Origin of the sequence: Marinobacter sp. (assembly GCF_048259445.1) — a bacterium.
GTDB lineage: Bacteria > Pseudomonadota > Gammaproteobacteria > Pseudomonadales > Oleiphilaceae > Marinobacter.
Window position 1 is genome coordinate 1 of the sequence record NZ_JBLXHQ010000006.1, and the last position, 55,885, is coordinate 55,885.

A 55,885-nucleotide genomic window follows, 5' to 3' on the forward strand; every position below is an offset into this window, starting at 1 on the left:
AATCGAAAGTAATCATGAACAGCCAGACTGAACAGAGGGACTAACGACCACCGGGCCTCGTTTGAGAGCCAGGCTCGTAACAAGTATGAAAACACAGTTTAACAACTGACACAGTGCGTTTTCCACAATCATTTCTGGGGGCAGCCCGAATCTTTTCAACCACCCGTTCCGATTTTGTAGAAATTTCCGTGGCTGTATACGCCCAGCACTGGCTCTCCATCAATGACTTGTTCCACAACATGCTCCGCCAGATCATAGTATGCCGCGGTTACGAGGCGTGCGACGACACCGTGGCGCACACGCACTATTGGTCTGGGCTGCCCCGAGTCCTCATAGCTATCAACTTCAAGAGGATGGTCCTTACCAACCTCCAGGATTTCTCCTACGTTGGTGGTCAGCCTTATGATCTGCCGCTCACCACTTCCTTCAACTGTAAGAGAGTGGGCCAGCAATGGCGTGTCTTCGACCTGAATACGCCATTTCTCTACCGGTGTTACCAGGTAATATTGCTCGTCATCCTCTCGGCGAAGAATGGTCGAAAACAGCTTTACGATAGCTTCCCGGCCCAGTGGTTTACCTTTATGAATCCATTGCCCATCCCGGCTGATTCTCAGGTCCATGTCTCCGGAAAGCTCCGGCTGCCATTTCTCAAGCGGGGGCTGGCTGGGATCTTTCGCTGTTTTCTGAACCTGCTCAACGAGATTTTCCGGATTCTGGCTCATGTCTTTGCTCCGTGACCCGATAATTTACAATCCGCGCTGCCATTCAGTACGCAGTGGCACCGCGCCAGGATTCGTGATGGCAAGGTTGACCTGGTCGAGAAGTTTTTGCTTATCACGCCCCAGGTTACCTTTCAGTACGAGGTAGTTCGACGCATGATCGCTCCGGAAAACCGTACGCTCCAGTTCAAGGTGCTCCAGAAAAGTTCGTATTTCCTCAAATAATCCTTGCTGGGAAAGAGGCACGAAATCCGGACCGAAGCCCTCGCGGAATCGCTCTTCGCCCTGCGGGAAACTTACCACAAGGGTAGACAGGTAATCCGGCTGGGTTTCGTTGCAAAGGAGTGCGGTATTGATCGCGTGCTGGCGCGACAGCGTTTCGCCGCCAAGGCCGTTGAGCACCATAACAGAACTGGTCAGCCCTGCTTCCCGGATCTTGACCAGTGCTGACCGTGTCGATTCCCAGGTTTCCCCTTTGTTAATCCGCTCCAGTACCTCATCATCCCCGGATTCCATGCCCACATAGAGAATCTTGAGCCCTGCTTCGCGAAGCTGAGTGAGTTCTTCTACGGTTTTTCTGGCAAGGTTTCTTGGAAGACAGTAACTGGATACCCGCTGAAGCTCGGGAAATGCAGCCTTGAGCTCACTCAGAATCTCCAGCAGTCGCCGTGTTGGCAACACCATGGCGTCGCCATCAGCCAGAAATACCCGCTTTACACCTCTCAGGCTTTTTGCCGCGTTTTCAATGTCCTGGCGAACATCCTCCGGCTTTCGGGCCCTGAACTTCTTCTGGGGCTGGGTATACATTTCGCAGAATGTACATTTATTCCAGGAGCAGCCATTGGTAACAGGCAGAATCAGGGATTTCGCCTCACTGGGCGGGCGAAATACCGGTTCAACGTAATCAATAGGAAAACTGTACATAGGCTGTACTCAACTCATAGAAGTGACCCTGATAATAGATCCATCAGGGCAGAAACTGGGTTTTCAAGTCTGCGCAGCCAGGACCGACCACGGGCATATCGAGCACAACAGCCTGGCCTGTCATGAAAGGGATACCGCGCCGATGACCATCAACCAACAGTGTTGAAAGGCTGCCGACAAGAGGCATGTGAGAGACCAGCATGAGGCGCGAACAGTGGTTTTCGAGGAGTGCATCCAGGCACAACCCGGGGTCGTCTTCCGGAGTAATGAACGTTTTTTCTTCGACAGGACAGTTCAGGATTTCAGAAACAATGGCCGCAGTCTGCCTCGCACGCACATAAGGGCTGCTCCAGATCTGATCCGGTCGCCAGGGAGAAGCCGCAATCTGAGCGGCGCACTCAGCAGCCTGGCGCCGGCCTGTTTCAGTGAGAGCCCTCTCCTGATCCAGAGAATGCCAGCCAGCTTCGCCATGACGCATGATGAGCAGTAACACAGCTAACCTCCGGTGATGGAACCCGTTACTGAGTGATCGTCCGCGGCAGAATGAACTCCACATCAGAATTTTGCACTGACATCATCAAGCTGTTGATCACCGCGCTGATGGACGCATCTCCGTAGAGAATCTCATAAAGACCTCGAACAAGAGGCATATAGATCCCGATTGCTTCGGCTTTTTCTTTCACCAGCTCCAGCGTGTAGATCCCTTCTGCCACCTGGCCCAGCTCAGACACTGCATCATCGAGCTTCTGACCCTGGCCGACGGCGTAGCCAATCCTGAAATTACGGCTTTTGGCAGAAGTACAGGTAACGATCAGATCCCCGACGCCGGCAAGCCCCATGAACGTCATGGGATTTGCACCAAGGCTGACGGCAAAACGACTCATTTCTGCAAGCCCGCGGGTGATCAACATCGCTTTGGCGTTTTCGCCCATGTTCAGAGCAGAAGCAAGGCCAGCCACAATGGCGTAGATGTTCTTGAGTGCACCTGCGAGCTCGACACCGTAAATATCAACATTGGCGTAGACACGGAAGTACTCGCAGCCAAGCAGATCCTGAACGGTCCGACGTACATCCGGATCCTTGGCCGCAATGACGGTTGCGGTGAGGTCGCGACTCACAATTTCGCTTGCCAGGTTCGGGCCGCTCAACACACCTATGCGGCATCGGGGGATCTCTTCCTGGAGAATTTCACTCATCAGTTTGAAGCCATGGGCTTCAATACCCTTGGTCAGGCTGACAACAATCTGTCCGTCCCGGAATTTGCTGCTGTTTTCGCGGATAACGGCTCGGAAGGACTTGCTTGGAATAGCAACAAATACGATTTCTGCTTTATCTACAGCACCTGCGAGATCAGTAGTGGGCTGAATGTCGCCTTTGATCTCTACGCCTGGCATGTAACGGCTGTTGATGCCTGTTGAGCGAATCTCTTCGGCCTGAGCCTTGTCACGCATCCAGAAATGAACCCGGTGACCGTTCTCACCGAGTACTTTTGCCATGGCAGAACCGAAGCTGCCTCCGCCGAGAACCGCTACATCATGTACCGGCTCTTTGGCCCCGTTCGCGAGGGGCTCATTATGTTCAGGCATAGTCATTCCGTTTGTTTTGAATCAGGTCTGAACCAGTCGGCCCGGAATGATCAGTGCAGCGCTTTAGCCGTGCTCTTCACATTCCAGAGCGCGCACCAGATTTTTAAACTCTTCCCGGTTTTGCTTGTTCAGCCCCATAAGAACTTTGTGGGCGGCCAGTACCCTGTCACGAACATCTTGCTCGCTTGCCCTCAGCACGGGTATTTCTTCGAGTTCTTCGATACGGGAGGCAGGCTCACGGACAATAATAAAAATTTTGTCGAAACCCATCGAGGTAACGATACGGGTAATGTCCGGATTGGTGGTGATCAGGGTAGGCAAAAAATTGCTTTGCTTCTGGGCTGCCATCGCGATTTTAGCGAGAAGGCCAAGAGTGGTGCTATCAATAACTTCGGTTTCAGTGAGATCAATCACTACTGTCTTGAAAAGAGGATCAAGAGTGATCGAGTCCACCAGATTGTCCAGCGTACAGCAAAGATTCAGCCGGATTTCTCCGATAAACTTAAGGACATAAATGCCCTGTTTTTCAGCCTGCAGGATTTTATAACCAGCCATGTCTCTCACACTGCCACTATTTCAACGATGTGTTTTCTGACACTGTAATCGTATCAGTAACCGTCACAATACCGATATCGTCCGGTAACTCTGTGATCTCGCCGAGATTGAGAGCCTCACTAAGAGATGCGATAGTGTGACGGCCTCCAGATACGAGTTCAAGTAGTCTCTGCTCCTTTTCATCAAGACTCTTTTGCCTGATAACTTCGAGAATCCCGTCTGAAAACAGGATCAGATGAAAAGGCTTGTCCAGAGCAACTTCATAAACATCCCATTGTGGGGACTCAAAAAGCCCGACAGGGAGCCCATTACCCTCCAGAAAAGCGGTCTCGCCACCTTCAAAAGACAGCACTGGCATCGGGAAGTGGGCGCCCACCGCATACCTCAATGTACGCTCGCTCAGGGAAATGATACCAACAAACATTGTCACGTGTTTGCCAAGCCCGGTATCAAGCAGTTCCGAGTTAATTCGCTCAAGAAAACGGTCGGGGTAGAGAATATCGTCGGTAGATCCGCGGCGCAGGTTACGCTGCAGGCGATTGCTGAGATTCTTCAGTAGCACAGTTACAAATGCGGAGCTGGCTCCGTGCCCGGATACATCGGCAATGTAAACCAGCGTCTTGTCTTCCGTGAGTGGAAAATAATCAAGGAAATCGCCACTAAGATATAAAGATGGCTTGATAAGATGGTCGACGTAAAGGCCACCCGTGAAGCGCTCCTTTTCCGGTAACATTCTCAACTGGACTTTTCGCCCTGCCCTCTGATCGGCGCGCAACTCGGCAATTCCGTCTCTCAGGTCCCGGTTGGCATCTTCGAGCTCCTGCCGATACAGCTGGTTAAGGCGACCGATGCGAACCCGGTCAAGGAGCTTGCGAATAACATCACCAATGGCTTTTTTATCTTTACCGAATGGCTTCAGCACAAAGTCAGATGCGCCTGCACGAAGCGCATCGACAACGTCGTTACTGGCCTGGGTGACTGAACAGGCCACGATTGGCGTCAGCGATTCTGATTCTTCGAGGCGATCAGCCAGTGCTTCTATTTCCGGGGGAGGCAGATCTGCAAAGATAACGTCGGGCATGTTATCGTCAATCATCTCGCTGGCAGAAGCGACATCGTGATAACCAGAGACGTAAAAACCTCTCGTTTCCAGGTAGCGCGCAAGATCAGCGCGAGCCTTCTTGTCTGCGTCAATGATCAGTATACGAACTAATAGGCGCCCGGTGCGCGAGGTCATGGCTGCTGCCCTAAACTACCAGCGATAAACGAAAAATGGCGTTTCAAAAAGCTATTTTGGCACGCCCCCGTGATATAACAAGGCCAGTTTGGTGAAATCCGGAGATTCCTGCGAATGAGACGAGCGGTAAATGACCTGTTAGGTGCCTATGACAAGCTGATCATGGATCCGGTTCACGGGGCGATTCCATTATATCGGCATGAAGTTCAGGTAATTGACCATCCTCTGTTTCAGCGCCTGCGCAATATTTGCCAGAACGATATTCTCAGCCTGGTTTTCCCGGGCGCGACCCATTCCCGCTTTCTGCACAGTATTGGCGTAATGCATGTGGGCACCCGCATGTTCCGTTCAATGATTGACGCTTACCTCAGGGAGCGCCAGCTCAGCGAGCAGACCGATCTGAGCCTGAGTCAGCTTGATGCCATAGATTATCTGGCCAAGACCATCCGTCTTGGCTGCCTGCTACACGACAGCGGTCACTCCAGCTTCTCCCATCAGTTTACCCAGGCACAGCGGATTCGTGAGCTTATGTCCCGCCCCGGTCGATTCGCGGACCTTTGGGAAGGAGTGGATTATTCCGCATACCACAGTGCAGAACCCGATGAGCTTGAGCATGAGCACTATTCTGTGCGGGTTGCCCACGATGTGCTGTCAGCCATCGACCTGGAGAGCGCCGGCCTGCATGCGCGGGATATCATCGGCATTATGGAGACCACAGAGGTTACGCCCAGCGAAACCTTTTGCCGCCATGCCCGTACCTTCTGGGGGTTTATTGCCGGAGAAGACGCAGAGGCCGAATCGCTGATAAGCGAAAACATTCCGCGCCTGGTGCTGGATCTGCTTTCGTCGATCGTATCAGGGGAAATCGATGCAGATCGCGCCGATTATATGCTGCGGGACGGTTTCCACTCATCCGTCACTATTGGCGGATTCAATCTCGACCATCTGCTCAGCAACCTGCGTTTTGGTTGGGATGAATCCGAGCCCTGGTTGGGTCTGGCCATTACCCAGAAGGGCCTGGGGGCACTGGAAGACTTCGTTTATAGCCGCTACCAGATGTACCGCAAGGTCTATGCCCACAAAACAGCACTTGGATTCGACTGGCTACTGCGCGAGGCCATCAACGAAGTACTGGAAGACCCGGAGAGTTTTGCATGGATAGACACATGCCTGAGCAACATGCGCTATTTTGCCGAGCTCACTGACAACTTCTTCTGGGAAGCCTTCCGTAAGGTAGCTCGCCAGCGTCCTGACAGCTTCGCTTTTTGCATCGTTAACAGGGTAAAACTCAACCATCTCGACACCCGGGAAGATCTCTCTGCCAGTGGGATTGCCAGCCACAGTGCATGGCTGGCCGAGGCCATGGAGCTGAACCCGGCCCTTGTTGTTACCTGCTCCATGCGGGCGCGCTTTTCCAATATTCAGGACAATTTCAACGGCATCAAGGTGTTGATCCGGGATCCGGTCAATCGTACACGCTCACTGAAAAAGATCACCGACATCAGTGCCTTTTTCAGCAAGTTCAGTGATGGAACCATCACGCATTTCTATACCCGCCCGGATATTACGAATAACCCCAGGTCAGCCGTTAAAGGCTGACCTGGTTGTCAGCGCAAGCGGCTACCAGGCTGCAGGCGCTGTCGAACGCACCTTCTACCCGGCCACCACTGAGCCAGTCCCCCGCAATACCGATAGCCTGCTCCTGAAACCACAGATGGCCCGGGCTGGCTCCGCCTTCCGAGCGTGCATACAACCATCGGTGCGTAACGGTTTGTGTAGCCACAGCGGTAGTGCCAGTCAGTTCCCTGAATGCTGCGACCAGCTCTTCTGTTACGCGGTCTGCCGAGGCGTCCACGTTCCGACCAGTCCATTCAGGATTTGCGTGAAGTACCCACCAGGCACCATTGTGCTCCTGGCTTGCACTCTTGCGGCCTGGTTTGCTGGAGTTGTTCGCCACCCAGAAGAGCGCCGGGTGGTCGCAGCGCATCCCGTTATGTCGGGGCCAGGGGTTTTCATCGAAATGAACGGCTACGGCCCAGCATGGCAATACCCGGCTTACCGCATCATCAAGCTTTGCCGCCAGTTCAGGTAGGTCACTCCGAGCAAGCAGGTCTCTGGCCTGGGCCGGTGGAGCAGTAATGATAACCTGATCGAACTCGCCCACCAGTTTCCCGTTAATATCACACAAGGCCCAGTGCTGATCTGCCCGGACCAGACTTTCAATACGAGTTTCTGCAACCACGTTTGCGTGAACGGAAAGCGCGCGCGACAAAGCAGTCATTCTTGGCGTACCGACGTACCGGGGCTCATCCGGAAATGCCTGCCAACCGCCATCTTTGTTCTGAAAGCCGAACTGGCCATTCCAGGTAGCAAAGCTGTCCTCCCCGGCAAACTCCGTCAGAAACGGCAGAAAATCAGGGTTGCGAGAGGTAAAATACTGTGCGCCCATGTCGACGGAGCCGCCGTCTACCCTTTTTGCAGAAAGCCTGCCGCCCGGGCCTCGGCTTTTTTCAAAGACTGTTACATCGTGACCCTGCTGCTTTAATTTAATAGCTGCAGTCAGGCCCGCAAGACCTGAACCAACAATCGCAATGCGGCGTATATGATTTTTATGAAATGTCTCATTAAACATGATTTTTCGTGCATCCAAGTACTATGGTAAGAGCGTACAAACCGTCAAGCGACAGGGCCCGGACTTTTTGAAAATTTCGCCGAAGACTTCGCTGTTCAGGTTCAACTCAGAGAAAAAGGGCTTTCAAAGTATGACCCGAGTGCAAAACTGGTTTATCAATATTCAGAGGTGGTTCGATTCCGACGCCGGTTCGGATCACCTGGATGTAACCTCCAGATCCTTCAATTTCGTGCGCGTAATTCCTTTTGTGGCGCTTCATCTAGCTTGCCTGCTTGCATTTTATACTGGCGTCAGCGGGTTTGCCGCCGGGTTCGCCTTTATCTTTTTTATTGTGCGGATGTTTGCCATTACCGGATTCTACCATCGGTACTTTGCACACAAGACATTCAAAACCAGCCGCCCAGCCCAGTTTGTGTTTGCAGTGCTCGGCGCCAGCGCTGCTCAGCGTGGGCCACTTTGGTGGGCAGCGCACCACCGCCATCATCATCAGCACTCAGACCGGGAACAGGATCTCCACTCTCCTCATCAAGGCGGTTTCTGGTGGTCGCACATGGGGTGGTTTACCTGCGATGCAGGCTTCGCTACCGACGAGCGGCGTATCCGTGACTGGCTCAAATTTCCGGAGCTCAAGCTGATCAATCGTTTTGATGCGCTGGTGCCGGCCGCCGCAGCGGTGATGATTTACGGCCTGGGAGAAGCGCTCGCTGCCTGGGCGCCAGGTTTGGGAACAAATGGTCTGCAAATGCTGGTATGGGGCTTTTTTATATCCACTGTCGCTTTGTTCCATGCCACGGTATCCATCAATTCGCTCTCCCATGTTTGGGGCAAGCGCCGGTTTGAAACTTCAGACAGCAGCCGCAACAACTTCTGGCTCGCCTTGCTGACCCTGGGCGAAGGCTGGCACAACAATCACCATCGCTGGCCCCAGTCTGTCCGGCAGGGTTTTCGCTGGTACGAGATTGATGTTACCTGGTATGGGCTTTGGGTATTGTCAAAGCTGGGCGTCATATGGGATTTGAACCCGATACCAAAACATATTCAGGAAGAAACCCGCCAGCTTGACCAAATGAGGAGGGCTCATAAATGAAACCTGCCACAACGATTGAAGTAGGCCACCAGAATTCCGCCGTACCGGCGACACTGGAGCAATTCAGGTTTCTTTTTAACGAGCTGGATAACGGCAATCTGCACAAGTTGCCCTCGGTATACAGTGAAGACATCCGGTTTCAGGATCCACTTGGCGCTGTTGAAGGCCTCGATGCATTAACGCAATACTTTGCAAATGCCTATGCCAATGTTATTTCGTGCCACTTCGCTTTCGAGCCTGAGGTTGTCCAGGATAGCTTCGCTACTATTCCCTGGGTGATGCATCTGCGTCACAAACGTATCCGCGGTGGGCGTGAGATACAGGTTGCCGGGATCAGCCATCTGGAAGTCAGAAACGGAAAAATCTGCTACCACCGGGATTACTTCGATGCCGGCCAACTGCTTTATGAAAACCTGCCTGTGGTCGGTGGCGTTATCCGTTGGGTTAAAGGCTACGCAGGATGAGTGCGCGTCTCGCTACTGTATCCAATATCTGGATTACCGGCGCCAGTTCCGGCATTGGTGAATCCGTAACACGTGCTCTGGTTCGGGGCGGGCACAAACTGGTTATCACCGGGCGTCGTGCTGAACCTCTGGAGCAGCTAAAGCTGCTTGCACCGGAGCGCGTTGCTTCGGCCGTTGCAGATACGACCAGCAAAGACGACCTGCAAGCGATTTCGGGAGCGCTGGAATCCTACGGCGATCTTAATATGGCGATTCTCAACGCCGGCACCTGTGAATATCTTGACGTCGCAGATTACAGCAGCGATGTGATCGAAAAAAATATAACGACCAACGTTGTCGGGACGGCTCGTTGTGTTGAGATCGCTCTGCCAGCATTGCGTCGCACCCGCGCTAAGGGCTTGCCGGCTACTTTGGTTATTGTGGGCTCTTCTGCCTGGTGGTTCCCATTCGCCCGTGCGGAAGGCTACGGCGCTTCGAAAGCTGCCCTGGCTTATTTTGCTCAAAGCCTGAGGGCGGATCTTGCGGCAGAGGGCATTGATGTTGTTCTGGTCTCTCCGGGCTTTGTGAAAACTCCGCTGACCGATCGCAACGATTTTCCCATGCCTTTCCTGGTAACCGCCGAAGATGCTGCAGAACGAATTATCAGCGGCCTTGCAAAAGGGCATAACGAAGTTGCCTTTCCAAAGCGTTTTACATGGATTTTGAAATGTCTGGGAGCCCTGCCCCAGCCTTTAATTGATCGTATGGCCGCCTCCATGGCCCGCAAAAGCTCCAGATAACAGGAAACAAAGGAATGAGTAATGATCGTCAGCGTATTGCCGTTATCGGTTCCGGTGTATCCGGCCTCACGGCAGCATGGCTTCTCGCTGAAAAGCACGATGTCGAAATTTTTGAAGCTGGTGATTATGCCGGTGGCCATACCAACACGGAGCATGTCGAAGCAGGCGGGCGTACCTGGCCGGTCAACACAGGTTTTATAGTGTTCAATGACTGGACCTATCCTAACTTTATGCGCCTGATGGAGCGCCTCGGTGTACCGTCAGAAGTCAGCGATATGAGCTTCAGTGTGGATAGCAGTACCACCGGCCTGCAATACAACGGTACCAGCCTGAATACACTGTTCGCCCAGCGTAAAAATCTCCTTAACCTGCGCTTCCTGAACATGGTTCGGGAGATTCTGAGGTTCAACAAAGAAACCCGTGCAGATATGGCGGCTGGCAAGATCCGGAGCACAGAGACTCTGGGCGAGTACCTTAACCGCAATGGCTACTCCCGGTATTTTCGGAACTACTACATTGTCCCAATGGGAGCCGCTATATGGTCAGCTCCGGAAATCGTGCTGGAACAGTTTCCGATACGTTTTTTTCTGCAGTTTTTCAATAATCACGGCATGCTGTCGGTAGATGACCGCCCGACCTGGCGGGTTATTTCCGGTGGTTCCGCACAATACGTGAAGGCCATGATGGAGCGTCTTGGAGATCGCATTCATTTGAATTCTCCTGTGCAAGCCGTCAGCCGCGGAGAAAGCAGCGTTACAGTTACAACCAAGGGCCAGCCCCATACGTTTGATCAGGTTATATTTGCCTGCCACAGTGATCAGGCGTTGGCGATGATTACCGACCCCACTGACCAGGAGCGGGAAATACTGGGTGCCATACCCTATCAGGAAAACGATGTAGTGCTGCACACAGACAGCAGCGTGCTGCCAGACAACCGCAGAGCCTGGGCCGCATGGAATTATTTTATTCCGAAACACAGCACCGAGCCGGTTTCTGTAACCTATAACATGAACATATTGCAGAACTTCCAGAACGCACCGGAAACTTTCTGCGTTACCCTGAACCGAAGCCATGACATAGCTCCGGAGAAGGTAATCAAACGATTCAAATACTCTCACCCGGTGTTCACTCTGGATGCGGTCCAGGCTCAGGAGCGTTACGAGGAAGTCGGAAACAGGAACCGCACTCACTATTGTGGCGCATACTGGTTCAACGGTTTCCATGAAGATGGCGTGCGCAGCGCACTGCGCGTCACCCACGATTTTGGAGTGGAACTCTGAGAATGAGCAGCCAATGGTTACAAGGCTCAATCCGGCACCGTCGCCTGTATCCCGTCCGGCACGAGTTTGAGTACCACACAGGTATGTTGGCTCTGGATACGGATGAGTGGAACCAGGTCGCCAACGTGAGCCCTTTCTTTTCCCTTGAGCGTTTCAACTGGATGTCATTGAAGCGCGGGGACTATTTCAAGCCCGAGGCTGGTGAGCTTTCAAAAGCGGTACGGGAACAGGTCGAAACCGCAACCGGTTGGTTCCCCGACGGTCCGGTAGAACTTATTACGCATCCGCGGTACGCAGGCTACGTGTTTAATCCAGTGAGCTTTTACTTTTGTTATCGCGCCGGCGAAAACGGTGCAGATGGTGACGTGCCTGCCGTAATTGTTGCGCAAATAACCAATACACCCTGGTATGAACGCCATGTTTATTGTCTGGAAACCACTGGCAGTGAACCCAATGCTGCCGGCTGGCGCACGGAACAATTCGGATTCACCAAGCGCTTTCATGTCTCTCCATTCAACGCCATGGCACAGCACTACGAGTGGACATTCAGCTTCCGGGGGCCGGAGCTGAGAATTCATATGAATGTGCTTGAAGAAGGAAAAAAACATTTTGATGCCACTCTGGTAGTCCAGAGAACCCCGCTTACACGTAAAACTCTCCATAGAAGCCTGCGACAGTTCCCTGTGGAAGCGCTGAAGGTTGCTTCCGGTATCTACTGGCATGCCCTCAAGCTGAAACTCAAGGGTGCACCGTTCTACACTCACCCGGACAAGCTTGCAGGAAGCGACCCTGCCCACCGGCTGGGAAGCAGTGACCAGGGCCTGGATGTAACCAGTGCAGACGACACAAACAAGATTCGAGGAAAGGTAAGCTCATGGAGAACATGAACACATCGGCAAATTCGATTGCCAGCTCACAAAGAAACAGTTCACTCGTGAGCCAGGTCGCCAAGAGCCTGGTTGTTCAGCAACTCCGGCAACTGGGTGAAGGTGTGCTGACCATACGACAGACCGGAATGGATGATCTTGTTTTTGGCGATGGCAACACCAAACATCAACCCGCAGAACTGGTTGTTCATGATCAGAGTACATGGCGTGATTTGCTCACCGGGGGCAGTGTCGGAGCGGCGGAAGCCTATGTAGCTGGAGACTGGTCGTCCCCTGATCTGGTCGCCCTGCTCCGGTTTTTCACCCGAAACATCGACCGCATGAATGAATTTGAAGATCGCTTCAGTTGGGTGACCAAACCCGCTCTCAAAGGTTTGCATTGGCTCAACCGGAACACGAAAGACGGCTCGAGAAAAAACATCAGTGCACATTACGATCTTGGCAACGACCTGTTCGAGACATTCCTTGATCCAACCATGATGTATTCCTCTGCAATTTACCCCAGCGAGGAATCGACGCTTGAAGAAGCTGCCGTTCACAAGCTCGATACCATTTGCCGGAAACTGGACTTGCAGCCAGGCGATCGGGTGATCGAGATAGGAACGGGCTGGGGCGGTTTTGCCATCCACGCGGCCAAATACTACGGCTGCCACGTAACCACCACCACGATTTCGAAAGAACAGCTCGAACTTGCACAAGAAAGGGTTCGCAGTGAAGGACTGGAAGACAGGATTACTTTGTTGTTTGATGACTACCGTGATCTGGCAGGCCAGTTCGACAAGCTGGTTTCCATCGAAATGATCGAAGCGGTGGGGCCACAGTTTCTTGATAGCTACTTCAGCCAGATTAACGCTCTGCTGAAACCAGACGGCCTTGCTCTTGTTCAGGCTATTAACATGCCTGAGCAACGTTATCAGCGCGCCCTGAAAAATGTGGATTTTATCCAGCGTTTTATTTTCCCTGGCAGTTTCATTCCATCGTTTGGAGCGATTCTCGAATCCGTACGTAACCAGTCAAATCTGGTGCTGACGCATTCAGAGGACACCGGTTTTCATTATGCTCGCACTCTCCACGATTGGTGCGATCGGTTCATGGCCAATCGGGAACAGCTCGAATCCATTGGGTATGATCAGGCATTTCGCAGGCTATGGCACTTCTACTTTGCCTATTGCGAAGCGGGTTTCAGTGAGCGGGCCATCGGTGTTTCACAGCTGGTATTCGCAAAACCAGGGAACCAGCGGCGGAACATACTGAGTGTATGATCACATCAGAGACCTATCGTAACATTCTGAATTTTTTACTTTTCCAGATCGGATGGTTTTCTTGCGTGGTCTACCCTGACCTGCTTGGGCCACTTTTGGTTCTGGGAATTTTGTTCGTTCACTTTATTTTTGTCAGCCAGAATCGTTTTACCGAGCTTCAGTTCATCGGGTTGGGAACGGTTGTCGGGGCAGTACTCGACGGGCTCTGGTTCCGACTTGGCATACTGGATGACGGCACAGGAGCGGTGCTCATTACTCCGCCCTGGTTAGTTGCTATCTGGGCTGTTTTTATGACCACCCTCAGCCATTCCCTCAACTGGATCAGTCGAAGGGTCTGGCTGGCTTTTGTCTTTGCCCCCATCGCCGGACCGTTTACCTATTGGTCAGCAACAAAGATAGGCGTCGTTGAACTGCCTGCACTGATTCCATCACTCATCGCACTGGCTCTTGGCTGGCTGGTGGTATTCCCCTTGCTGCTGTTTGCCCGCAAATCGCTCTACCCGGAGTTAACGTGATGAACCGTCACCTGGGGCTTTGGCCGGCATCCGTTGTAATGGCTGCCCTTGCAATGCCTGTCACGGCCGATATGTTCCTGTTTACGGGCTCGGCTGTAAGCGCTGATGGAGCGCCGCTCTATGATGAGCAGCATCGGGTTGAGGGCTCCTGTGACAGCGGCATATTCCAGCCACTTGAACACCAGGTCACCTATATTCGCCGGGCTGAGGCTGGCGAAAAGGTTTTCGCAAATAAAACGCTCAATTACAGCCCGTCTTCTATACGTCCAACAGTGAATTACCGGCAGCCAAATTTTGAGGAGTCACTGAAGATCGCCTATCCGGATTCCGGATCTGTGGCAGTTGCATGGCAGCGAACAGGAGGTGACATAGAGCGTTCCACTGTAGAGATTTCCGATAACCTGGTGGTAGATGCCGGCTTTGATAACCTTGTGCGCGAGAATTGGGACAAGGTTGTCAGCAGGAAGTCCGTAAAATTCCGCTTTCTTGCACCTACCCGTGGGACGGATTACGCTTTTATTCTGGAGCCGGCAGAGAGCGCCGCCATCAATGCAGATCACGTAGTGCAAATCCGCCCTGACAACCTTGTACTGAAATTTCTTGTCGACCCCATAATTCTTGGCTACAACAACAAGGGCGCGCTCACTGCCTATTCCGGTCTCACCAACGTGCGTGAGAATACCGACCAGAACTACACCGCAACGATCCGCTATGAAGTAAGCAGCTATCCTGATTGTGACCTGACCCGCTGAATGCGGCTGATCATGGAAGGCAGCGCATCGGATTCAATGTGTTAAACTCCTCCGGCAACCAATGCCGGAGAGTATTCAGTAATGATGTTCGTGTCTTTCAACGTCAACAGTATCCGTACCCGCCTGCATCAGCTTGAAGCGCTGATCGAAAGCCATAACCCCGATGTTATCGGCTTGCAGGAAACCAAGGTGAGAGATGAAGAGTTTCCGGTGGAGGCAATTCGTGAGCTGGGTTATCACGTTCATTATCATGGCCAGAAAACGCATTACGGTGTTGCCCTGCTGTCCCGCACAGAGCCCGAAAAGGTCTTCAAAGGCTATCCCGGGGATGAAGAAGACGCCCAACGCCGCCTTATCACCGGGCAATTCATCATCAATGGGCAAAAACTGACGGTTATTAATGGTTACTTTCCGCAAGGTGAAAGTCGCAACCATCCGGTCAAATTTCCAGCAAAAGAAAAGTTTTACGCCGACCTGATGGCCTATCTGGATGAACTCAACAAACAGAGCGGCCATGTGATGATTATGGGTGATATGAACATCTCACCCACCGACAAAGACATTGGAATAGGCCCGGACAACGCCAAGCGCTGGTTGCGCACGGGGAAATGCTCATTTCTTCCGGAAGAACGGGAGTGGCTTGCCCAGGTTGAGAGCCGCGGCTACACCGACGTATTTCGCCATCTTCACCCGGACGATGCACAAACATTCAGCTGGTTTGATTACCGCAGCAAAGGTTTTGAGCGGGAACCCAAGCGCGGCCTGCGTATTGACCTGATCATGGCCAGCGACAGTCTTTTGTCGAAAGCGTACGAAGCGGGCGTCTCTTACGATTTCCGCGGGATGGAGCGCCCATCTGATCACTGCCCGGTGTGGGCAAAGTTTGAACTTTAAAAGCTGATCGGGGGTTATATGACAAAAATAAAAACCCGCGACCGCATCCTCAGCACCAGCTTGTCGCTTTTCAATAATCTGGGTGAGCCGAACGTCACCACTTTGCTTATTTCAGATGAGCTGGATATCAGTCCTGGCAACCTGTATTACCATTTCAGAAGCAAGGGCGATATTGTCGAAGAGCTTTTTACAGCGTTTGAAGTGGAAATGCTGGACTTGCTTGCGGTACCGGAAGACGTCGATATCAGCCTGGATCAACAGAGTTTTTTCCTGCATCTGCTGTTTGAAGCCGTTGCCCGTTATCGATTTTTGTATCAGGACCTGGTGAACGTACTCTCTCGCTATGAGCGCTTGCAGGTTCGATTCAGGCGTATTCTGAAAAAGAAAACAGCAGCCTTCAGAAACATTTGCGAAAGCCTGCGGCGTCAGAACATGATGCAGATCGAGCAGGAAGAACTGGATTCATTGTGCGAGCAGCTAACCCTTACTGCGTGTTACTGGAGCGCGTTTGATACTCTGTCGCATCTTGACGATCGCGATGCGGTAGACCCCGGCCGGGGTGTTTACCAGATGATGCACCTGATGCTGCCGTATTTCGCGCCGGAAGAGCAGGAGCACGCAAAAATGGCCAGCCGGGATTATCTATAGGTCTGAAATTACCCGACTATCCGGTAATTATCTTTGCTTCACACTACTCTTCTTCATCGCGACGGTTACTCGCCCGTAGCTCAGATATTTCCGCTTCAAGTGCTTCAATTCTCTGTTCGAGCCCCTCGATATCTTCCCGGCGATGAATGCCGAGCCGGCGCAACGCTCCCGATACCCTCTCATCAAACAGGTGCTCAAGCCGGTCCCATGTTCCTGTTGCCCGCTCACGCACGCCCTCAACCCGGTCCTCCACAGAGCGAATCTGCTTTTCTACCACTCCGCGCGTTCTGTTTTCCAGTTGCTCACCTTCCTGAACCAGACGCTCAAAGAACTTGCCGGTATCTTCTTCCGCCTTGGTATAGGCTCCCAGGCCCGCAAGCCATATCTGACGGGCCGAACCCTTTATTTTTGCAGCCAGCTGCGGGTCATTCTCGGGCTTCTTGTCGTTCTCATCAGACATGTAACAACCTCTGGGATAGGATAATGCACTCGGCAGCGTATTATATTACAGGTTGCCACTGATTTCAGTCGGGCTGTAAGCCGCATAAACAAAGGCTGCGATATAAAGATTGATTCCATATGAAAAAATGTTTCCAGGCGCAACACTTCTACGCTTGAAGTGTTCAAAATATAGTCAATACTTATGCATACCGGAGTCTCTGCTGACGCCGGTTTGTCTGGAAGTCTTTCATGGATACTACTCGCACGCCTCTGCCCGGCATTCCAGCCGGGCTTTTTTTTGTTATTATTGCCCTTACTTATAAGGTTATTCCAAAAACAGCTTTGGGTTCCGGACGAAACCGGAATGTAATGTCGCACTTCTGATCCAAGACGGTGAACTGAGGAGTCTCTGAATGATTGATATTGCCTGGAGTAGTTTTACTCCCTGGACGGCACTTGCCGGTGGCGTACTTGTTGGGCTCGCGGCTGCGAGCTTTCTCTTGCTGAATGGACGAATCGCCGGAATCAGCGGCATTCTGGGTGGTTTGCTCACCCCCTCCGCTGGTGACATAAGCTGGCGAATTGCCTTTCTTGCCGGACTTATCGGAGCGCCAGCCCTGTGGGTTCTGGCAGCAGAATTGCCACCCATCGAAATAGAGGCGGGGTATCCGGCACTCATTATCGCAGGCCTGCTTGTTGGAATCGGAACCCGCTACGGCTCGGGCTGCACCAGTGGCCATGGTGTTTGTGGCCTGTCCCGTTTGTCACCCAGATCCTTGGCAGCAACTCTGAGCTTTATGTTCGCAGGGTTTGTAACAGTCTTCATTATCCGCCACGTGCTGGGAGTGTAATACCATGAAATCTGCTGTTGCATCCTTATTTGCGGGCTTGCTGTTTGGTCTGGGGCTGATTGTTTCGGGTATGGCAAACCCCGAGAAAGTTCTCGGGTTCCTGGACATTGCCGGCCTTTGGGATCCCTCACTCGCCTTCGTAATGGGAGGTGCTGTTATTGTAGGCCTTCTGACATTCACCATTGCAAGGAAAAGAACCCTGTCGTTTCTCGGTTTCAACATGAAGGTACCGGGACACTCACACATAGATAAGCGCTTGATCATTGGCGGCCTGTTGTTCGGCATTGGCTGGGGTATCGCCGGTATATGTCCCGGGCCCGGCCTCGTAGCCTTGGGTGCCGGTGAACTAAAAGCCCTTATATTCGTGGCATCCATGGTGGTTGGAATGAGTGTATTTGAAATCGTTGAACGAAGAAGAGCGGCTTTTCGCTCTGATAACTCAGGCGAGCATTGGTACCGCAAAGCCCCTGAGTAACCTGTTTTACAGAGTAGCATTCTGACATGCGTCACCACCTATGCGATGATGGCGTAGCATTTTTACCGAATCCGGAGAGCAAACCCCATGGATATCAGAAAGATCGATGACACAATTTCCGTCGCTCCACAGATCACTTACGGAGATGTGGCAGAGGCCGCCAGGCTTGGTTTCAAAACACTGGTTGCCAATCGTCCGGATAAGGAAGAGTTTGGTCAGCCGGCAATGGCTGACATTGAGGCTGCCGCACGGGAAAACGGTATGACATGGATTTACATGCCCGTTCAATCCGGCAATGTTACCGACGCTGACGTTGACCGGTTCGGGTCAATGATCCGTGATTCCGAAAAGCCCGTATTGGCTTTCTGCAGAACCGGGACCCGCTGCACGGTGCTCTGGGCATTGAACGCTGCCCGCACAACGCCGGCCCGGGAGATATTCGATAAAGCCAGCAGTGCCGGCTACGATATGAGTGGTCTCGCTCCGCGCATGGCGCAGCAGTCCGAAAACCAGTAACAGCCGCTTCGCTTCAAACGCTAAACGCTCAGGATCAACCTTCCCATGCAATACAAAGGTTCAGAAAACTTCCAGCATAACCAGCCGGACAGAATTGGTGTGCTGGTCACCAACCTTGGTACGCCAGATGCCCCGACCCCTTCGGCCTTACGACGCTATCTGGCGGAGTTTTTATCCGATCCGAGAGTTGTCGAGCTACCTCGCCCTCTGTGGTGGCTGATATTGCATGGCATTATTCTCCGGATCCGGCCCAAGCGCAGTGCAGCGGCGTATGCCAGCGTGTGGCAACCTGAAGGTTCGCCGTTGTTGATCCATACGGCAAAGCAGGCCGAGGGTATTCGAGAGGCTCTGAAAAAGAAATATGGTTCCGACGTAGTCGTAGGTTTTGCCATGCGCTACGGCAATCCGTCCATTCCGAGGGTGCTGGATGAAATGCAGGACCAGGGCGTCAGAAAGCTGGTGGTTCTACCGCTTTATCCGCAGTATTCCGCGTCCACATCTGCATCCACTTTCGATGCGATCGCTAAAAACTTCTCGAAGCGCCGCTGGTTACCGGATTTGCGATTTATCTCCCATTACCCGGACTATCCGCCCTACATTGAAGCAATGGCCAGCCATATCAAGGAACACTGGGCCAGCCATGGTCGCAATCAAAAACTGGTGTTTTCCTACCACGGGGTACCGCTGAAGTATCTGATCAAGGGTGACCCATACCACTGTGAGTGCCATAAAACCTCAAGGCTTCTGGCTGAGCGGCTTGGGCTGACAAAAGACGAGTACATGACCACCTTCCAGTCTCGTTTTGGTAAAGAAGAATGGCTCAAGCCTTACACTGACGAGACGCTGAAAGCACTCCCGGGGCAAGGTGTTAAGTCTATCGATGTATTCTGCCCGGGCTTTTCGTCGGATTGCCTGGAAACGATTGAGGAAATTGACGAAGAAAACCGCGGATACTTTATGGAAGCCGGAGGTGAGGGTTTCAGTTACATCACCGCGCTGAACGCCACACCTGGACACATCAACGCGCTGGTTGAGCTGATAGAAGAGAACCTGCAAGGCTGGCAACCGTCTGACAACAAGCCTGGTTGCCTGGCTGCCCGCCAGAAGCTTGCAGACGAGCAAAAGAACGCCGTCTATCCGGGTCGGGATCTTTGACGAAAAGGCTCAGAGGCTCTCATTGAGAAAGCTTCTGAGCCACGTTTCACAGCCCTGGTAACCTGCGTGACACCCCTACTCTTCCTCTTTGCCTTTTCGCGACTGCGCCGTATCTGAAAGATCGGGCGTGGACTCGCAAAAAGTACACTCATCAATGTCTACAGCCGCGCCGCCCGCCTCGACATAGCGAACGCGATGGCTTGCTTTGCCCCGATTGGTAGAAACAGAAAATTTGCGATCACGGCGATCGCCGGTGTCTTTTTCGGTTGCCGATTTATTCTCTGACATAACCTTCTCCCGAGTGTCGACGAATATATTCAGATATTGCCATACAGAAGAAGATGGGGCAGCTTGCCTGAAGTTTAAAGTCTGGTGCTCAAAAGAACGTGATGACAGTAAGTATTTCTGAGAGAGAAACGTGGAACTTACAGTTTCAGATATTGTCAGAGGAGAGGTAACGCATTGAATGTAAGGAAAAATGGCGGTGGGCCAGACCGCCCTAGAGGCTCCCAAGCACCTGAATAAAAACGCTTTTTTTGGCCTTCCTCAGCGTAACCCCTTGCCCTGCCTGAATTACTTGTAACATCTTGTCGCATGGTTTAGCATCCGTTAATATCTTTTATGATACGTATATTGGAGCGTAGGCCATGCCAAAGAAAGCCAAGGAATTGAGCGCAACGGAAGTCAGGCGGCTGTCTTGCTCAGTCGGGAAGGACGGACAACCATACAACACACTACACGCCGTTGGTGGCGTTTCCGGCCTGTTATTGCAGACCACACCCAACGGGGCGAAAACCTGGCTACTCAGAACCGTAGTTGGCAGCAAGCGGCGGTCTATTGGTTTAGGTGGCTTTCCTGACGTATCGCTGGCAGATGCCCGCCGGAAGGCTCAGGAGTACAAGGAAAAGATAGCGCAAGGCATTGACCCAGTGGAAGAACGGAAGGCCGCTAGACGTACCCTTATTGCCGCTCAACTCAGCACAATGACCTTTGCTCAGGCAATGGCCGATTATATTGATATGAAGGCCAAAGAGTTTAGGAACCCCCGCCAGCGGCAACAGTGGGAAAATAGTCTTACCACCTACGCCGTGCCCCATATCGGAAAGGTGCCCGTTCGGGAAATCGAGCTACCACATATAAAGGCCGTGTTAGATCCTATCTGGCAGGAAAAAACCGAAACGGCCAACCGTGTCAGGGCGCGAATGGAAAACATACTTGGCTGGTGTGCGGTTCACGGCTATCGTTCAAACGAGAATCCCGCCAAGTGGCAAGGTTTTTTAGATGAGGTTTACCCCTCACCTGAAAAGATCAAAAAGAAAGGTCACCACAACGCCCTTTCAGTAGATGCAATGCCCGACTTTATGAAGGCATTGAAGAAACGCACCGGCACGGCTTCCCGCGCCCTAGAGTTCCTGATTCTCACCGCCAGCCGCACGAACGAGGTTATTGGTGACAAGCGTATCGGGAAAGCCGGTATCACTTGGCAGGAAATCGACTTTCAACGGAAGGTGTGGATAGTGCCCGCTGATCGTATGAAATCCGGCAAGCTGCACCGCGTCCCGCTCACTGATGCCGCCGTGGATCTGCTGAAAGGTATGAAACAGGGAGAGCCTGACGCGCTTGTGTTCCCCGGCCCGAAAGGTGATATACCTTCTAATAATTTCCTGTCTGCCCTGCTGAAACGAATGGATCAGCCCGTTACGTCTCACGGCTTCCGTTCTACCTTCAAGGACTGGGCACGTGAACACACGGCATACGCTGACGAGGTATCAGAACTGGCACTGGCACACGTAAACAGTGACGCTACCCGCGCCGCCTATGCCCGTTCAGAGCTATTAGACAAGCGCCGGTTACTGATGAAGGACTGGGAAAAGTATTGCTACCACGGCAAAGCGAAGGAACAACACGGCAGCGGCAAGGTTGTAGGGATTGGATCAGCGGGATAACAGAAAGGTTATAAAAAGTTCTTGCGTTATAACTGACGCATGATGTAACATTCATACAGTAGCTACAGAATGCTACTACAAATTGCAGCTTGAGTGAGAGTAACTTCGCGATCTGTCGCTGACGGTGTCAGTGAAAGTTCGTCCGGCGGTGCCGGAGCAGTGCCGAAGAATAGGGTAGCTCGTAAAGGTGGCGGTGCCACTGGCTATGCGGAATCAGTCTTTTTAGATTCGCAGCCGGTGTCCGCCATTTTTTTATGCGGCATTGGTTGCCGGAGACCCCGACATGACCAATGTGAAGCAATACCTTTCCGACAAAGATAACTCAGAGCGTTACGCAGTGTGCAGACAAACTATCTGGCGCTGGGTACGTGAAGGTAAGTTCCCCTCCCCTGTAAAGATCAACGGCGCTACCCGCTGGAAGCTATCAGACATTGAAGCCTGGGAAGCAGTTCAGGAGGTGTCCGCATGAAGCGCACCCCCGCTACTTTCGTTTCCAATGGGCGCGAATACGTGGCCCTGTCCAATGTTACACACCTTACCGGCATTGCCGCCCATATAGTGACCGATGCGGTTAGCACTGGTTATGTCACTGTCCGCCAGTTTAACGGCTGCAAGGTAATCAGCTTGGCTGATGTTTTTCGGATGCTGGATTACAAGGTAGGGGGCGAGGCATGAGCGATAAAAGAAACGCCCCGACCGTAGGCCAGAGCGCAAAAATTATTCACCTTGAGCAAGTGAATTATAACACTAAACAGTCAATTACTGTTCAAAAATCCACCATCTACAGCCCGTTGCCAAGTGATGCGGAAATCCGAAAAGCCATTGCCGATCTGAAAAGAGCGGGTGTCTTTAATCTGCGTTACTTCTACCACGAATCAAACGACAGCACCCGTATTGCTTACGCTTGGTTCGACGCTCAGAAAACAGTGAAAACAGGTAATACCTGCCTGCCCATTAAACACATGATCGAATCATGGGGCCGCCGCTATTGCTCCACAGATAGCGTTATTGTGGCCGCGTACCTTCACCCGCGAATCAAAGGCACTTACCCGTCATTCAATTTATCGGCACGGCTCACGCTTCCAGCGGGAGAGCGGCTTTACCCGATAGATGAGGCAGGGATTCACCCTGACTACGCCGGAAAGTACCCGAATGAATACGCAGTGCGGGAGGTGTGCCATGACTGAACAACTGAAAGCAGATATTGAACTGGCTGAACACTTCCTGACCCTGCTGGATGAGGAAGCGGAAGCCTTCACATTCCAGACGTTTGCCGATACCCCAGAGGCTAAGGCAGAGGACAAAGAGCGGGAGCGCAAAGGCCAGCGGAAGAAGTACGCAGACGTATTTCATGGGCCACTGTCCCGACATGCCGCAGCACTGGAAAGACTTAACCGTAGCGGTGCCGGTGTATTCATTACGGTTAATCAGACCGATCTGAAAGGCCGTAAAGCTGACAACGTGCAGCGAGTGCGGGCGGTATTCGCTGACACGGATGGCGCAGACCTGGCCCCTATCCTGAACGCCAAGCCTGAAGCGAGCTTCATTGTGGAAAGCAGCCCCGGCAATGCTCACCCCTATTGGCTGACGGATGGCCTGCCCCTGGCTCAGTTTGAAGGCGTACAACGCCGAATCGCTGACACGTTTGGAACTGATACCAGCGTAACGGATCTGCCCCGCGTGTTGAGGCTTCCCGGCTTCTATCACCGCAAGGGTGAACCGTTCATGGTTCGCATGATGCAGGAGAACGGCGGCCTGCCCTATTCGGCTGACAAGATCCTGGAAGCCTTCCCGCCATTGCAAAAGGAAGGCACTTCACGCCAAGCCCGACAGCTAGAAATCAGCGAGGGTGACGAGTTCTTAAAGGCATTGAGTGACGCCGGTATGGTTCGCTCCCGGCGGCCTGATGCTGGCTATAACGTAACGTGTCCGTTTGAGGCTGAACATTCCAGCGAGAGCGGCCAAACCGAAACCGTTTACTATCCGGCCAACACTGGCGGCTTCAAGTCTCCGGCCTTCAAGTGTATGCACGATCATTGCAGTGACCGGCGGCTGAACGACTACCGCGAAAAGCTGGACCTTGACCAAGTGGCAGAGCCGCGAGAGTACCCGGAATTACTCGCAGCCGCGCAGGGATTCACCCTTGAAACAGACCCGGAAGAAATCGAGGCGCTGATTTTGGAGTGTGCAGCCCTGCCAGCCATTCGGAAACGGAAGGTACACGAGGCCATACGCAAGACAACGAAACTGCCATTCAAGGCCATTCAGGAAGCAGAGCGGCAGGCAGACGAGGACAGCCAAGCCGATGACCTGGAACTGGCACGCGGCCTAGTGTCTGAAATCGGAAGAGATAACGTGTTAGCGGCTCAGTCTTTTGTCTGGAAGTGGCACGATTGCGGAGTCTGGAAGAAACAGGACGAACGCAGCGTTAAGCAGTGGGTACAGCACTATATCGGTGACAAGGTGGAAGCCGTGCGGAAAAGCAACGTGGACAGCGTAGCGGATCTGTTCAGGACTGAAATCTATATGCCGGACCATGCCTTTGATATTGGCCCGGTGGAGTGCGTAAACACCCTAAGCGGTGAGCTGATGCTCTCAGACTCAGGCCGTTGGGAGCTTCTACCCCACAACCGCCAGCACTACCGCACTACTCAGGTGCCGGTGGAGTATGACCCGAAGGCACAAGCGCCCCAGTTTATAAAGTTCCTGTCTGACGTATTCAGGGGCGACCCTGACACAGCGGACAAGGCAACGGCATTGCTGGAAATGATGGGCTATACGCTGATGGCCCACTGTAACCACGAGAAATTCATTATTCTGGTGGGTAGCGGTGCCAACGGTAAAAGCGTTCTGCTGTCTGTGCTGGAAGCCCTCGCAGGACGTGACAACGTGGCGGCGGTGCAGCCCTCGCAATTCGATAACAAGTTTCAGCGGGCACACCTTCACAACAAGCTGGCGAACATCGTTACCGAGATTAAGCAAGGCGCTGTCATTGATGACGATGCCCTGAAAGGTATCACGTCAGGCGAACCGACAACCGTAGAGCACAAGAACAAAGACCCGTTTGATATGCGGCCTTTTTCAACGTGCTGGTTCGGTACTAACCACATGCCACACACGCGGGATTTTTCCGACGCAGTGTTTCGCCGCGCCTTGATCCTGCAATTCAATAACGTGTTTAAACCAGAACTGGGTAATTGTGACCCCAACCTGAAAAACAAGCTGATGGATGAATTGCCCGGAATCCTGACGCTTGCCCTGGATGCCTACGCTGACGCATTGCTGGAACACTTCACAATCCCGCAAAGCTGCAAGGATGCCCGCGACGAATGGCGGCTAGAGGCCGATCAGGTGGCACAGTTCATTGATGCCGAATGCGAGGCCACACCCTCAGCTAAAACACCCAGTCAGGCTATGTATAACGCCTATAAGGACTGGGCAAGGGAGAGCGGCATTCACAATCAACTGGCGATCAAAGGATTCAAGGATCGTATGGAACGGTTAGGCTTCAAGTACAAGCGCGAACCAACCGCCCGAAACTATATCGGGGTTAGGTGCAGGCGCGCTGTCACCTTCTAACCACAAGCCATTCAGCCCCGCCTCAGTGCGGGGTTTTTTAATGACACCACAATGACACGAGAATGACACGAGGGCGGCTTTACGTGTCATAGCTGGAAGCCTTGCGGCACAAGGGCTAGAGGGATTTTGGCACCCTTCAATGACACGTATGACACGTGTTTTCTATTGATTGCGTAACGAAAAACCTTTTTTTATTCAGTGATGACACCTTGTTTCACTAAAAAAGAAAAATTCCCGTAGTAAATGATGTGCGTTTTACGTGTCATAGGTGTCATACGTGTCATAGACCGTTACTATTAGCGACATACCCGTCATAGAAAACGCCAATTCACACCCCTGTACCCTCTTTTACGCAGTTAGGCGGACACACCCACCGCCACACCGCCATATATAACGCAATCTTATATTGATGCCACCCGTTATAACTGCCATAATACGTATCATAAACAGGCTAGATATGGCACAGATATGACGAAACAAGCCGATATTCCAGCGAAGTATTCAGCGGACTGGCTCGAAAAGCTAGATGGCCGTACCAGCCTTGCCCGTGCGGTGAATGACCGATACTCAGCACTGACCCAGGATCTAGGCGGCAACGAGCGGCTAAGTTATCAGCGGCGGTCATTGTGTAAGCGAATCGTTTACATGGAATGTGTAATCGAGCAACAGGAAGCAGCCCTAAGCCGTGGTGAGGAGGTAGACCAAGGGCGATTAACTCAGGCGGTGAATACGCTTATCGGACTACTTAAAACTGTTGGCCTTGATCGTATGGCGCACGATGTGCCCGACCTTGCCACCTTCCTGAAGCAGCGAGAGGCCGCCAAGTGATTACCATACGCGACCTGATGACAGACCCCGCCCTATTCGGGGATCAATTCGGGGGCGATAGCTTCACCGCATGGCGCGCCCTTCTAGCTGGCTTCTATGGCCTTGAACTGTCCGATGATGAGGTGCCCCACTGGCAGGAACTAACAGGCCGCCAGAGCGCCCCAGAGGCCGCACACGATGAACTATGGCTGGCAATCGGTAGACGTGGCGGCAAGACCCAGAACGCCGCCCTATTGGCCGTGTATGAAGCCTGTTTCAATGACCACACAGACCGGCTAAGCCCTGGTGAAGTGGCAACCGTGCTATGTCTTGCGGCTGACCGTAAGCAGGCCCGCTCAGTATTCCGCTATATCACCGGCCTGATGAATGCTAACCCTATGCTGTCCCGGCTGATCGTCCGCGAGACTACCGAAACCCTAGAGCTATCAAACCGCGCCGTGATCGAAGTGGGTACGGCTTCATTCAGGGCAACCCGTGGCTATACGTTCGCCGCTGTCATTGCTGACGAGGTGGCATTCTGGCGAAGTGAGGATTCAGCAAACCCAGACTTTGAGATCCTGAACGCAGTACGCCCCGGCCTAGCCACACTGGATGGCCCGCTAATCGCCCTTAGTAGTCCATACAGCCGCCGTGGTGCCTTGTGGGATGCTTACCGCCGGTACTTTGGAAAGGATGGTTCTATTCTGGTGGCTCAGGCTCCAACGCTCACCATGAACCCGACACTACCCCGCCGCATTGTGGATCAGGCGCTAGACCGTGACCCCGCAAGCGCCGCCGCTGAATACCTAGCGCAATTCCGTGACGACATATCAGCCTTCATAACCCGCGAACTGGTGGACAGCAACACCCGAAACCGCCCGTTAATTCTGCCCTTTATGTCCCGTGCAGGTTATGCCGCTTTCGTAGACGTTGCCGGAGGCGGACAGGATGAATACACCCTGGCGATCAGTCACAAGGAAGGCGAGCGCCGTGTAATTGATGGGGTATGGGCTGAACGGGGAGATCCCGCAGTAATAACAGGACGTTATGCAGCAATCTTAAAGCAATATCGAATCCATACCTGCACCGGGGACAGGTACGCGGGGGAATGGCCCCGACAGGAATTCAGAAAGCACGGCATAACCATGAAGCCCTCAGAGCTTAACCGTTCTGAACTGTATGTAGAGCTATTGCCCCTGCTGCAAACCGGCGGGGTAGAGCTACCGCCAGACGAGAAAGCCCTAACCCAGTTAACCCTATTGGAGCGCCGCACGGGCCGCAACGGAAAGGACACCATAGACCACGGGCCGCAAGGCCATGACGACCGATGTAACGCCATTGCCGGGGCAGCCTGGCTAGCGAATAACCGCTACGAAATGCCCCACGTTGAATTCAAAATGAACTGAGGTAACAGACCATGACCGAATTAGAGCAACTACAGGACGAACAAGCCCAGCTAGCGCCCGTTAGTGATGCGGAAATCCAGCGGCTTGTTGATGCTGGCGAAGATCCAGAACGGCTAATTGAGAAGGAAGAGGAAAAGGCCGCCCGCCGCCGTGTTCTGCAATTCCGGATCAACTCGCTAGAGAAAAAGCAGGCAGAGGAAAACAGGAACGCCGCCAGCAAAGAGCTAAAGGCCATTGATGCAAAGTTAGACGAAACGACAGACCAAGCCCGCGCCGTAATGGCTGATGCTTGGCAGGCCGCAAGGGCCATTCGTGAGGCCGTGGAGCGTTTCAAGTCATTGGGCGATACCTACGCCGCACAAGCCAATGAAGCCGCCCTGCTGGCGAAGCGCGCCGGGGTAAATCGGGATGATACGCGCGGCCTATGGATGGACTCTAACGCGCTTGAGAAAACACTTATCGAGGCGCTGGCCCCCTATCGCGGGACAAAGCCGTTTATTTTCAAGATGATCAACAACGAGGGCTAAGCCATGAGAAAGGATCTTCAGGAGTTTGTACGGGAAGCCGTGGAGCCGCTGACAGGGCGGCATAAGGCCAAACAGGAAAAGCAGCAAGCCGAAGAAATCGAAAAGGCCGCCGATGATCTGCGTAAACAGAATCAGGCGCTAGAGGATCAACTGAACCGCAACTGATGACGCATACGCCACACCATGAGCCGGTTTTGTGGTGTGGCCCCTATCTGGTGGCCTTGATGAATGCAGAGCAGCTAACCGCCTATGATATGGGCAAGGATGCAGGCATAGCAGAGCGCCGCCTATGGGGCGCTACACTGGCACTGCTGGTTGATGATGCTAGACGTTATTGGCAAAACAGGCGACACGATACCGAAGCGGAACAGGCTTTTGATGATCTGGTGAGGTGCGGGCCAATGACGCGGCATGTTTGCCGATGGCTGGACACTGACGCGCAGTGGATCAGTAGAGGCTTTATAAGTTGGTGTGAAAGTAATATGGCCTGACCCTGACGGATTCTAGGCTGATGCCGGGGGATGGCCGCCTAAGTTACTTATTGGTCAAAAATCCACCATTTTCACGATGGTACGTTTGATGATACGTAAATTATTTTAGGACTTCTAAGTGATTGAAAATAAAGATTAAATGGCGGTGGGCCAGGGATTCGAACCCCGGGTACGCTACTAACGTACGGCGGTTTTCAAGACCGCTGCATTAAGCCACTCTGCCAGCCCACCGGTTTTCCATTGCTGCCTAGCGACAGCGGTGTGCATGATACCGGAATTGCCTGTGCTGTCAACGCCCTGAATGGAACCAGGCGTATATTTTGACATTAACTGCTTTTAATGGAATCCGTAGAGTACTTTCGTGTCGTAAATGATTGAAAGTTGAGAATTCGACATTACTATGGAGTGTAATTCCAGGTGATTGACGTAAATCAGGCGTTTAGCCTGACGTCCGTAACTAATCAAGCTGCATTAAACCGGAGATCATAATGCAAAACAGACAGTTTAACGCCCAGCAGAACCACAATGGCATGATTGCCCGCGGGTCCGCCACGGCGCCAATCAGCGCCTCAGCAACCAAGGTTTTGCGCAACACCTACACCCTGCTGGCGATGACACTGGTGTTCAGTGCTGCCATGGCGGGTGTGTCCATGTCCATGGGCCTGAGCCAGGGTGCGAGCCTTGTGTGCAGCTTGGGCGCACTCGCCCTGATCTGGTTTGTGCTGCCACGGACCGCCAATAGCTCCGCAGGTATCGCGGTGGTATTTGCGTTCACAGGTCTCCTTGGCATGTCTCTGGGCCCGATCCTGCTGTACTACCTGCAGATGTCTAACGGTGGCCAGATTGTGATGCAGGCTTTGGGAGGAACCGGCCTGGTCTTCTTCGCGCTGTCTGGCTACGTGCTAACGACCAAGAAAGACTTCAGTTTCATGCGCGGCATGCTGGTAGCAGGCTTGGTTGTTGTGCTGGTTGCCGCTCTGGGCTCCATCGTAGCGGGCATGTTCGGCGTCGAAATCACCGCCATCAGTCTTGCCATCAGTGCCGCAATCGTGTTCCTGATGTCCGGCTTCATTCTGTATGACACCAGCCGCATTGTGAACGGTGGTGAGACTAACTACATCATGGCTACAACCGGCCTGTACCTGAATATTTACAACCTGTTCGTGAGCCTGCTTCACCTTATTGGTGCTTTCTCCGGCAACGATTAATTTCAGGCGCACTGCGAGCCAAAAAGATTGCGGAAACCCCGGCCTTTGCCGGGGTTTTTGCTATTGGTACACTTGAGTCATTTCAGGCTGAAACCGAAATCATGGCTGCTATCCAACTGCAAAACTACACACTGGTAATCACCGGGGCGCCCTACTCTTCCCAGGCTCCGCAAACGGCTTTGTCATTCGCTCAGGCGGCGCTTGCCAAGGGCCATACATTAGATCGGGTATTTCTTTATGGCGACGGAGTTCATATCGCTTCCGTGCTCTGTACGCCACCTTCAGACGAAACCCATTGGCCAGCTGAATGGGCGAAGTTCCTGCAACAGAATGCTACTCCGGGTGTAGTCTGTATTGCGTCTGCATTAAGGCGGGGGTTGGTAGACGATGCAGAGCAAAAGCGGCATGAGCTGCCCGCCAGCAACCTCCTTGAGCCTTTTATTATCGCCGGGCTTGGGGAATGGGTAGAAGGCACCATGGCATCGTCACGGGTTATTTATTTTCATGCAGGAGGCTGACGTGAGCACATTGATGGTGATTGACCAGCCACCTTACGGAACCTGGGCAGGGCGTGAGGCCCTCGATATGGCATTTTCCCTGGCAGCGTTTGATCAGAGCGTTTCACTTCTGTTCACGGGTGCGGGTGTTAACTGGCTAAGAAAATCCCAGCAAACGGATGAAATCAAACAAAAGTCCTTAGAAAAAAATCTTTCCGCCGCACCCATTTTCGGCGTCGAAGCAATGTATGCCGAGGCATCGGCCTGCGCGCTCTATGGGCTTACAGTCGAAAATATGGTGGCTGGTGTCGCCGTAGTTGAAAACAGCTCCGACCTGTTACACCAATATTCACATACAGCTTTTTCAGGTTGATCCCCAGGCATGCTCAAGCAGACAGCTGGAACCCTTTATGAAATCCATTGCTACACTTCATATTCTTAACAAGGCGCCGGAACACCCGCGTTCCGCAGAGTGCAGGCGCGCATTAAAGCCCGGAGACGCCCTGCTTCTCACCGAAAGTGCAGTATTGGCTATCGCGACACGAGCCATTCACAGCACAAGTACTCCCGTGTATGTCCTCGCAGCAGACGTTGTGGCACGCGGTCTAGATCATTGCGCTCCAGAAGCCTCTCTGGTGGACTTCCCCGCCATGGTTGACCTGACGGCCCAGGCTCAAAACGTGATCAGCTGGTGACCCATGGAAAACGTCGTAACGCCAGCCAGGGACAATGAAGGTTTTCTGGAAAATGCATACGAATGGACGCCTGAAGTCGCCACGATTATTGCCGAGGCAGACAACATTTCACTCGATGAAAAGCATTGGGAAATCATAGAGTTTCTGCGCATATTTTACAGAGAATATGAAATGTCTCCGCCCTCAAACAGGCTGTTCGTAAAATCGGTTAAAGAAGCTTTGGGGGAAGATAAAGGCAACAGCATTTATCTCATGCAGCTGTTCCCGGGTACTCCGGCAAAAACAGCCTGCCGAATAGCCGGATTGCCGCGGCCGACAAACTGCCTTTAGCGACTATACCTGCGCTGGAGCCCTTTGATATTCCGGAATTCACAATGCGAGATGCGTCAGTGCTAAAAACTGGATTGCGCCGGCAACGGCACCAAATACGCCACCTACAAACATGAGCTGCACCTCCTCTTCACGAAACGCCGGCCGAAGAATGTCCTGGAATTCCGCGGGGCGCAGCGCTCGCATTTGCCCGGATAATACGCTCGCAACAATTGGCGCCCGCTCTTTATTAAACTCCGGGTCACTGAACACGTCATGGGTTGCCAGCAATGCCTGCTGATTCATGGCTTTTTTCAGCTCGGTATAGCCGCTCATACCTGCAGTTACCTGCGCACCAAGCTTTATCAGGAGAGAATTGTCCAGCAGCGGCCTGAGATGCTTCTGTAGCATGGCGCGGGTCCGGTCAGCCTGGCTACCATTAACCATCGCGTCGGCGACTTTCTCAACGGTAATCAGCTCCTCTGCGACCAGCCTGGCCCAGATATCGCTTATTTCGGGCTGACGACGCAAGAACAAACCCTGAATTTTCCAGAACAGAAACCGGCGGGGCTTCAACGGCGTGAAAATCAGATTGATCGCAATCCAGTTTGTGATAAAACCGATAGCAAAACCGCCAACAGGCAGCAGCCACGGCACTGGATAAGTCGACCAGACTGGCGCAAGAACACATCCCAGAATCCCACCAATAATAGCTCCGAGGTTAATGACGGACCGGAGTTCAGTTGCGCCCGCCTGCTGGAATATACGATTCATGAGGTCCGGGTGTTGTTTCAGCTCAACACTCAGCAAGGCTTTAAGATCGACCAACTCGGCAAGGTCATCACCAAAATCATCAACAAGATCCCCCACCCTGTCAGGCAACTGCTCACGGGCCCACTGATAAATTCGCCGGCGCAAAAATAATGGCAGATTGTCCCACAGCACCGGTTGGGTTTCATACATCACTTCATCAATGTACTCATCCAGCCTTGGTGTCACCCGGGATATCACCTGTTCGATGATGCGCTGGGGTTCAAGCTCCTGGTAAACAGCATTCAGATCACCAAACTGCCTGAGAGTCCGATCGATACAGATATGGGCCATTTTCTCCGCTTTTCGGGGAATAACGCCCTGCCAGCCGATAACGCCAACACCCATGAAGCGAACTGGATAGAAAGACATCTTTATGGCAAGCCAGTTGGTAAACCAGCCAGTCAAGGCGGCCATTAAGGGCACGGAAAGAAGTGCAGCGTTGATCAAATGGTACCCCACAAAAGCAGATAGCTGGCCTGCAGAGTTTGTGGTTTATCCGCAGACTGAGGCAAAATTTACGGCCTCTTTTTGTGGAATAGATGATGAGGTAGCGGGGCCTGTCAGACATTGGCCGAGCCGCCATTGAGAAAGAGTAAGTGCAGGCGCGCAAGCGGCGCACCCGCACTTTTTCGTTACTGGTAGTAGGCGTTTTCGGTTTGCGTGTGATCCGTTACGTCACGAACGGCCGTAATTTCGGGAACCCGCTCTTTAAGCGTCGACTCAACACCCTGTTTCAGCGTGAGACTGACCGCAGAGCAGCCTTGGCAACCACCACCAAAGCGAAGTACGGCGACGGATTCGTCCACAATTTCTACCAGTGACACATCACCGCCGTGCGCCGCGAGATTCGGATTTATTTCTGAAGCGAGTACATAATTAACCCGGTCAGGCAATGGCGCATCTTCATCAACATTCGGCACTTTAGCATTCGGTGCCTTGATAGTGAGCTGACCACCCATCTGATCCTTGGAATAATCAACGTAGGCTTCTTCAAGAAACGGTACGGAGTTGTGATCCAGATACAGCATGAACTTTTCAAGATCTAACTGTTCATCTGTAGGTACAATCTCGTTCGGTGGGCAATAAGCCAGGCAGGTTTCAGCATTTTTAGTGCCGGGCTGGGTTACGAAAATTCGCACGCCCATGCCTTCCACATCCTGCTTTTCAATAAGTTGCGCAAGATAATCCCGTGCGGGATCTGTCACAGTAACCAATGCCATGTTTTTAAACCCGTTGGTAAGTTTGAGTTCATTTTAAGGCAGTTCGCTGCAACATGAAAGACCAAGTAATTTAGTTGGTCTTTAGCCGGGTAATCACTTACCCGTACCACATACCCGGCGCAAAGCATTTGACGCAGATAAAGAATAACTGTGGACGGAGCTACGACTGGCACGGCCATTTTGCTATGATCGCGCGCCAGAGACACAAATACGCCGTTTATACCGACATCCGGAACTGACTATGACCGATCGCATCACTCGCTTGAAACAACTTCACAAAGCCCTGCAAGAACGCATTGTGATTCTTGACGGCGGTATGGGGACCATGATCCAGAACCAGAAACTGGACGAGCAAGCGTTCCGTGGCGATCGGTTCGCCGACTATGACCGGGAGGTGCAAGGCAACAATGACCTGCTGAACCTCACCCAGCCTGCTTTGCTGCGGAACATTCACGCAGAGTATCTGGATGCCGGCGCAGATATTATTGAAACCAATACCTTTAACTCAACCCGGGTATCTCAGGCCGATTACGGCCTTGAAGAGATCTCGAAAGAGCTGAACGTAGCCGCTGCAAAGCTGGCGCGGCAGGTAGCTGATGAATTCACCGCCAGGAACCCGGAAAAGCCCCGGTTTGTTGCCGGTGCTGTAGGCCCTACTTCCCGGACTGCGTCTTTATCACCGGACGTAAACAATCCCGGCTTCCGGAACGTCGATTTCCAGACTCTGGTAGACAATTACTATGAATCCGTCGCAGGCCTGGTTGAAGGCGGATGCGATATCATTCTCATTGAAACCATTTTCGATACCCTGAACGCGAAAGCCGCAATCTATGCCACTCAGCAGTATTTTGAAGACAGCGGTATAGAACTGCCGATCATGATTTCGGGCACCATAACCGACGCATCTGGCCGCACACTTTCCGGCCAGACCACTGAGGCGTTCTGGAACTCCATTTCACATTCGCGGCCCATTTCTGTGGGTCTAAACTGCGCCCTGGGTGCCGACGCCCTGCGCCCTTACGTAGAAGAACTGTCAGCCAAGGCGACAACCTACGTTAGCGCACACCCAAACGCTGGCCTGCCTAACGAGTTCGGAGAGTACGATCAAACGCCGGAAGAGATGGCAGAGATCATTGAAGGCTTCGCGCGGGACGGTTTCCTTAACATTATTGGCGGTTGCTGTGGTTCACGCCCGGAGCACATTGAAGCAATCGCTTTGGCTGTAGCCAAATACCCTCCCCGAAAGATTCCGGAACGCCCCGAAGCATTGAGACTTTCCGGCCTTGAGCCGTTTACCGGCGACGAGAACACTCTGTTCATCAACGTGGGTGAACGCACCAACGTTACCGGCTCCAAGCGGTTCCTGCGTCTCATCAAAGAGGAGCAGTACGAGGAAGCCCTGAGTGTGGCTCGGGATCAGGTTGAAAACGGTGCCCAGATCATCGATATCAACATGGATGAAGGCATGCTGGATTCAAAGGAGGTTATGGTTACCTTCCTGAACCTGGTCGCCTCCGAGCCGGATATCTCCCGCGTGCCCATCATGATTGACTCCTCCAAGTGGGATGTCATTGAGGCGGGTTTGCGCTGTATTCAGGGCAAGGCGGTAGTTAACTCCATCAGCCTCAAAGAAGGCGAGGAAGAGTTCATTAAGCGTGCCAGGGATTGCATGCGTTACGGCGCTGCAGTGGTTGTTATGGCCTTTGATGAGCATGGGCAGGCTGATACCTATGAGCGTAAAACCGAGATCTGCAAACGCTCTTACGACGTTCTTGTCGGTATTGGCTTCAACCCGGGTGACATTATTTTTGACCCCAATGTTTTCGCGATTGCCACAGGTATCGAAGAGCACAACAACTACGCGGTGGACTTCATAAACGCCAGCCGCTGGATCCGCAAAAATCTGCCGCATGCGTCGATTTCCGGCGGCGTCAGTAACGTTTCCTTCTCCTTCCGCGGAAACGATGTGGTACGCGAGGCTATCCATTCAGTGTTCCTCTACCACGCCATCAAAGCCGGCATGAATATGGGCATTGTGAACCCGGGCCAACTGGTTATTTACGATGAGATTGAACCGGAGCTGAAAGAGCTGGTTGAAGATGTTGTACTCAACCGTCGCGAAGACGCAACTGACCGCCTACTGGAAATAGCAGAACGCTTCAAAGGGAAAGGCGGGAAAACTCAGGAAGAAGACCTTGCCTGGCGCGAATGGCCGGTGACCAAACGCCTGGAGCACTCTCTGGTAAAAGGCATTACCAACTTTATCATTGAAGACACCGAAGAGTGTCGCCAGCAGGCCGAGCGTCCGATTCACGTCATTGAAGGCCCGTTGATGGATGGCATGAACGTGGTCGGCGACCTGTTCGGCGACGGTAAGATGTTTCTGCCCCAGGTGGTCAAAAGTGCCCGCGTAATGAAGCAGGCAGTGGCGCACCTTATTCCCTATATTGAAGCGGAGAAGTCGGAAGACCAGCAGGCCAAAGGCAAAATTCTGATGGCCACTGTAAAAGGCGATGTGCACGACATCGGGAAAAACATCGTCGGCGTGGTTCTGCAGTGTAATAACTACGAGGTTATCGATCTGGGTGTGATGGTGCCCTGCGACAAGATCCTGGCAGCAGCCAGAGAACATAATGTAGACATCATAGGCCTCAGCGGGCTGATCACTCCGTCACTGGATGAGATGGTTCATGTGGCAAGGGAGATGCAGCGCCTGGACTTCCAGCTGCCCCTGATGATTGGCGGTGCCACTACCTCCAAGGCACATACCGCTGTAAAAATAGAACCGCACTATAAGAACGACATTGCCCTGTACGTTTCAGACGCATCACGATGCGTTAATGTGGCCTCGCAACTGCTGAGCAAAACGGCTAAACCAGCGCTCGTGGATGCCGCTCGTAAAGAATATGACGAAATCCGCGAGCGCCGGAAAAATCGGGGCGACCGTACCAAGCTCGTAAGCCTTGAACAGGCGCGCGCGCGCGCCCCGGAAATCAATTTTGAAAACTATGTACCACCCAGGCCTGCCTTCACCGGCACAAGGGTATTTGAAGAGTACGATCTCAATGAGCTGGTACCCTACATAGACTGGACGCCATTTTTCATCTCCTGGGATATTGCCGGCAAATACCCGCAGGTATTTGATGACCCCAAGCGCGGCGAAGCGGCTCGCAACCTGTTTGATGACGCCCAGATCATTCTTCGCAAAATGGTTGATGAAAAACGTGTAAGTGCTTCAGGTATAGTGGGTTTCTGGCCCGCCAATCGTCGCGGTGACGACATTGTGGTGTACACCGACGAAACCCGTAGTGAAGAGCTGACTACCCTGCACCACTTGCGCCAGCAAGATGAAAAGGCCCCTGGTAAAGCGATGATGGCGCTATCGGACTTTGTTGCGGAAGAAGGCTCGGAGCACTGTGACTATGTCGGCGGTTTTGCGGTAACCACCGGCATTGGCGCCGAAGAGATGTCACTGGAATACAAAGATGCCAACGACGACTACAACGCAATCATGGTGAAAGCCCTTGCTGATCGCCTGGCCGAAGCCTTTGCCGAACGCATGCATGAGCGGGTTCGGAAGGAATTCTGGAGTTACGATGCCGACGAGCAACTGGCGAGCGAAGACCTGATAAAAGAACGTTACCGTGGTATCCGCCCGGCTCCCGGTTATCCGGCATGTCCGGATCACACTGAGAAAGAGACACTGTTCCAATTGCTGGATGCGACGGCAAAAACAGGCATTGAGCTGACCGAACACTTTGCCATGTACCCGACGGCAGCCGTTTCCGGCTGGTATTTTTCACACCCGGATTCAAAGTTTTTTGCGGTAGGTAAAATTGGCGTAGATCAAGTTGAAGACTATGCTGAGCGTAAAGGTCTTTCCAGGGCGGAAGCAGAGCGATGGCTGGCACCCAGCCTCGCATATGATCCGGACGAATAAACACTGGCCTATACACTCAGACAGGATGGCTTTTATGGCAAATGCGCCGGATACGGAGAAAACCAAAAATAAAAAATCTCGGGGCCCAAGCGTTTTAAAAGTGATGCAGAGCGTCGCAGCCGGCGCTCTGGGCGTTCAGTCCAACAAGCGCCAAGAAGAAGATTTCGCGAGTCACAGCCCCTTGCCATACATTATTGGCGGCCTGCTGTTCACAGCGCTTTTCATTGGCACACTCGTCCTGATTGTGCAGGTGGTTCTATCCGGGCAGTAGAGTCTACTGTCCGGAAACCCAAACCACAGCGAACACGACTACAAGCGCTACGAGTGCAACTGAGGCTATGGCATCGGCGTAGCTGTCTGATTGCATGGTTTTTTTCATCATCTGCTCCTTTATGTTCAGTAAAAAAAACGGGGAATTGTTTTCCTTCTCTCATTAAAGCAGCAAATTGACATTCGTCCAGCTCCCCACGCATCGCCTTATCACCTGAATCGATAAACATATCTTGAAATAATCGTTTCTAGAATAAAAAGCCGCTGTTATCCTTCGTTTCAGATATAAGGCCCCGATTTTCGGGCGCACCCGGCAAATCACTAACTGAATCTGTCCGGTGCAAGCCGTGACGACATCCTTATCCAGGACTTTCCTTTATGTACGTATACGATGAGCACGATCGGCAAATGATGGCCGAGCGGGTTGCACAATTCCGGGATCAGACCACGCGGGCGCTGGCCGGAGAGTTGGCAGAGGATGAATTTCTACCTTTGCGCCTCCAGAACGGGCTCTACGTTCAACGGCTTGCACCCATGCTGCGCATCTGTGTGCCTTACGGTATGTTGCGGTCTGAACAATTGCGCCGCCTGGCGCGGATTACGCGGGATTACGATAAAGGTTATGCCCACTTCACAACCCGCCAGAATGTTCAGCTTAACTGGCCAGCACTGGAAGATGTGCCCGATATCCTGGCTGAACTGGCAGAAGTGGAAATGCATGCCAACCAGACCAGCGGTAATTGCATAAGGAACACCACGACAGACCAGTTTGCGGCCGTTCAGTCAGACGAACTGGTAGACCCGCGCCCCTACTGCGAAATTATTCGGCAGTGGTCGACCTTTCATCCGGAATTCGCATTTCTGCCGAGAAAGTTCAAGGTTGCCGTCAATGCGTCCGAGAAAACTGACAGGGCTGCTATCCGGGTGCACGATATAGGGCTTCAAATTGTGCGCAATGATGCTGGTGAGCTTGGTTTTCGGGTTCACGTCGGTGGCGGTCTTGGGCGAACACCAATGGTTGCCCCGGTTATCCGTGAGTTCTTGCCGGAGCTCGACTTGCTCACCTATCTGGAGGCCGTTCTCAGGGTCTACAACCGCTACGGTCGTCGCGACAACAAGTTCAAGGCGCGCATCAAGATTCTGGTCAAGGCTCTTACGCCGGAGGGTTTTGCCGAAAAAGTCGAAGCTGAGTGGGCGCATATCAAGGATTCACCGAGCCGGCTGACACCAGATGCGATTGAACGCATTCAGGGCTACTTCACCGAGCCTGCCTATGCAGTACTGGATAGCGCAGCCGACCTGCTTGCGCAGCAACGATTTGAAAACCGTGAGTTCGACCAGTGGTTGCAACACAACGTAGACACTCATAAAAAGCCCGGGTACGCCATTGTTTCGTTGTCCATGAAGAAAACCGGCACACCACCGGGCGATGTGACCGACCGGCAGCTTGAACAGATTGCAGATCTTGCGGATGAATTCAGTTTTGGTGAGATACGGGTAACACACCAACAGAACGTGGTGCTGGCTGATGTTCGTCAGGATCGTCTGCTGGAACTTTGGCTGCAGCTTGGCCCCATGGGTTTTGGCACAGCCAACCTGAATACGCTGACGGATATTATCTGTTGCCCGGGTGGGGACTTCTGTGCCCTCGCAAATGCCAAGTCAATTCCGGTAGCTGAAGCTATTCAGCGCCGTTTCGACAATCTCGATTTCCTGTATGACCTTGGCGAAATCGACTTGAATATTTCGGGTTGCATGAACGCTTGTGGCCATCACCACGTTGGCAATATCGGCGTCCTGGGAGTCGACAAAAAAGGTCAGGAGTTCTATCAGGTAAGCCTGGGAGGAGCATCCCAGCATGATGCGTCAATCGGTAAAATTCTGGGGCCTTCTTTCGCCCAGGATGATATGCCCGATGTGATTGCCAAGATTATTGATGTTTACGTAGACAAGCGCACGGAAGAGGAATCCTTCCTGGATACTTACCGCCGTGTTGGAATCGACCCTTTCAAGGAGCGGGTTTATGCCTGACATTATTCTCCAGGACGGCACCACCCGTCAGAACCAGTGGATTGTGGTCCCCCGTCCAGGCGGCGGGGAAGCATTGAATATTCCGGACAATCAGCGCGCGTTGATACCAGCTGAACGCTGGGTCCAGAGCCGCGAGAGTTTCGTCGGGAGAGATGATATTGGCGTATGGTTTGATAGCCATGACGAGCCCGAGATTCTGGCAGATTACGTTGATGAGCTGCCTTTGATTGCCGTGAACTTTCCCAAGTTCAGCGATGGCCGGGGATACAGCATTGGTCGCTTGTTGCGAGAGCGTTTCGGCTATAAAAACGAGCTTCGGGCGATTGGCGATGTGTTACTCGATCAACTTCAGTTTATGAAGCGTTGTGGCTTTGATACTTATGAACTACGGCCCGATAAGGATATTCGTAAGGCCGCCCGCTCTCTGAACTTCTTCAGTCAGGGCTACCAGGCAGCAACTGACACAGACTTGCCTCTGTTTAGACGCAGAGCGTCCTAGCTCTGAACACAGCGGTATGCATTCAAAGGCGGTAAGCCTGCCGCCTTTGAATGTTCGAGCTATTACTGGATTTTCTGATTACGAAACGCGCTGAGAACCTTCCATACGGAGTGCTCAAGTGCCGCACTGGTTGCCAATCCGAGTTTTTCGGGCAGGGTGCGTTTACGCTCGAATGAAACAGAGACTACATCTGCCCTGTCGCAAGCTTCTATCAGGTATTCATCAGAAGTCTTGATCTCGTCGATGAGTTTGACTTCAAGTGCGCGCTTCCCGAACCAGATATCACCGGTAGCGACAGCCGCGATATCGAGGTCTGGGCGGCGCTCACTCACATACTCTTTGAACAGTACATGCGTATCTTCAAGATCTTCGAGGAATTTTTTTCGGCCTTTTTCAGTATTTTCGCCGAAAATAGTCATGGTCCGCTTGTGCTCACCGGCTGTCAGCACTTCAAAATCAACGTTATTTTTCTTGAGTAACCGGTTAAAGTTTGGCAGTTGGGCTACTACACCAATCGAACCGAGTACGGCGAACGGCGAGGCAATAATACGGTCCGCCACGCAAGCCATCATGTAACCACCGCTTGCAGCCACTTTATCGACACAGGCTGTCAGGTGGATGCCTTTACTACGGATCCTGTCGAGCTGTGCTGCTGCCAGGCCATAGGAGTGTACCAGTCCACCGCCGCTTTCCAGCCGAATGACCACTTCATCTTTACCGGGTTCCGCAACACTCAGTACCGCAGAGATGGCACGGCGGAGCGGGTCGGTATCACTGGCTTTGATGTCACCATCAAAATCCAGAACATAGATACGCTTGGGAGCAGCTTCAGGAGATTCACCATCGGACTTCTTGGCTTTATCCGCTTTCTTTTCTGCCTTGTCTTTTTTCTTTTTGGCTTTGCTCCAGGCTTTGCGTTCGTGATCAGACATCAATCGCGCCTGAATGGACTCACGCAGCTTTCGGTATTTTTCGTTGAGCTTGCGGATTTGCAGCTCACCGTCCTCGTGGTCTCCCCTCTCTTTATGGGTCGCCGAGACAATAATGGACACGACCACTATTGCTGCAATAACAAAAGTGACCATCTTGGCCAAAAACAAACCGTATTCAGTCAGAAACTCCAAATCGCTTCTCCAGCCAGTTAAGCAAGCACGAGAGTGTAACTTACCGAAACTCTGGTGATAAGCAGAGCAAAAAAATTAAAACAAGCGTTCGATCGAGCTTGACAGTGATGAAATCTCACCATAAAGTCGAATGGCGAAGTCGGCTCTACCCGGCTGCCGCCGAGGCTTGCAAAGCCAGGCACCTAAAGCCGCTATCATGACAAGACAACCATCAAAAAGGGTAAAAGAATGTCTGTAGATCAAATCTTTCAAAAACTCGAGCAGAACTTCAACGCAGACGCAGCTCAGGGCCTGGACCTGGTGTTCCAGTTTGATATCGAAGATGACAAAACCCACCACCTGGTCATCAAAGACGGAACATGCACGCTGCATGACGGCCCTCACGACGACCCTTCCGTAACACTTATCATGAACTCTGAAACCCTGCAGGGCATTGTTTCCGGTGAAACCGACGGCATGCAGGCCTTTATGGCAGGACAGCTGCGCGCCGAAGGCGACATGATGCTGGCCACCAAGCTGGGCGAGCTGTTCAATATGGGCTGATTGTCTCTGGTGAGGCGATAAAAGCCGAGCTCATAAAAAACCCGCGCCTGGCGCGGGTTTTTTTTTACCTGAGGTACTGTTATCTGGTTGTCATCAAAGACCGACATCATCCATAGACGTTTCCGCCAGCCTGAGCAGATCTGCGTTGCTTTCCTCGCGCTTGCCGATGCTCTCTATATAGTACTCAAGGGATGTCAGAGCATCTGCCAGTGCTTCCAGAACCTGGGTTTCGGGGACTTCGCGGGCATCCAGTAACCGCTCCTGTATAGAAGCTGAAACACGCTCCAGTACATGCGCCGCGCCAGGATCATTGACCATTTGCAGACCGCCCCAGATGCTGTGCAAGGTAGCCGGCAAATTGGCGAGATGAAGCTTGTCATAATCCGATTCAACAAACGCAGTGATCGCCCGTTTGGCCAGTGTCAGCGCACTTCGAGCTTCGTCAGCAACTACGTACACGGCCTCCTGAAGATAAACAGATTCTTCATGGCTACGCTCACTGCCAGCCAGCGCATCTGTTTCTGACGTGATGCCGCGATTGACTATCTGCATAACGGCGTCTTCGATACCCAGTACAGAATCTGCAAGACGGAAAAGCTCTTCTTCACCAGGTAGCCGCGATTCAGCTTCCCAGGCTCGAAGCTTTACAGCTTCTTCGCGGGCAATGGCCGCCAGACGATTGAGGTCGAGCATTACCAGAGTGTTGCCAAGACGTTCAAGGGTTTCGGCAATCGATGACAGTTCTGCCAGGTCTGGCTCAATGCCACGTTCTATGATGTCGAGTTTGTCTTTGAGCTGATTCAGCTCGTCCTGCAAGGCTTCAGAGAGCGATTTTAGTACGTCAGCACCGGGCCCATAAAGCCGGCGCGAATGGGCTTCCAGAATAGAATCCGGGAACTCCGCAGGCGTCAGCTGAAAAGCTGAAAGAATGGCTGTAGCTTCCGGATTTCCGGAGCCGCTGCGGTACAAGAGATAAACCAGATCACGAATGAGGGAGTCTGGTGCGTCCTTGGTTGTTGCCACCTTGCCTACATAAACCACTTCACGCGCATATTTTTCGATTCGCATAAACATGCGCTTGCGGGCCTTTGTAAAAGGCATCGCTCGATCCAGCATGGTATCCGCCGCTATCGCAACCAGGCACCACATCTGCCCCATGGGAGCACCTTGACACAAGCGGGCAAAACCACGGGCTGAACGGCCTATGAGTTTCTGGCTGACCACCGGATTACGATCCCGAAGCAGGCCCAGTAGCGCTACCTGAAAGGTCAGGCGCATACGCCGGGCAACAATCTCGTATTCTGACTCGTTACCTTCAAAAGCCGAAACCGGAAGACCACCACAAAAATCAGGCCGGTCTTTTACGTCGACTTCGAAAAAGCGGGATTCGGGATAAGGTTTTTCACGACGAGCTTCGCGCAGCTCATTGATAACCGGGAGCAGTAGCTCAGGATGGTCTTCTCGTTGCTGATGGTAGTACTCGACGTAGCGTCGAAGAATAAACAACGCATTACTCAAGGTAGTCAGCAGGATATTCTTGTCATCGTTCGCGCCAACCGGAACATCGTTTGCCATGGTAACCGCTTCCTGGCACAACAATGTTCCGCCACGAAGTTCCACCAGAATGAAAATACCGCGAAGCTGATTCAAAAAATCCAGACAGTTCTGCAGATCCTCACCGCTCTCGCGGTTTTCCTGAAAGCGCTCAAGACTGGATTCGGCCTGCTTGATGGTCTGTTCTATTTCACTTTTGACCAGATCAAACGACTGCGATTTCGTCGCCAGAGACGATTGAACCATAAACGCTTCCTGTTAATCTGCGGAAACTTCCGCGCCGTCCAAGTGAAATATGGCCTGCCAACCAGATGTGTCAGGCCTTTGTTATTAGCAGCTGGCAGTAATCCCACCGGCCAAAGTATGCAATCAGAAAAATAGCGTACTTATCATCACTTATAACATAAAATTCAAGTACTTCAATAAGGCGGGTATGTAACAATTGGTACAGGCAGACACAGTTCTCATTCTGCGCCTTCAAGTTTGCTCCAGACGGTCCCACCTGCTTTCTTTTCAAGGGCCGACATAAACGCCTCGTGAGCATCAACCTCGGCCGCAGATGGTTTAACGACCGCCAGGGCCGGCCGCTCCGGGCTCAATCTGCGCAGACCTCCGGAGATACCCCCGTTCTCTGACCCGGCGTCGAGCGACAAAGCGGTTTGTCCGCCTGTGAGAAGCAGGTACACATCTGCCAGAATTTCCGCATCCAGCAGCGCGCCATGAAGTTCACGGTTACTGTTATCAACGCCGTAACGTTTGCAGAGAGCGTTCAGGTTGTTCTTCTGGCCGGGATGCTTCGCCCGGGCAATTGCAAGGGAGTCCACAATGCCGCAATGTTCGGCTGTTTTTCGTACCGGCTTGATCCGACCGAACTCCGCATCCATGAAACCAACGTCGAACGCGGCGTTGTGAATCACAAGCTCTGCATCTTTTATGAACTCGAAAAACTCATCGGCAATTTCCGCGAACTTTGGTTTATCAACAAGAAATTCGTTGGTAATCCCGTGGATAGTTATAGCTTCCGCTTCGACTTCCCGCTCCGGGTTGATATAGACGTGATAGTTGCGGCCTGTAGGCTGACGTTCCAACATCTCGACACAACCAATCTCGATGATCCGATGACCTTCTGCCGGGTCAATGCCTGTTGTTTCTGTATCCAGTACAATTTGTCTCATAAAGTCCACACCGGTTCAGGATTAAAGAGTGTTCAGTTGTGGGCCAGCTCTGCTACGCCCTTGTTAGCGAGTTCGTCCGCTAGCTCGTTATCGGGGACACCGGCATGACCTTTAACCCAGTGCCAGTTAACTTTATGATTTGCGGTTTCCGAATCGAGCTCACGCCAGAGGTCGTCGTTTTTTACCGGCTTTTTCGCCGATGTTTTCCAGCCATTACGCTTCCAGCCTGAAAGCCATTCGGTAATGCCTTTGCGCACATACTGGGAATCCGTATACAGCTCTACTTCGCACCCACGTTTGAGCGCTTTGAGCCCTTGAATGGCAGCCATCAGCTCCATGCGGTTATTGGTGGTATGGCGCTCGCCGCCATGCATCGTTTTGCGTGCATCACCATAACGAAGCACGACACCCCAACCACCTGGCCCCGGGTTGCCTTTACAGGCTCCATCGGTATACAGAATCACCTTTGCGGACATTAAAACTCCTGCATTTACATAGTTATAGACGGCCCATAATGGCCAATCAGTCGTCGGGGTGGTTCAGGTTCTGCGGTGGACAGCCCCTGGATGCGCTTACGGTTCCCGGGATCCCCATAACGTTTTTCTGGCGCCATGCGTGCCGTCTGGGAATGCGGGCGCTTACCCTTTTTTTGGCAAGAATACAGTAATAAGCCCCCACGGGCAGGAACCCATTGCCCGTCAAACGCTCCCCGAGCCGAGCCGAGCCCTTGCGGCCACTGCGCTGGAAGGGCAATCGAAAAAAACGGGTCACCGAAACATCAACATGAAAGCCCAGAAGGTGAAGCCAGTCTTCCATACGCCGGCGCAAAAGAAAGCGCCCTCCCCAGGGGCCAGCATGATTTCGCGACATTAACCTGCGCAGGCCCCAGATACTCACCGGGTTGAATCCAACGAGTGCGATAGTACCCTCACCTCGTAAGACTCTGGCGGCTTCCCGGAGTGCCTGATGGGGGTAAAGTGAAAAATCGGCAGTATGATGAAGCACTACCAGATCCATGGAGTCGCCGGGGAACGGAAGTTCGTCTGCATCGCACACGACGACGCCATCGGGAATACTCGTAAACCACTTGGGCGTGGTCATTATTTTCTGGGAGAAATCAGTACCGTTAGTCAGCGGAATCCGATGGCTGACACTTACCTGAAGCTGTCGCGCACCCGTCAGGGGAGCGAGCTTGCGGTCGAGAAAGCGCCGTTGGTCCGCCAGGAGCGAACGCCCGAGAGGCGTCTGGAACCAGTGTTCAAAGCTCTCATGCCGGGACGGATAATCAAGAATCTGATCGTTCTTCACACTGCCTGTACTCCCGTTTTGAAAAGAGCCTGTAAACAAGCCAATGATTCAGGGGCTGTTGGGGCTATGGGCGTAATGCTCTATCATATCAGGCACATTTGCCAAGCACATACGGGGACCTCTGATGCTCACCATCTCTGCCATCCCGGCGTTCAGTGACAACTATATCTGGTGTCTTGCCGACTCTGACACCGGCAAAGCCCTGATCGTGGACCCCGGCCAGGCCGCGCCAGTCCAGCGCCATCTCACAGAAAACGGCCTTGCCCTGGATACCATACTGGTTACTCATCACCACCCTGACCACGTTGGCGGAATCAAGGCTCTGGTGCAGGAGCACCCGGACTGCCGGGTAACCGGGCCCGCCGAATCTCCTTTCAAAGGCAACACCAATAGCGTGCATCCCGGTGATGAAGTCATCTGGGAAGACGTTACATTCCAGGTGATGAGCGTCCCGGGCCACACACTGGACCACATAGCATTTTTTACCGATACTGAAATTGAGGGCCGTCCTGCACTGTTCTGCGGCGACACTCTTTTCGTCTGTGGCTGCGGCCGGCTGTTTGAAGGCACTGCCGCGCAGATGCTTGAATCCTTGAAGTCCATCCGCGAGCTTCCCGGAACCACCGCTGTATATTGCGCCCACGAGTACACCCTGGCCAACCTTCGCTTTGCCCGCAGCTGGTTGCCTGACGACCGTGAACTCGAAGCCTTCGAGCAAAAGTGCAAGGAGCTCAGGGAAGCCGGACAGCCTACCGTACCTTCAACACTTGAGAACGAAAAACGACTGAATCCTTTCCTGCGCTGGGATGACCCGGTGGTAGTAGGCGCCGCAAATAAGTATTGCACCGAGCAAGGTTTGCCCGCAGATTCAGACAGCGCCATTTTCGCAGCTATACGACACGGTAAAGATAATTTCTGAACGGTTAACAAATCCTGTCATCGCCGTAACGAGAGGTTTCTTGACCGCTGGAAACGCGCTCCCATAGAATCGTTTAACTTTTTGCTCGTAACTTATTAAATATGCCGGGTTTTCAGACATGAAGCCCGGTAACAACCCAGAGCCGGAAAACGCCTATGTCGGTCAAACGATTGCCCCTGCTGTTATTCTTTGGCGCCCTGGCAGGTGGCTGCAGTTCTCTTTATCCGTCAACAGACACAGCTCAGGAAAACCCCCTTGATTCTGAGCAGGTTACTCTTGCAACAGGAGACGAAGGTCTCAAGGAATCGGTTGAAACCGGCGAGGCCGCCGATGCTGTGCGCGACGAGCCGCTTGATAACGCCATGGCCCCTGAGCTCAAGGCGGCGGCGCGCGAAGCTCGGGAAAAGCTCGACAATCCACAGCCCAACGCTGTAAAAAACGCAGCAAATGAACAACCCGGACAGGCAGACATATGGGTCCGCCTGCGTGCCGGTTTTGAACTTGACCATGAAGTCGACAACAAGCGCGTCAGAGATCAGCTTAACTGGTATGCAAAACACCCGGACTATATCAATCGCGTCGTCGAACGAGGAAGCCGGTACCTGCACTATATTGTGGAGGAGACAGAAAAACGGGGACTGCCCACAGAATTTGCGTTACTGCCCATTGTTGAAAGCGCATTCGATCCCTTCGCTTATTCCCATGGCCGGGCAGCAGGTCTTTGGCAGTTTATACCGTCCACCGGAAAGTACTTCGGCCTGACACAGAGCTGGTGGCACGACGAGCGCCGTGACGTAATTGCCGCTACAGACGCAGCTCTCACCTACCTTGACCGCCTTGCTAACCGGTTTGGTGGCGATTACACCTTGGCCCTGGCTGCCTATAACAGTGGTGGCGGCACAGTTTCCAGTGCTATGCGGCGAAACCGGAAGAGCAACAAGCCTGAAGACTTCTGGTCGCTGCAGTTGCCACAGGAAACCCGCCATTACGTGCCGAAACTGATTGCTCTGGCAAAAATATTCGATGACCCCGAAGCATACGGCATTGAACTGCCTTCTCTTCCGGATGAGCCTTATTTTGATGTTGTTGATACCGGCGGACAGCTGGATCTTGCCCAGGCTGCAGAGCTCGCAGGTGTTGATATTGACGAAATATACCTGCTTAACCCGTCCTATAACCGATGGGCAACCTCTCCGGAAGGTCCCCATCGGCTGCTGGTACCTCATAAGAATGCCGAAACCTTTCGACTGGCTCTTGCCGAAATACCGCCGGGCAAACGCGTTTCATGGCGCAACTATGTGGTCAAATCTGGTGACAGCCTGAACACAATTTCCCGGAAGTTTTCAACAACGCCGGCAGTGCTTCAACAGGTCAACAGCCTTGACGGTGACCTGATACGGATCGGCCAGCGCCTGATGATACCTTCGGCCTCGAAGAACTCCGACGCCTACGTACTCAGCGCATCCAAACGCCTTGAGCGCAAACAGGCGCAAAAGCGCGATGGCAATAAGCTGCGTTACACCGTTCGCCGCGGTGACACCTTCTGGGACATTGCCAGAGAACACCGGGTTTCTGTGCGCCAGGTCGCGGCCTGGAATGGCATGGCCCCTGGTGACGCCCTGATTCCCGGCAAAGAACTGGTTATATGGTCCAAAACAGCCCAGCCGACTCTCGCATCAGCCAGCAGCACCCGCAGTAAAGCCATGGTCCGCAAAGTCGGCTATCGCGTCCGCAAAGGCGATTCACTTGCGCTCATCGCTAACCGTTTTTCGGTGAATGTGCGGGACATCGCAAGCTGGAACGATCTGAACACTTCCCGTTATCTTCAACCGGGGCAAAGTCTGGTACTCTACGTCGACATCCGGAACAGCCCGTAAAGATCAGAGATTCACGGGCTCGGAACTTTCAGTAACTATAAGAATCATAAAGATTCAGCGGACAAGAGCGCCGGGCAGAATGTCAGGTGCGCCGGCCTGAAAACTCCAGAACGTGCGAGACCCATGACAAGAACTCTAGCCGCCTCACGCCTTAGATCGATATTCACATGCCTTACCCTGCTGGCCTCCCCCGGTTTTCTTTTTGCCAGCGACACAGCGCCCGATCCCTCTGAGCAGCAAGTGCGGCCAGTTCACGGCATGGCAATGCATGGCGAACCCCGATATCCGGAGGGGTTCAGGCATTTCGACTATTTGAATCCAGATGCTCCCAAAGGTGGCACCCTTAAAATGGCGGTAGTGGCGAACGGCTTTGATTCCTTCAATCCATTCGTTATTCGCGGTGTAGCTGCAGCAGGGATCAGCAACTACCTTTATGACACCCTGCTTGAATACTCTGCTGATGAAGCATTTTCTATGTATGGGCTCATCGCAGAGTCGCTGGAAACTCCCGAAGACCGCAGCCATGTAGTTTATAACCTGAGGCAGTCGGCCCGGTTTCAGGATGGCGAACCCATTACCGCAGAAGATGTGAAGTTTTCCTTCGAAACCCTGACCACAGAAGGCCATCCGTTTTACCGGAATTACTACGCCGATGTGAGCAAGGTAACAGTTGAGAACCCCCACCGGATTCGTTTCGACTTTCAGGAAACCAGCAATCGTGAGCTGCCTTTGATTCTGGGACAGATGCCGATCATGCCCGCGCACTACTGGAAAGATCGGGAGTTTGGCAAGAATGGCCTTACCCCACCCGTTGGCAGTGGCGCCTATCAGATCGATGAGTTTGAAGCTGGCCGGTCCATTGTTTATGAACGGCTCGATGATTATTGGGCGCAGGATCTCGCCGTTCGCAAGGGCCGGTTAAATTTCGATAGCATTCGCTATGACTACTATACCGACGACACCGTGGCTCTGGAGGCCTTCAAAGCTGGCAGCTTTGATTTCCGGGTAGAGACGTCCGCCAAGAACTGGGCAACGGCCTACACTGGCGATAGGTTCGATAACGGCACGATCATCAAAGAAGCGATTGAACACCACCGCCCCGCCGGCATGCAGGGCTTCGTGTTCAATACCCGCAAGGAAGTCTTCAGTGACCCCAGGGTTCGGGAGGCGCTGACCTACGGTTTTGATTTTGAGTGGACCAACAAAAACCTGTTTTTCGGCCAGTACACCCGTACCAACAGCTATTTCGAGAACAGCGAACTGGCAGCAACCGGCTTACCCTCTGGCCGGGAGTTGGAAATTCTTGAACAGTACCGATCGCAACTTGGCGAAGAAATCTTCACCAAACCCTTCGCGGCGCCGTCGACCGATGGCAAGCAGGGTCTCAGGCAAAACCTGAGAGTGGCCCTTGAGCTTTTGCGCTCGGCCGGTTACGAAGTCCGTGACGGCAAGATGGTTCACGCCAAAACAGGCGAACCACTCAAGTTTGAGATTTTGCTGTTTCAGAAAACCTTCGAGAGAGTCGTTCTGCCCTTCAAAAATAACCTCGCCAGGCTGGGCATCGAGATGTCTGTGCGCCTGGTAGATAGCAATCAATACGTTCAGCGAGTCCGTGAATTTGATTTTGATATGATCACCCAGGCCATTGGTCAGTCAGACTCTCCGGGCAACGAGCAGCGAGAGTTCTGGCACTCCTCGACCGCAGACGTTAACGGCTCCCGTAATTATGCCGGTGTGAGTGACCCTGTTGTCGACGAGTTGGTGAGCCTGGTTATTCAGGCCCCAGACCGGGAAGAGTTGGTACAGCGCACCCGCGCGCTCGACAGGGTGTTGCTCAGTGGCCATTACGTGGTGCCGCACTGGTACCTGGCGAAAGACCGTGTTGCCTACTGGAGCCACCTGAAGCATCCGGAAAAGACACCCAAAAACGGTACTGACCTCGATAACTGGTGGGCTCAGCCCTGAGGAAGCAGCCGCTAAATGGGCATCTATATACTCCGGCGCCTGGCGCTTATTATTCCTACTCTGATCGGTATTCTGCTGCTTAACTTCGTGATCGTGCAGGCGGCTCCCGGCGGTCCGGTTGAACAACTGATTGCAGAGATGGAAGGCCATGGCGGCAGCGCACTCGCCAGGGCTACAGGCGGCGACACAGGTGGCGAAGTCGCCAACGCTTCGGGGGACCGGCGCGGCTCCCGTGGCATTCCCGATGAAATGCTGAAAGAAATTGAAGTGATGTATGGCTTCGATAAACCCGCGCATGAGCGTTTTTTCAAAATGCTCAAAGACTACGCCACCTTTGATTTCGGCGATTCCTTCTTCCGGGAGAAAAGCGTTACCGAGCTGATTCTGGATAAAATGCCCGTCTCAATATCGCTGGGGCTCTGGTCTACCCTTATTATTTACTTTATATCCATCCCTCTGGGAATCCGCAAAGCGGTTTCCGACGGTTCCCGATTTGATGTCTGGAGCAGTTCTGCCATTGTTATTGGCTATGCCATCCCGGGTTTCCTGTTCGCTATTCTGCTTATTGTCCTGTTTGCCGGCGGTAGTTACTTCGACTGGTTCCCGCTGCGCGGGCTCACCTCCTCTGACTTTGACCAGCTGAACTGGTATCAGAAAGTCGGAGATTATTTCTGGCACCTTGCGCTGCCGGTAACCGCCAACGTTATAGGTGGTTTTGCCACTCTGACCCTGCTTACCAAAAACTCCTTTCTTGATGAGATCGGCAAGCACTATGTTGTAACCGCAAGAGCGAAAGGCCTGGACGAAAACCAGGTGCTTTATGGCCATGTTTTCCGGAATGCCATGCTGATTGTTATTGCCAGCCTACCCGGCGTGCTTGTTTCTCTGTTCTTTACCGGGTCGCTGTTGATTGAGGTTATTTTTTCTCTGGATGGCCTTGGCCTGCTGGGTTTTGAAGCCGCCCTTAACCGGGACTATCCGGTCATCTTCGGCACCCTGTTTATATTTACCCTGATGGGCCTGGTGCTCAAGCTGATCAGCGATATCACCTACGTTCTGGTAGATCCCCGCATCGACTTTGAAAGCCGGGAGGGCGCGTAACGTGAAGGCGCTGACTCCGATTCAACAACGACGCCTGCGTAACTTTCGCAAAAACCGCAGGGGCTTCTGGTCGTTATGGGTGTTTCTGGCCATTTTCGGGCTGACTCTCGTCGCAGAGTTGATCGCGAACGACAGGCCGCTCGTGGTTTCTTATCAGGACACTCTGTATTTTCCGGTTATTGAAACCGTGCCAGAAGAAACCTTTGGTGGTTTTCTCCCCACAGATGCTGACTACCGGGACCCGTTCATTGCCGACGAAATTCTGGCCAACGGCTGGATGCTCTGGCCGCCAATCCGTTTCAGCTACGACACCATAAACTACGATCTTGATGTGCCCTCACCTGCACCACCCAGTGCCGAAAACTGGTTGGGAACAGACGACCAGGGGCGTGACGTAGCCGCGCGTGTGATATACGGCTTTCGCATATCCGTATTGTTTGGTCTTACACTGACCATCGCCAGCTGTATTGTTGGCGTTATAGTAGGAGCCATCCAGGGTTTTTACGGTGGCAAGATCGATCTGGTAGGCCAGCGGTTTATCGAAATCTGGTCAGGGTTGCCGGTGCTCTACCTCCTGATTATCCTCTCCGGCATTGTTCAGCCGAACTTCTGGTGGCTGCTCGGCATCATGTTGATGTTCAGCTGGATGGGCCTGGTTGATGTGGTGCGAGCTGAATTTCTCAGAGCCCGAAATTTTGAATACGTGAAGGCGGCGCGGGCACTCGGTCTGGATAACCGGAAAATCATGTTCCGCCATATTCTTCCAAACGCCATGGTGGCGACGCTGACTTTTTTACCGTTCATCCTGACCGGCGCGATTACCGGCCTGACATCACTTGATTTCCTGGGTTTCGGCTTGCCGTCCGGCTCACCATCACTGGGTGAACTGATTGCCCAGGGGAAGGCAAACCTTCATGCTCCCTGGCTTGGCATTTCGGCATTTGTTTCCCTCTCACTAATGCTTACCCTGCTGGTTTTCGTAGGCGAAGCCGTGCGGGATGCCTTTGATCCCCGCAAAAACGCATAAGAGCGAACTGATATGAGCGAGCTGTTAGAGATAACCAATCTCTCGATCTGCTTCGACCAGGGTCAGAATGCCGTGGATTCTGTATCGCTCAGCCTGCAACCGGGTGAAACTCTGGCTCTGGTTGGGGAGAGCGGTTCCGGCAAGTCAGTCACCGCGTTATCCATTCTCCGGCTGCTTGATGAACGCCATGCGGCCTATCCCAGTGGTGAAATTCGTTATCGTGGCGAAAATCTGCTGCAAGCGCCGGAAAAGCGCTTGCGCCAGGTTCGGGGGCGGGAGATCAGCATGATCTTCCAGGAACCTATGACGTCTCTGAACCCTCTGCACAGCGTGGAGAAGCAGATCAGCGAAACCTTGGCGCTGCACAAAGGCATGCGCGGCCCTCAAGCTCGAGAACGCTGTCTGGAATTGTTGCAGCTGGTAGGCATCGACAACCCGGAAAGCCGGCTTGGTGCCTACCCGCACCAGCTTTCCGGAGGCCAGAAGCAGCGCGTAATGATCGCCATGGCTCTGGCCAATGAGCCGGACTTGCTCATCGCCGACGAGCCAACGACCGCCCTGGATGTGACGGTTCAAAAACAGGTACTGGAACTGCTTCAGGATCTGCAGAACAAGCTGGGCATGGCAATTCTTCTGATTACCCATGACCTGACCATAGTGCGCCGCTACGCCAGCCGTGTTGCTGTGCTGGAGCGCGGCATATTGGTGGAACAGGGAGAAACTGCAACCTTGTTTGCATCGCCTCGCCACCCCTACACCCGTAAACTTCTGGATGCCGAGCCTCCGGAGGCGCCCCTGGCTCGGCCCGGTAGCGCCGAACCCCTGCTCACCGTAAGTAATCTGGATGTCCGGTTTCCAACGCGCAGAGGGTTATTCGGCAAGGTAAAAGATCACTTCCACGCGGTGAAACATGTCGGTTTCTCCCTCGAACGTGGCCAGACACTCGGCATTGTTGGTGAAAGCGGAAGCGGCAAAACAACCATTGGCCATGCTCTTCTCAAGCTCACGGCCAGTACAGGCAGCATAACGTTAGACGGGCAGGAGCTGGCGGGGCTCGACCAAAGCGAATTCCGGCCCTGGCGGCGCAGGATTCAGATTGTTTTTCAGGATCCTTTTGGCAGCCTGAGCCCACGTATGTCTATTGCCGAGATTGTTCGGGAAGGACTGGAAATACACGATTCTGAAAACGCTCAAACACACGACGAGAAAGTCATTACCGCATTGACTGACGTGGGTCTTGATCCGGAGGCACGCCACCGGTATCCCCATGAGTTTTCCGGTGGCCAGCGCCAGCGCATCGCGATTGCCCGCGCACTGGTTTTGCAGCCAGACCTTATCATTCTGGATGAACCCACCTCCGCTCTGGACAGAACGGTGCAAAAACAGGTTATCGAGCTGCTACGGGATATTCAGGCGCGCTATGGTCTAAGCTATATCTTTATCAGCCATGATCTTGCCGTTGTCAGGGCTCTCAGCCACCAGTTGCTGGTACTCCGACAGGGCGCGATTGTGGAATATGGGAATGCCGGTGACATTTTCCGCGCACCCGCAGAACCATACACACAAGAGTTACTTCACGCGGCGCTTTTCTATAATCGGGAAAACGCCGACATCACTACGACTATTTGAGCGTTACTCCTGCCGGGATACTTCGGGGATAATGCACTAAAATCAGGAACACAGGGAGAAGGATCCATGGGAATACTCAATGGCAAGAAAGCGCTGATTGTTGGCGTAGCCAGCAAACTGTCCATCGCATACGGCATCGCAGATGCCTTTGCCCGCGAAGGCGCAGAACTGGCTTTCACTTACCAGAATGAAAAACTCAAACCTCGTGTAGAGAAGTTTGCTGAGGGATGGGGAAGCAAACTCATCTTCCCTTGTGATGTTGCCAGTGATGAAGAAATTGAAAATGTGTTCAAGGAGCTGAACAAGCACTGGGATAACATCGACATCATTGTCCATGCCGTTGGTTTTGCACCAGGGCACGAACTCGATGGCAACTACGTTGACGTGACCACCCGGGAAGGCTTCAAGATAGCCCACGACATCAGTTCTTACAGTTTTGTGGCACTGGCCAAGGGTGCACGCCCCATGATGCACGAAGGCAGCTCCCTGTTGACTCTGAGCTATCTGGGCGCCGAAAAGGTGCTGCAGAACTACAACGTTATGGGGCTCGCCAAAGCATCGCTGGAAGCAAACGTGCGCTATATGGCAGCGAGCCTGGGCCGCGACGGCATTCGGGTGAACGGCATTTCTGCAGGGCCGATCAGAACACTGGCTGCCTCCGGGATCAAGAGCTTCCGCAAAATGCTCGCGGAAAACGCCAGGCGCGCTCCGCTAAGGCGGAATGTAACCACAGACGAAGTGGGCAACGCGGCAGCCTTTCTGGCTTCCGACATGGCAAGCGGTATTACCGGTGAGATCATGTACGTGGATGCCGGCTTCAACATTACCGGCATGGGCGAACTGGAAGAATCATCGTCTGAAGAATAAGCGCTGACGCAAAGAGCCAGCCAGACGCTGGCTCTTTGCTGTTCTTTCCCGCACTTGCTGCGTTTGCACATTTCTGAAGCTCTACGCTCAGGACGCTTCCATAACCTTCGCAACAGCCTCTGTCCATTCAACATACTCTGTCTGTTCTGACTCGATAATTCTTAAACCCACCAGATAGTCTGAACCATGGGGACGACACCAGACCACTTCTACCGTCAGTGTGAAGGGGGGCGCCTGACTATCCAGATAAACAGAGGCTGAAAGCAACGCACCTGCTGCGAGCTTTTCGCGTGAGAGCAGTCGTATTCCACTTGCTGATAAGTCCCGAACAATACAGGCAAGTTCTCTACCGGATGCGACCGGAACTCCGCGGGGCTCCGGACAACAGGCTTCCAGTTCCACCAGAATCCGGGCACGCGCGGTCAGGCGGTAGTATAAACGGTTATCCTGCCCATCAGGCGGGTCGTCCCGTGTTCCAAACGTATAGTCAGTGTCTTTCATTATTATTCCTGGCTTTTCCGTTCCATCACTATCGCCCGACACGTATACGGCCCACCACCCTGCTCAACGTGTCATCAAACTCGGCTGCGCCACCCAACACACGGATGCGTTCTTCCACGATAGCCAGAACCAACTCTTCTTCCTGGAATTCGCGCCGGTTCAGGCCCAGGCGGTCGACGAAAATAAGCTTGCGGGATGCATTTGTACGCACGGCCAACTTGAGCCTGGTGGCCTCTGTCTCTGGCTGGTTCGACACCTCCAGAATCCAGCCGCCCAGGTTGATGTTGTCTACCTGCTTTTGCGCAAGGGCTGTCTTTTCTATGTACAGCCGTTCCTGCTCAGCCTGCTCGTTTGCCAGACGCTTGTTTTCAGCCTCTTGCCGCTCGCACTCAAGAATG

The 55,885-nt window shown here is 53.0% G+C and carries 60 protein-coding genes and 1 tRNA gene (1 of these 61 cut by a window edge); 42 read left to right on the top strand and 19 right to left on the bottom strand.

The window, feature by feature from the left end:
• Positions 1–155 precede the first annotated feature (155 nt).
• The 6 genes from ACN0RL_RS06085 to ACN0RL_RS06110 all read right to left on the bottom strand — a co-directional run bounded on the left by ACN0RL_RS06085 (position 156) and on the right by ACN0RL_RS06110 (position 5,021).
• Positions 156–722, bottom strand: coding sequence for a DUF1285 domain-containing protein (locus ACN0RL_RS06085; RefSeq protein WP_417514747.1), 567 nt, complete (start codon positions 720–722; stop codon positions 156–158).
• Positions 723–746: 24 nt separating this feature from the next.
• Positions 747–1,643, bottom strand: a complete 897-nt coding sequence (locus ACN0RL_RS06090) for a radical SAM protein (RefSeq protein ID WP_417514749.1) — start codon at positions 1,641–1,643, stop codon at positions 747–749.
• A 43-nt stretch (positions 1,644–1,686) separates the two neighbouring features.
• Entirely contained in the window at positions 1,687–2,136 is a 450-nt protein-coding gene (gene sixA, locus ACN0RL_RS06095; RefSeq protein ID WP_417514751.1) for a phosphohistidine phosphatase SixA, read from the bottom strand.
• A gap of 25 nt (positions 2,137–2,161) precedes the next feature.
• Positions 2,162–3,229: an NAD(P)H-dependent glycerol-3-phosphate dehydrogenase gene (locus ACN0RL_RS06100; protein ID WP_417514753.1), complete on the bottom strand. Its 1,068-nt coding sequence runs from the start codon at positions 3,227–3,229 to the stop codon at positions 2,162–2,164.
• Positions 3,230–3,292: 63 nt separating this feature from the next.
• Positions 3,293–3,784 (bottom strand): STAS domain-containing protein, encoded by a 492-nt coding sequence (locus ACN0RL_RS06105; RefSeq protein ID WP_417514755.1) that lies wholly within the window; start codon positions 3,782–3,784, stop codon positions 3,293–3,295.
• Positions 3,785–3,800: 16 nt separating this feature from the next.
• Positions 3,801–5,021, bottom strand: coding sequence for a PP2C family protein-serine/threonine phosphatase (locus tag ACN0RL_RS06110; protein ID WP_417514757.1), 1,221 nt, complete (start codon positions 5,019–5,021; stop codon positions 3,801–3,803).
• A gap of 114 nt (positions 5,022–5,135) precedes the next feature.
• Here ACN0RL_RS06110 and ACN0RL_RS06115 point away from each other — a divergent pair, with 114 nt between their 5' ends.
• Entirely contained in the window at positions 5,136–6,620 is a 1,485-nt protein-coding gene (locus ACN0RL_RS06115) for an HD domain-containing protein (protein WP_417514759.1), read from the top strand.
• Here ACN0RL_RS06115 and ACN0RL_RS06120 read toward each other — a convergent pair.
• Positions 6,610–7,653: an NAD(P)/FAD-dependent oxidoreductase gene (locus ACN0RL_RS06120; RefSeq protein ID WP_417514761.1), complete on the bottom strand. Its 1,044-nt coding sequence runs from the start codon at positions 7,651–7,653 to the stop codon at positions 6,610–6,612. The two genes, ACN0RL_RS06115 and ACN0RL_RS06120, sit on opposite strands and share 11 nt — an antisense overlap.
• 130 nt (positions 7,654–7,783) lie before the next feature.
• Between ACN0RL_RS06120 and ACN0RL_RS06125 the strand changes: the two genes are divergently transcribed.
• From ACN0RL_RS06125 to ACN0RL_RS06170, 10 genes are all read left to right on the top strand, one after another.
• Positions 7,784–8,740, top strand: a complete 957-nt coding sequence (locus tag ACN0RL_RS06125) for an acyl-CoA desaturase (protein WP_417514763.1) — start codon at positions 7,784–7,786, stop codon at positions 8,738–8,740.
• Positions 8,737–9,204, top strand: coding sequence for a nuclear transport factor 2 family protein (locus ACN0RL_RS06130; protein ID WP_417514765.1), 468 nt, complete (start codon positions 8,737–8,739; stop codon positions 9,202–9,204). The genes ACN0RL_RS06125 and ACN0RL_RS06130 overlap by 4 nt, the downstream gene beginning before the upstream one ends.
• Positions 9,201–9,983 (top strand): SDR family NAD(P)-dependent oxidoreductase, encoded by a 783-nt coding sequence (locus ACN0RL_RS06135; RefSeq protein WP_417514767.1) that lies wholly within the window; start codon positions 9,201–9,203, stop codon positions 9,981–9,983. The genes ACN0RL_RS06130 and ACN0RL_RS06135 overlap by 4 nt, the downstream gene beginning before the upstream one ends.
• Positions 9,984–9,997: 14 nt before the next feature.
• Positions 9,998–11,263 carry an NAD(P)/FAD-dependent oxidoreductase gene (locus ACN0RL_RS06140; protein WP_417514769.1) on the top strand — a complete coding sequence of 422 codons (1,266 nt, stop codon included), beginning with the start codon at positions 9,998–10,000 and terminating at the stop codon, positions 11,261–11,263.
• Between the two features lie 2 nt (positions 11,264–11,265).
• Positions 11,266–12,150: a DUF1365 domain-containing protein gene (locus tag ACN0RL_RS06145; protein ID WP_417514771.1), complete on the top strand. Its 885-nt coding sequence runs from the start codon at positions 11,266–11,268 to the stop codon at positions 12,148–12,150.
• Entirely contained in the window at positions 12,138–13,412 is a 1,275-nt protein-coding gene (locus tag ACN0RL_RS06150) for a class I SAM-dependent methyltransferase (RefSeq protein WP_417514773.1), read from the top strand. The genes ACN0RL_RS06145 and ACN0RL_RS06150 overlap by 13 nt, the downstream gene beginning before the upstream one ends.
• Positions 13,409–13,927: a DUF2878 domain-containing protein gene (locus tag ACN0RL_RS06155; RefSeq protein ID WP_417514775.1), complete on the top strand. Its 519-nt coding sequence runs from the start codon at positions 13,409–13,411 to the stop codon at positions 13,925–13,927. Before ACN0RL_RS06150 ends, ACN0RL_RS06155 begins: the two co-directional genes overlap by 4 nt.
• Complete coding sequence (locus tag ACN0RL_RS06160; RefSeq protein ID WP_417514777.1) at positions 13,927–14,679, top strand: hypothetical protein; 753 nt, start codon at positions 13,927–13,929, stop codon at positions 14,677–14,679. Before ACN0RL_RS06155 ends, ACN0RL_RS06160 begins: the two co-directional genes overlap by 1 nt.
• Positions 14,680–14,760: 81 nt before the next feature.
• A complete protein-coding gene (gene xthA, locus ACN0RL_RS06165) occupies positions 14,761–15,573 on the top strand; it encodes an exodeoxyribonuclease III (RefSeq protein WP_417514779.1) in 813 nt (270 codons plus the stop codon).
• A gap of 18 nt (positions 15,574–15,591) precedes the next feature.
• Positions 15,592–16,221 (top strand): TetR/AcrR family transcriptional regulator, encoded by a 630-nt coding sequence (locus ACN0RL_RS06170; RefSeq protein WP_417514781.1) that lies wholly within the window; start codon positions 15,592–15,594, stop codon positions 16,219–16,221.
• A gap of 43 nt (positions 16,222–16,264) precedes the next feature.
• Here ACN0RL_RS06170 and ACN0RL_RS06175 read toward each other — a convergent pair whose 3' ends face one another.
• Positions 16,265–16,681, bottom strand: a complete 417-nt coding sequence (locus ACN0RL_RS06175) for a phasin family protein (RefSeq protein WP_417514783.1) — start codon at positions 16,679–16,681, stop codon at positions 16,265–16,267.
• 394 nt (positions 16,682–17,075) lie between these two features.
• Here ACN0RL_RS06175 and ACN0RL_RS06180 point away from each other — a divergent pair, with 394 nt between their 5' ends.
• The 4 genes from ACN0RL_RS06180 (at position 17,076) to hemH (ending at position 19,659) form a co-directional block, all read left to right on the top strand.
• Positions 17,076–17,513: a YeeE/YedE family protein gene (locus tag ACN0RL_RS06180; protein WP_417514785.1), complete on the top strand. Its 438-nt coding sequence runs from the start codon at positions 17,076–17,078 to the stop codon at positions 17,511–17,513.
• A 4-nt stretch (positions 17,514–17,517) separates the two neighbouring features.
• Entirely contained in the window at positions 17,518–17,988 is a 471-nt protein-coding gene (locus ACN0RL_RS06185; protein WP_417514787.1) for a DUF6691 family protein, read from the top strand.
• Between the two features lie 87 nt (positions 17,989–18,075).
• Positions 18,076–18,504, top strand: a complete 429-nt coding sequence (locus tag ACN0RL_RS06190) for a TIGR01244 family sulfur transferase (RefSeq protein ID WP_417514789.1) — start codon at positions 18,076–18,078, stop codon at positions 18,502–18,504.
• Positions 18,505–18,549: 45 nt separating this feature from the next.
• Positions 18,550–19,659, top strand: a complete 1,110-nt coding sequence (gene hemH / locus ACN0RL_RS06195) for a ferrochelatase (RefSeq protein WP_417514791.1) — start codon at positions 18,550–18,552, stop codon at positions 19,657–19,659.
• A gap of 75 nt (positions 19,660–19,734) precedes the next feature.
• Here hemH and ACN0RL_RS06200 read toward each other — a convergent pair whose 3' ends face one another.
• Positions 19,735–19,947 carry a hypothetical protein gene (locus ACN0RL_RS06200; RefSeq protein ID WP_417514793.1) on the bottom strand — a complete coding sequence of 71 codons (213 nt, stop codon included), beginning with the start codon at positions 19,945–19,947 and terminating at the stop codon, positions 19,735–19,737.
• Between the two features lie 359 nt (positions 19,948–20,306).
• Between ACN0RL_RS06200 and ACN0RL_RS06205 the strand changes: the two genes are divergently transcribed.
• The 10 genes from ACN0RL_RS06205 to ACN0RL_RS06250 all read left to right on the top strand — a co-directional run bounded on the left by ACN0RL_RS06205 (position 20,307) and on the right by ACN0RL_RS06250 (position 28,415).
• Complete coding sequence (locus ACN0RL_RS06205; protein WP_417514795.1) at positions 20,307–21,605, top strand: tyrosine-type recombinase/integrase; 1,299 nt, start codon at positions 20,307–20,309, stop codon at positions 21,603–21,605.
• Positions 21,606–21,888: 283 nt separating this feature from the next.
• Complete coding sequence (locus ACN0RL_RS06210) at positions 21,889–22,074, top strand: helix-turn-helix transcriptional regulator (RefSeq protein WP_417514797.1); 186 nt, start codon at positions 21,889–21,891, stop codon at positions 22,072–22,074.
• Positions 22,071–22,280 (top strand): hypothetical protein, encoded by a 210-nt coding sequence (locus ACN0RL_RS06215; protein ID WP_417514799.1) that lies wholly within the window; start codon positions 22,071–22,073, stop codon positions 22,278–22,280. Before ACN0RL_RS06210 ends, ACN0RL_RS06215 begins: the two co-directional genes overlap by 4 nt.
• Entirely contained in the window at positions 22,277–22,792 is a 516-nt protein-coding gene (locus tag ACN0RL_RS06220; RefSeq protein WP_417514801.1) for a hypothetical protein, read from the top strand. The genes ACN0RL_RS06215 and ACN0RL_RS06220 overlap by 4 nt, the downstream gene beginning before the upstream one ends.
• Positions 22,785–25,184 (top strand): phage/plasmid primase, P4 family, encoded by a 2,400-nt coding sequence (locus ACN0RL_RS06225; RefSeq protein WP_417514803.1) that lies wholly within the window; start codon positions 22,785–22,787, stop codon positions 25,182–25,184. The genes ACN0RL_RS06220 and ACN0RL_RS06225 overlap by 8 nt, the downstream gene beginning before the upstream one ends.
• 468 nt (positions 25,185–25,652) lie before the next feature.
• Entirely contained in the window at positions 25,653–26,012 is a 360-nt protein-coding gene (locus ACN0RL_RS06230; protein ID WP_417514805.1) for a hypothetical protein, read from the top strand.
• Entirely contained in the window at positions 26,009–27,397 is a 1,389-nt protein-coding gene (locus ACN0RL_RS06235) for a hypothetical protein (RefSeq protein ID WP_417514807.1), read from the top strand. Before ACN0RL_RS06230 ends, ACN0RL_RS06235 begins: the two co-directional genes overlap by 4 nt.
• Positions 27,398–27,408: 11 nt before the next feature.
• Positions 27,409–27,924: a hypothetical protein gene (locus ACN0RL_RS06240; protein ID WP_417514809.1), complete on the top strand. Its 516-nt coding sequence runs from the start codon at positions 27,409–27,411 to the stop codon at positions 27,922–27,924.
• A 3-nt stretch (positions 27,925–27,927) separates the two neighbouring features.
• The gene (locus ACN0RL_RS06245) at positions 27,928–28,089 is read left to right on the top strand and encodes a hypothetical protein (protein ID WP_417514811.1); all 162 of its coding nucleotides are present in this window, start codon (positions 27,928–27,930) and stop codon (positions 28,087–28,089) included.
• The gene (locus tag ACN0RL_RS06250) at positions 28,089–28,415 is read left to right on the top strand and encodes a hypothetical protein (protein ID WP_417514813.1); all 327 of its coding nucleotides are present in this window, start codon (positions 28,089–28,091) and stop codon (positions 28,413–28,415) included. Before ACN0RL_RS06245 ends, ACN0RL_RS06250 begins: the two co-directional genes overlap by 1 nt.
• Positions 28,416–28,555: 140 nt before the next feature.
• Here the strand turns inward: ACN0RL_RS06250 and ACN0RL_RS06255 are convergent.
• Positions 28,556–28,646: transfer RNA gene (locus ACN0RL_RS06255), tRNA-Ser, on the bottom strand.
• 257 nt (positions 28,647–28,903) lie between these two features.
• Between ACN0RL_RS06255 and ACN0RL_RS06260 the strand changes: the two genes are divergently transcribed.
• The 5 genes from ACN0RL_RS06260 (at position 28,904) to ACN0RL_RS06280 (ending at position 31,145) form a co-directional block, all read left to right on the top strand.
• Positions 28,904–29,623: a Bax inhibitor-1/YccA family protein gene (locus tag ACN0RL_RS06260; RefSeq protein WP_417514815.1), complete on the top strand. Its 720-nt coding sequence runs from the start codon at positions 28,904–28,906 to the stop codon at positions 29,621–29,623.
• A 101-nt stretch (positions 29,624–29,724) separates the two neighbouring features.
• The gene (gene tusD, locus ACN0RL_RS06265; RefSeq protein WP_417514817.1) at positions 29,725–30,141 is read left to right on the top strand and encodes a sulfurtransferase complex subunit TusD; all 417 of its coding nucleotides are present in this window, start codon (positions 29,725–29,727) and stop codon (positions 30,139–30,141) included.
• Between the two features lies 1 nt (position 30,142).
• Positions 30,143–30,493: a DsrE family protein gene (locus ACN0RL_RS06270; RefSeq protein ID WP_417514819.1), complete on the top strand. Its 351-nt coding sequence runs from the start codon at positions 30,143–30,145 to the stop codon at positions 30,491–30,493.
• A gap of 37 nt (positions 30,494–30,530) precedes the next feature.
• Complete coding sequence (tusB, locus tag ACN0RL_RS06275; RefSeq protein ID WP_417514821.1) at positions 30,531–30,815, top strand: sulfurtransferase complex subunit TusB; 285 nt, start codon at positions 30,531–30,533, stop codon at positions 30,813–30,815.
• A gap of 3 nt (positions 30,816–30,818) precedes the next feature.
• A complete protein-coding gene (locus ACN0RL_RS06280; protein WP_417514823.1) occupies positions 30,819–31,145 on the top strand; it encodes a TusE/DsrC/DsvC family sulfur relay protein in 327 nt (108 codons plus the stop codon).
• 39 nt (positions 31,146–31,184) lie between these two features.
• Here the strand turns inward: ACN0RL_RS06280 and ACN0RL_RS06285 are convergent, their stop codons facing one another.
• Both ACN0RL_RS06285 and nfuA read right to left on the bottom strand, forming a co-directional pair.
• Entirely contained in the window at positions 31,185–32,384 is a 1,200-nt protein-coding gene (locus tag ACN0RL_RS06285) for a DUF445 domain-containing protein (protein WP_417514825.1), read from the bottom strand.
• A gap of 185 nt (positions 32,385–32,569) precedes the next feature.
• The gene (gene nfuA / locus ACN0RL_RS06290) at positions 32,570–33,157 is read right to left on the bottom strand and encodes a Fe-S biogenesis protein NfuA (RefSeq protein ID WP_417514827.1); all 588 of its coding nucleotides are present in this window, start codon (positions 33,155–33,157) and stop codon (positions 32,570–32,572) included.
• A gap of 241 nt (positions 33,158–33,398) precedes the next feature.
• On the opposite strand from nfuA, the gene metH reads away from it, so the two are divergent.
• The 4 genes from metH (at position 33,399) to ACN0RL_RS06310 (ending at position 39,897) form a co-directional block, all read left to right on the top strand.
• A complete protein-coding gene (gene metH / locus ACN0RL_RS06295; RefSeq protein ID WP_417514829.1) occupies positions 33,399–37,097 on the top strand; it encodes a methionine synthase in 3,699 nt (1,232 codons plus the stop codon).
• A gap of 34 nt (positions 37,098–37,131) precedes the next feature.
• Positions 37,132–37,368, top strand: coding sequence for a DUF2970 domain-containing protein (locus ACN0RL_RS06300; RefSeq protein ID WP_417514831.1), 237 nt, complete (start codon positions 37,132–37,134; stop codon positions 37,366–37,368).
• Between the two features lie 377 nt (positions 37,369–37,745).
• Positions 37,746–39,398: a nitrite/sulfite reductase gene (locus ACN0RL_RS06305; RefSeq protein WP_417514833.1), complete on the top strand. Its 1,653-nt coding sequence runs from the start codon at positions 37,746–37,748 to the stop codon at positions 39,396–39,398.
• Positions 39,391–39,897: a DUF934 domain-containing protein gene (locus ACN0RL_RS06310; protein ID WP_417514835.1), complete on the top strand. Its 507-nt coding sequence runs from the start codon at positions 39,391–39,393 to the stop codon at positions 39,895–39,897. Before ACN0RL_RS06305 ends, ACN0RL_RS06310 begins: the two co-directional genes overlap by 8 nt.
• A gap of 62 nt (positions 39,898–39,959) precedes the next feature.
• On the opposite strand, the gene sohB is transcribed toward ACN0RL_RS06310, so the two are convergent.
• Positions 39,960–41,021, bottom strand: a complete 1,062-nt coding sequence (gene sohB / locus ACN0RL_RS06315; RefSeq protein WP_417514837.1) for a protease SohB — start codon at positions 41,019–41,021, stop codon at positions 39,960–39,962.
• Between the two features lie 228 nt (positions 41,022–41,249).
• Between sohB and ACN0RL_RS06320 the strand changes: the two genes are divergently transcribed.
• The gene (locus tag ACN0RL_RS06320) at positions 41,250–41,564 is read left to right on the top strand and encodes an SCP2 sterol-binding domain-containing protein (protein WP_417514839.1); all 315 of its coding nucleotides are present in this window, start codon (positions 41,250–41,252) and stop codon (positions 41,562–41,564) included.
• A gap of 93 nt (positions 41,565–41,657) precedes the next feature.
• Here the strand turns inward: ACN0RL_RS06320 and ACN0RL_RS06325 are convergent, their stop codons facing one another.
• The 4 genes from ACN0RL_RS06325 to ACN0RL_RS06340 all read right to left on the bottom strand — a co-directional run bounded on the left by ACN0RL_RS06325 (position 41,658) and on the right by ACN0RL_RS06340 (position 45,601).
• Positions 41,658–43,364 carry a chemotaxis protein gene (locus ACN0RL_RS06325; RefSeq protein WP_417514841.1) on the bottom strand — a complete coding sequence of 569 codons (1,707 nt, stop codon included), beginning with the start codon at positions 43,362–43,364 and terminating at the stop codon, positions 41,658–41,660.
• A 218-nt stretch (positions 43,365–43,582) separates the two neighbouring features.
• Complete coding sequence (gene dnaQ, locus ACN0RL_RS06330; protein ID WP_417514843.1) at positions 43,583–44,293, bottom strand: DNA polymerase III subunit epsilon; 711 nt, start codon at positions 44,291–44,293, stop codon at positions 43,583–43,585.
• A 32-nt stretch (positions 44,294–44,325) separates the two neighbouring features.
• The gene (rnhA, locus tag ACN0RL_RS06335; RefSeq protein ID WP_417514845.1) at positions 44,326–44,769 is read right to left on the bottom strand and encodes a ribonuclease HI; all 444 of its coding nucleotides are present in this window, start codon (positions 44,767–44,769) and stop codon (positions 44,326–44,328) included.
• 46 nt (positions 44,770–44,815) lie between these two features.
• Complete coding sequence (locus tag ACN0RL_RS06340) at positions 44,816–45,601, bottom strand: class I SAM-dependent methyltransferase (protein WP_417514847.1); 786 nt, start codon at positions 45,599–45,601, stop codon at positions 44,816–44,818.
• A 124-nt stretch (positions 45,602–45,725) separates the two neighbouring features.
• On the opposite strand from ACN0RL_RS06340, the gene gloB reads away from it, so the two are divergent.
• The 7 genes from gloB (at position 45,726) to ACN0RL_RS06375 (ending at position 54,986) form a co-directional block, all read left to right on the top strand.
• Positions 45,726–46,520, top strand: coding sequence for a hydroxyacylglutathione hydrolase (gene gloB / locus ACN0RL_RS06345; protein WP_417514849.1), 795 nt, complete (start codon positions 45,726–45,728; stop codon positions 46,518–46,520).
• A 155-nt stretch (positions 46,521–46,675) separates the two neighbouring features.
• A complete protein-coding gene (locus tag ACN0RL_RS06350; RefSeq protein WP_417514851.1) occupies positions 46,676–48,397 on the top strand; it encodes a LysM peptidoglycan-binding domain-containing protein in 1,722 nt (573 codons plus the stop codon).
• Between the two features lie 123 nt (positions 48,398–48,520).
• Positions 48,521–50,362 (top strand): extracellular solute-binding protein, encoded by a 1,842-nt coding sequence (locus ACN0RL_RS06355; RefSeq protein WP_417514853.1) that lies wholly within the window; start codon positions 48,521–48,523, stop codon positions 50,360–50,362.
• A gap of 15 nt (positions 50,363–50,377) precedes the next feature.
• Positions 50,378–51,463: a microcin C ABC transporter permease YejB gene (locus ACN0RL_RS06360; protein ID WP_417514855.1), complete on the top strand. Its 1,086-nt coding sequence runs from the start codon at positions 50,378–50,380 to the stop codon at positions 51,461–51,463.
• 1 nt (position 51,464) lies between these two features.
• Complete coding sequence (locus tag ACN0RL_RS06365; RefSeq protein ID WP_417514857.1) at positions 51,465–52,490, top strand: ABC transporter permease; 1,026 nt, start codon at positions 51,465–51,467, stop codon at positions 52,488–52,490.
• A 12-nt stretch (positions 52,491–52,502) separates the two neighbouring features.
• On the top strand, positions 52,503–54,119 hold the full coding sequence (locus tag ACN0RL_RS06370; RefSeq protein WP_417514859.1) for an ABC transporter ATP-binding protein: 1,617 nt from the start codon (positions 52,503–52,505) through the stop codon (positions 54,117–54,119).
• 66 nt (positions 54,120–54,185) lie between these two features.
• A complete protein-coding gene (locus ACN0RL_RS06375; RefSeq protein ID WP_417514861.1) occupies positions 54,186–54,986 on the top strand; it encodes an enoyl-ACP reductase FabI in 801 nt (266 codons plus the stop codon).
• A gap of 87 nt (positions 54,987–55,073) precedes the next feature.
• Here ACN0RL_RS06375 and ACN0RL_RS06380 read toward each other — a convergent pair whose 3' ends face one another.
• Positions 55,074–55,487: a PilZ domain-containing protein gene (locus tag ACN0RL_RS06380; protein ID WP_417514863.1), complete on the bottom strand. Its 414-nt coding sequence runs from the start codon at positions 55,485–55,487 to the stop codon at positions 55,074–55,076.
• Between the two features lie 28 nt (positions 55,488–55,515).
• A protein-coding gene (locus ACN0RL_RS06385; RefSeq protein WP_417514865.1) for a DUF1631 family protein crosses the window boundary here: on the bottom strand, positions 55,516–55,885 show its 3' portion. It continues 1,451 nt past the right edge of the window; only the last 370 of its 1,821 coding nucleotides appear in the window; the start codon falls outside the window, past its right edge — the gene reads right to left on this strand; its stop codon occupies positions 55,516–55,518.

What these genes read in the sequence shown, in the direction of transcription:
- ACN0RL_RS06245 (WP_417514811.1), top strand. Translation starts at nt 27,928, where the DNA reads ATGAGAAAGGATCTTCAGGAGTTTGTACGGGAAGCCGTGGAGCCGCTG.
- ACN0RL_RS06280 (WP_417514823.1), top strand. Translation starts at nt 30,819, where the DNA reads ATGGAAAACGTCGTAACGCCAGCCAGGGACAATGAAGGTTTTCTGGAA.
- metH (WP_417514829.1), top strand. Translation starts at nt 33,399, where the DNA reads ATGACCGATCGCATCACTCGCTTGAAACAACTTCACAAAGCCCTGCAA.
- ACN0RL_RS06325 (WP_417514841.1), bottom strand. Translation starts at nt 43,364, where the DNA reads ATGGTTCAATCGTCTCTGGCGACGAAATCGCAGTCGTTTGATCTGGTC.
- ACN0RL_RS06205 (WP_417514795.1), top strand. Translation starts at nt 20,307, where the DNA reads ATGCCAAAGAAAGCCAAGGAATTGAGCGCAACGGAAGTCAGGCGGCTG.
- ACN0RL_RS06215 (WP_417514799.1), top strand. Translation starts at nt 22,071, where the DNA reads ATGAAGCGCACCCCCGCTACTTTCGTTTCCAATGGGCGCGAATACGTG.
- ACN0RL_RS06380 (WP_417514863.1), bottom strand. Translation starts at nt 55,487, where the DNA reads ATGAAAGACACTGACTATACGTTTGGAACACGGGACGACCCGCCTGAT.
- ACN0RL_RS06225 (WP_417514803.1), top strand. Translation starts at nt 22,785, where the DNA reads ATGACTGAACAACTGAAAGCAGATATTGAACTGGCTGAACACTTCCTG.
- ACN0RL_RS06140 (WP_417514769.1), top strand. Translation starts at nt 9,998, where the DNA reads ATGAGTAATGATCGTCAGCGTATTGCCGTTATCGGTTCCGGTGTATCC.
- hemH (WP_417514791.1), top strand. Translation starts at nt 18,550, where the DNA reads ATGCAATACAAAGGTTCAGAAAACTTCCAGCATAACCAGCCGGACAGA.
- ACN0RL_RS06300 (WP_417514831.1), top strand. Translation starts at nt 37,132, where the DNA reads ATGGCAAATGCGCCGGATACGGAGAAAACCAAAAATAAAAAATCTCGG.
- xthA (WP_417514779.1), top strand. Translation starts at nt 14,761, where the DNA reads ATGATGTTCGTGTCTTTCAACGTCAACAGTATCCGTACCCGCCTGCAT.
- ACN0RL_RS06110 (WP_417514757.1), bottom strand. Translation starts at nt 5,021, where the DNA reads ATGACCTCGCGCACCGGGCGCCTATTAGTTCGTATACTGATCATTGAC.
- ACN0RL_RS06305 (WP_417514833.1), top strand. Translation starts at nt 37,746, where the DNA reads ATGTACGTATACGATGAGCACGATCGGCAAATGATGGCCGAGCGGGTT.
- ACN0RL_RS06230 (WP_417514805.1), top strand. Translation starts at nt 25,653, where the DNA reads ATGACGAAACAAGCCGATATTCCAGCGAAGTATTCAGCGGACTGGCTC.
- ACN0RL_RS06260 (WP_417514815.1), top strand. Translation starts at nt 28,904, where the DNA reads ATGCAAAACAGACAGTTTAACGCCCAGCAGAACCACAATGGCATGATT.
- dnaQ (WP_417514843.1), bottom strand. Translation starts at nt 44,293, where the DNA reads ATGAGACAAATTGTACTGGATACAGAAACAACAGGCATTGACCCGGCA.
- ACN0RL_RS06170 (WP_417514781.1), top strand. Translation starts at nt 15,592, where the DNA reads ATGACAAAAATAAAAACCCGCGACCGCATCCTCAGCACCAGCTTGTCG.
- ACN0RL_RS06220 (WP_417514801.1), top strand. Translation starts at nt 22,277, where the DNA reads ATGAGCGATAAAAGAAACGCCCCGACCGTAGGCCAGAGCGCAAAAATT.
- nfuA (WP_417514827.1), bottom strand. Translation starts at nt 33,157, where the DNA reads ATGGCATTGGTTACTGTGACAGATCCCGCACGGGATTATCTTGCGCAA.
- rnhA (WP_417514845.1), bottom strand. Translation starts at nt 44,769, where the DNA reads ATGTCCGCAAAGGTGATTCTGTATACCGATGGAGCCTGTAAAGGCAAC.
- ACN0RL_RS06145 (WP_417514771.1), top strand. Translation starts at nt 11,266, where the DNA reads ATGAGCAGCCAATGGTTACAAGGCTCAATCCGGCACCGTCGCCTGTAT.
- ACN0RL_RS06320 (WP_417514839.1), top strand. Translation starts at nt 41,250, where the DNA reads ATGTCTGTAGATCAAATCTTTCAAAAACTCGAGCAGAACTTCAACGCA.
- ACN0RL_RS06090 (WP_417514749.1), bottom strand. Translation starts at nt 1,643, where the DNA reads ATGTACAGTTTTCCTATTGATTACGTTGAACCGGTATTTCGCCCGCCC.
- ACN0RL_RS06175 (WP_417514783.1), bottom strand. Translation starts at nt 16,681, where the DNA reads ATGTCTGATGAGAACGACAAGAAGCCCGAGAATGACCCGCAGCTGGCT.
- ACN0RL_RS06310 (WP_417514835.1), top strand. Translation starts at nt 39,391, where the DNA reads ATGCCTGACATTATTCTCCAGGACGGCACCACCCGTCAGAACCAGTGG.
- ACN0RL_RS06370 (WP_417514859.1), top strand. Translation starts at nt 52,503, where the DNA reads ATGAGCGAGCTGTTAGAGATAACCAATCTCTCGATCTGCTTCGACCAG.
- ACN0RL_RS06350 (WP_417514851.1), top strand. Translation starts at nt 46,676, where the DNA reads ATGTCGGTCAAACGATTGCCCCTGCTGTTATTCTTTGGCGCCCTGGCA.
- ACN0RL_RS06160 (WP_417514777.1), top strand. Translation starts at nt 13,927, where the DNA reads ATGAACCGTCACCTGGGGCTTTGGCCGGCATCCGTTGTAATGGCTGCC.
- ACN0RL_RS06190 (WP_417514789.1), top strand. Translation starts at nt 18,076, where the DNA reads ATGGATATCAGAAAGATCGATGACACAATTTCCGTCGCTCCACAGATC.
- tusD (WP_417514817.1), top strand. Translation starts at nt 29,725, where the DNA reads ATGGCTGCTATCCAACTGCAAAACTACACACTGGTAATCACCGGGGCG.
- ACN0RL_RS06185 (WP_417514787.1), top strand. Translation starts at nt 17,518, where the DNA reads ATGAAATCTGCTGTTGCATCCTTATTTGCGGGCTTGCTGTTTGGTCTG.
- tusB (WP_417514821.1), top strand. Translation starts at nt 30,531, where the DNA reads ATGAAATCCATTGCTACACTTCATATTCTTAACAAGGCGCCGGAACAC.
- ACN0RL_RS06105 (WP_417514755.1), bottom strand. Translation starts at nt 3,784, where the DNA reads ATGGCTGGTTATAAAATCCTGCAGGCTGAAAAACAGGGCATTTATGTC.
- ACN0RL_RS06240 (WP_417514809.1), top strand. Translation starts at nt 27,409, where the DNA reads ATGACCGAATTAGAGCAACTACAGGACGAACAAGCCCAGCTAGCGCCC.
- ACN0RL_RS06115 (WP_417514759.1), top strand. Translation starts at nt 5,136, where the DNA reads ATGAGACGAGCGGTAAATGACCTGTTAGGTGCCTATGACAAGCTGATC.
- ACN0RL_RS06085 (WP_417514747.1), bottom strand. Translation starts at nt 722, where the DNA reads ATGAGCCAGAATCCGGAAAATCTCGTTGAGCAGGTTCAGAAAACAGCG.
- ACN0RL_RS06125 (WP_417514763.1), top strand. Translation starts at nt 7,784, where the DNA reads ATGACCCGAGTGCAAAACTGGTTTATCAATATTCAGAGGTGGTTCGAT.
- ACN0RL_RS06155 (WP_417514775.1), top strand. Translation starts at nt 13,409, where the DNA reads ATGATCACATCAGAGACCTATCGTAACATTCTGAATTTTTTACTTTTC.
- ACN0RL_RS06375 (WP_417514861.1), top strand. Translation starts at nt 54,186, where the DNA reads ATGGGAATACTCAATGGCAAGAAAGCGCTGATTGTTGGCGTAGCCAGC.
- ACN0RL_RS06200 (WP_417514793.1), bottom strand. Translation starts at nt 19,947, where the DNA reads ATGTCAGAGAATAAATCGGCAACCGAAAAAGACACCGGCGATCGCCGT.
- ACN0RL_RS06250 (WP_417514813.1), top strand. Translation starts at nt 28,089, where the DNA reads ATGACGCATACGCCACACCATGAGCCGGTTTTGTGGTGTGGCCCCTAT.
- ACN0RL_RS06100 (WP_417514753.1), bottom strand. Translation starts at nt 3,229, where the DNA reads ATGCCTGAACATAATGAGCCCCTCGCGAACGGGGCCAAAGAGCCGGTA.
- ACN0RL_RS06210 (WP_417514797.1), top strand. Translation starts at nt 21,889, where the DNA reads ATGACCAATGTGAAGCAATACCTTTCCGACAAAGATAACTCAGAGCGT.
- ACN0RL_RS06130 (WP_417514765.1), top strand. Translation starts at nt 8,737, where the DNA reads ATGAAACCTGCCACAACGATTGAAGTAGGCCACCAGAATTCCGCCGTA.
- ACN0RL_RS06150 (WP_417514773.1), top strand. Translation starts at nt 12,138, where the DNA reads ATGGAGAACATGAACACATCGGCAAATTCGATTGCCAGCTCACAAAGA.
- gloB (WP_417514849.1), top strand. Translation starts at nt 45,726, where the DNA reads ATGCTCACCATCTCTGCCATCCCGGCGTTCAGTGACAACTATATCTGG.
- ACN0RL_RS06360 (WP_417514855.1), top strand. Translation starts at nt 50,378, where the DNA reads ATGGGCATCTATATACTCCGGCGCCTGGCGCTTATTATTCCTACTCTG.
- ACN0RL_RS06120 (WP_417514761.1), bottom strand. Translation starts at nt 7,653, where the DNA reads ATGTTTAATGAGACATTTCATAAAAATCATATACGCCGCATTGCGATT.
- ACN0RL_RS06180 (WP_417514785.1), top strand. Translation starts at nt 17,076, where the DNA reads ATGATTGATATTGCCTGGAGTAGTTTTACTCCCTGGACGGCACTTGCC.
- ACN0RL_RS06135 (WP_417514767.1), top strand. Translation starts at nt 9,201, where the DNA reads ATGAGTGCGCGTCTCGCTACTGTATCCAATATCTGGATTACCGGCGCC.
- ACN0RL_RS06355 (WP_417514853.1), top strand. Translation starts at nt 48,521, where the DNA reads ATGACAAGAACTCTAGCCGCCTCACGCCTTAGATCGATATTCACATGC.